The following is a 57,671-nucleotide window of genomic DNA, read 5'->3' on the forward strand; positions in this document are numbered from 1 at the left end:
TGCGGACAATGTTCTGATCGGCGGCAATAAGGACGACGTTCTCTCCGGCGGCGCTGGTGATGACGTTTTGCTTGGGGGCGCTGGTAACGACCGTATCATTCATAATGTCGGAGACGGCAATGACATTGTCGACGGCGGCTCCGAAACAGGTTCATCGAATCCCGATTATGATGTGCTGACGATCAATGGTGATGGGGTCGCCCGGGCGTTCACGTTAGGGTTGGCGACCGCGGGAACTCCAATTGCTCCGGCAACGGCTGACATCATGGTGACCTACGATGGCGCTCTTTCTGGCTCGGTTCGGGCAGACGAAGTCGAGCGCGTCATCTTTAATCTTGGTACAGGCGGGGATACTGTTACTCTGAACAGCGTAGCGGGCTCAGCGATTTCGCCGAACACCATCGTCATTAACGGCGGCGCCGGCAACGATATCATCGACCTGACGACCTTCGCCGGCAGTAAGGTGGAAATCGTTGACGGCGGTGGTGCAGCAGACAGGGTCAAGCTCGCCGGGCTCTGGACGGATTATGTTTTCACCCAGTTTGAGGATGTGTTTACAATCTCGAAGAACGGTGAGCCTTTCGCTACCGTCCAGGGTGTAGAGTTCGTTGAATTCACCGGATCTGACAGCAACCCCGGCTACACCATGTCCATCGACAAGGTAGTAAACCTCGCGCCGAACGGCGTTCCTGATGATGATTCGGTCACCGAAGCCGGTGGCGTTGCCAACGCCATTCCAGGTAAAAATCAAGCGTTGGGCAACGTCTTAAGCAACGATAAGGACGGAAATTTTGACACGGAATTCCGTATTGTCGACAGACTGTCCGTAACGAAAGTTGGCAATACGGTCATAGATGCCGATGGTGAGAAGATCACCGGCACCTATGGGGATCTGGTTATCAAGGCCGATGGCTCCTACGTCTACACATTGGACAACGATCGGCCGGAAACGCAGGGGCTGAAGGGGGGGGACATTGGCGTTGAAAACTTCTCCTACTCTCTGGCTGACAACCAAAACCAGCTGGGCACGGGATCGTTGAAGATCGAAGTGACCGGAACAAATGATGCAGCAGAAATCACCGGAAGCACGACGGGATCAGTAACCGAAGCGACAAGTTCGAACAACGCCGCTGCAACCATTACTGGTGATCTCAATTCACTCGACGTCGACAATGAAGCTGACAAGTGGAATGCTGTTCCAACGAAGACTTGGTCGGAAAGCGGTTATGGCAGGTTCACCATAGCATCTGATGGCAAGTGGAGTTACGAACTCGACAATACCAATGCAACGGTGAATGACCTTAGCAAGGATCAGACGCTTACCGATGCCTTCACTGTCACCACGATTGATGGCACTGCACAGGTTGTTGTAATCACCATTAACGGTGCCTCGGATAATGCCGGCACTGGGTTCAATGGTAAAAATGTATTGTATCAGTACTACTACAGCGAGTCTAATTCAGACTTTGGGACGAGTCGCGCCGTGCAGGTGGGTTCTGGTGTTGAGATTAACAACGGATACCAGAATTACTTCAGCGTCGACGTGCAGGACAGTAAGATAGTAGTTTCATTCAATTATGGAGTTGGTTGGTCCCCAGCTTCATTTAATGGTTTTATCATTAGTGACGCTTTCGATAACGTAAAAACTATCAATAGCGTGTCTGACAATTCAAGTAAGGTAAGCGTATCGCATAATGCCAACAGTATATATGTAAACTGGCAGGGAAGCAGTTTCTCAGCCGGAGAGAAAATTACTATTGATGTAGGTTTCGCTAACGGCGGTCGCGATCCGATTATCCTCGACCTCGACAGAAACGGATTCGCCTTCTCGTCAATCGAAGACGGGGTCAGATTCGATATCAATGCGGACGGCCTAGGTGATCAGATTGCCTGGACCAGCGACGATGGGATCCTCGCGTATGACGTTGACGGGAACGGCTTGATCGACAATGGCTCGGAAATCTTCACGCCGGACTTCAACGGCGGGCAATTTGCAAGCGGTGTGGCGGCTCTCGCGTCGCTCGACTCGAATGGTGACGGCAAGATCGACAGCGACGATACCGCCTTCGGTGACCTGAAGATCTGGGTTGATGCCAACAACAACGGCATCAGCGATGAAGGTGAGGTTTCGAGCCTTTTCGACAACGGCGTCACCAGCATCTCGCTGACCACAGACCAGACGGGTGGCCAGGAAGATGGCCAGACAATCTTCGCCGAAGGTGAATTCACCTTCGCCGACGGTTCGACCGGCAACTTCGTCGAAGTCGGCTTCGATACGATCTTCGGCTCGGATGCGGATCCGCTGACTGTCATGGGAACGGATGGCGACGACATCCTGCATGGCGGCATGGGTCAGATGGTGATGACCGGCGGTGCCGGCAATGACACCTTTGTCTTCGACGGAACGGCGCTTAACGAGCTCGATGTGGCTGATGTTATCAGCGACTTCAACGGTGATGGCGACGTGCTCGATGTCACGGCGCTGCTTAACAGCTTGCTCGGTGAGCAGGCGACGGCTGAAACGGCCGCTTCGCATCTGCGCACCACGGCTGACGACGGCAACACCACTGTCAGCGTCCAGACCGGGGCGGACACCTGGAAGGATGTGGTTGTGCTGCATAACCACGACACGGCCGTTAAGGTCCTGTTCGACGACAAGCACTCCGTGACTGTCTCACACGACTGAAACAGGGGGCGTCATCAAGATAAGAAAGGGCGCCGGACGGGCGCCCTTTTTATTGTCTCATTGTCGAGAATTCGTGCGACCAGGAGAGGGGGTACTTGGCATTTGCAATTGTATTCGCTTTATCCAAAGTGCATCCGTGTATCTACATCAGGTGTTAACTCAGTGTAGGTGAAGCCTAAATTTTTATAGGGTATATTTATTTAAGTGCTTGATCGGGTTCGTCATTTATAATTGCCACCGGCGCCTAGATCTGTATATAAGCGCCCCAAGAAAGATTTGGGTAGGGGCACTCAGTTGTTGACCAAAAAGACTTTATTCGCGGCCTTGTACACCTCGGCAGCCTTCGCCATTGCGTCTGTGACGCCTGCGAGCGCCATGTCGTTGCAAGAAGCCATCCAGAAGGCACTCACGACCAATCCGCAGATTTCGCAGGCGGTCCAGAACCGCGAGGCAGTCGAGTTCGAGCTGCGCCAGGCGCGGGGCCTGTACCTGCCCTCCGTCGATCTCGAGGCCAGCGTGGGAAAGCGCCGGCTGTCCAACGACAGCACCGGAACGCTGACGCAGGACTACGAGACTTTTAACAATTCCGAAGTCGGCCTGACGATCACGCAGCGCCTGCTCGATGGTGGCGGTCGTCGTGCCCAGGTGGATCAGCAGGCATCGCGCGTCGATGGCGCCTCCTTCCGCGTTCTGGAGCGTTCCGAAACGATCGCGCTGCAGGTCGTCCAGGATTATCTCGAATACATCCTGCAGGCGAAGATCGTCGGCGTCGCCCAGCAGAACGTCTCGTTCCACAACGGCATTCTAGGGGACATCAACGAGGGTATTTCCGGCGGTGCGTTGACGGAAGTCGACGCTGTCCAGGGGCGTGAGCGTCACGCAGCTGCCAAGGCTCGTCTGCGCGAAGCGCAGGAAGAGCTGGAGCTGACCAAGATCCGCTTCCTCAAGACCGTCGGTGAGCCGATCACCAATGCGAAGGTGCCGGCCTCCGTCGGCAAGTTCCTGCCGCGCTCGCTGGATGATGCGATCGCGACCGCCAAGTCTAACAATCCGCGCATCTACTCGGCCCGCGCCGATATCGATGCGGCTGATGCAGCCATCCGTGCCGCGCGCTCCAACTACGCTCCGACCGTCGATCTCGAAGGTCGCGCCAGCGTCGGCAACGATGTGGGCACGAGCCAGGGCAACACCAACGACGTTCAGGTTCGCCTCGTGGCGCGCTGGAACCTCTATCGCGGCGGCATCGACCAGGCGCGTGAGCAGGAACAGATCCGCCGCGCCAGCGAGCAGCGCTACGCCTCTGACCAAGTTCATCGCGAGATCGAGGAATCGATCCGCTCGGCCTGGAACGAACGCAAGAGCCGCGGCGAACTCTCGCAGATCCTGAATTCGCAGTCTTCGCAGAACGCTCAGCTCGTGTCTTCCTACGGCGAGCAGTTCAAGATCGGTCAGCGTTCCCTGCTCGACGTGCTCGATGCGCAGAATACGCGCTTCAACACCAGCATCGTCGCCGAGACGGCCCGTGTCGCCGCTCTTTTCGCCGAATACAAGATTCTGGCAGCATCCGGTTCGCTGCTGAAGACGATGAACGTCAAGGCTGTCGGCGAAGCCGACGCTTATGCACGCAATGAGTTCTCCGTGAAGACGACCCCGAATGGGACTTACGTCGAGCGGGATCCGCGGCAAAAGGCAGGAATTCCGATGGACCTCCTGGAGCCGCTTCAGTAAACGCTCATCCGATAGGATGACATGTTAAATTCGTTGATCGAACCGGCGGGCCCTCGTGCCCGCCTGAGCTTTCGTGCATCCTTCAAGGCTGTGGCGTCTATGCTGGCTGTGAATGCGTTGCATTTGCTACTGAGCCTTCGAATCAGTTCTCGCTGGAAAGAACGAAGGTAAGATAACAACCGCAAGAGGGATGGCGCTGGCGGCAAGGCCGGACACTAAACTCGTCTCTACTAGCCAGTATTGACTGGGGCGTTCTCACTTCTTATCCGCATTCAGGCGAACGAACGGGCGTTGCCGTTAGGCCAAAAGATGACCTAGTCAGAGATGGAATTCAAATGACGCAGGGCAGCGACCGGATCGAATCCTAAAACCTGCGAAAAATACAAAAACTCAACGACGTCTACCCGGCGCTGGCCACTCTCAAGCCGGGCAACGAACGACTGATACTCCCCGAGTCTTTCGGCCAGATCCGCCTGCGTCAAACCAGCGGATTCGCGATGCTTTATTAGTAGTCGGACAAGTTCGTGATGGCGGCGTGTATTGAGAGTCTTTTGCATGTTGCTCACCGCGACAGGGATGAGCTCTTCCTCTATATCTGAAAATCAGTTATCTTAAATTCAGATAATTGCTCTGACCGTTCGTGAATAGTCGATGGAACTCCGCCAACTCTCCTACTTCGTTGCCGTCGCCGAGGAACTCCACTTCGGGCGTGCCGCCATGCGGGTGAACATTGCACAGCCGGCATTGAGCACACAGGTCCAGGCGCTGGAGAAGGGGCTTGGGGTGCAACTGCTAGTGCGATCGACACGCAAGGTCGAGCTGACGCAGGCAGGGGAGGTGTTCTACGATCGCTGTGTCCGGATGCTGGGTGAGCTGGATCTGTCAGCCGAGATGGCGCGCGCAGCAGGGGGGCGGACTATGCGGGAGATCAGGATCGGCACGATCTATCCGGCAACGACGGGTGTGCTGCCGGCATTCCTGGCGCGCATCGGCCGGAAGTTTCCCGATATTCGGCTGCATGTTTCGAATGGGTCGACGGCCGATATCATTCGGCAGCTGGAGTGTGGGAAGCTCAACCTTGGCTTCATCCGTCCGGTCGAGAATATTGGGTCACTGCGCTTCTTCTCGATTGCTCATGAGCGCTATCTGCTGGCTGTGCCGATGGGAAATCCGCTTGCATCGAAGAACGAAGTGACGATCGAGGATCTGCGGGGGCAGAAGATCATCGCCTTCAAGCGGCAGAACCTCTCCTACACGGAGCGCTATTTCTCCGAGACCTTCGCGGAGCACGGGCTGAATGACAATGTTGCCTATACCTGTGACGACACCTTCTTGCTGATCTCGCTGGTATCCTCAGGCCTTGGTGTCGGCTTTGCGCCGGAATGGACGGGAGAGCTGCCGGGCCGGGATGTCGTGTTGAAGAAGGTGACAGGCATCGATCTGAAGATCGGGCTGGGTGTCGCCTGGAGCAAGGATGATCCGACGGCGGCTCGCGATGACATCATTGACATCGCCAGGACACTGGGGCGGCCGGGCAGGTGAGGGTGGCGGTGTTTGCTACAGAGCTCACTGTGACCGGGGAGGTGGCTGAGTGGTCGAAAGAACCGCACTCGAAATGCGGCATACTCGCAAGCGTATCCTGGGTCGAATCCCACTAATTCCCGCAGGTGCTCATGATGGGATGCTAAGGCAAATGATGAGAACATCCAGCGAGCGCTAGCGAAGCTGGGCAAGGTTGAAGGCCGCGCAGGGGGGAGCGAAGCAACCGAGTGTCTTGCGATACCAAAACCCGACCGGACTTCGCCAATGCAAAGCTTGCCCACAATCGGCCATTCCGCAGCGGAGTTCCGTCACTTTGACCGGTCGGCTTCGTAGTGGACTAGGTTCACCAGTCAGCACCCATTACGGGCGAGCAGTGGTGCCAGCCTGCGAACTGTGGCCCAAATTGCGAACATCAGCAATCCAATCAGTAGGACACCGGCGACCCAGAACACCGGGCCACCCAACATGTAAACATATACGTACGCACCCAAAAGCGCGGCAAAAAATCGAGGAAGAAACCAAAAATTTCCATCTGCAATATCAAGCAAAACAAATATAAGTATCCAGTGAAGGAATCCAGAAAAAGCTATAAAGTAGAATATATGCAGGAATGTTCTCAAGAGCGCCTCCGAAATATTATTTTTTCATAGCTAAGACAATTCGATATTGGCGAACATATTCGCATTCGATTACCCAAAATCCATTTTCAGGATGGGTCCTTGCTCTACCGCTGCGTGAATAATTGCGGCAACAGCTTTCGAAAGGCGATAGAAGCGGAGAACATTAACAATGCAACTAATAATACCCCAATTATCCAGGATATAGGCCCTAGCATCACGAACAGATAAAAGTATCCGGCCACCCATTTGCCGATAAACCACGGGAGAAACCAAACGGACCCGCCTCCAAGGTCGAGTATAGCGTAAACTAGAAGCCAGTGAAAAACTGCAGAAAGGAAAACGAAGTAAGCGCAAGTCCTAAGCATATATATAAGAATCCCAATTATATTTTAATGGCGTAAGGAATCTATTATGCAAGATGAAACCGAAAATTTTTGCAATGCATCGTGCCTAACACGCGTTTTTACTACTCATAAAAGACATTCTGCAAGCATCGGTCGTGTTTTTGACGGGGCGTTGGCCGCCTACAACTAAAACTTGGTTAAAGACCACCCGTCGTAGATTGCTTGGAATCTGTCCGGTCGCATAGCTGTTCGCGAAAATGGCGCGCCAGGGCGTAGCCTACCCAGCTCACGAGCGCAGACATAACGTCCAACGAGGGTGCCTTATCCTGCCAAGGGACACGAACAGGCTTCACTCACCTGCAAAAAAAGCAGCGATCTCGAGCACTCATGCCCTGGAGCTACGAAGCCTGAACGGCCTCAGCTTGCCGCTTACCACATATCTGACTAGCTGCCGAGATGAGTGCCTCGGGAGCACGAGGCCGATCAGCACGATTTCCCAACATTGTCTTGCCGTCCTTTGTCGTAGATCAGGCGCCGGACCTTCGAGGTTCGCTTACGTTTGCCGACTAGGCCGTGACATGCGGCGAACAGGCGGGGAGTTCAAGCAGCCGCGTTTCGCTCGATGCCGGTCACGAGAGAGATGAGTTGCTTGAACTCGTCGGTGGACAGTATTCGAGTTTCTGCGATCGATACGATTTCCGCGACAGCAGCCACCTCTCCCAGCTCGGCGGCGCTAGCCACTTTCTTAACCGCGAGCGCAATGGATCCCGCTGAGCCGAGTGATCTTCCTGATTGCACGCGCGTTATGCATGATGCTCTCACGGCCACTGTCGATTAGCCTCGTGTTGGAACCGCCGGATGACGTACGGGTGCCGGTGCCGGCGGGGGTGTCGACTGCGTTGTGAGACAAAATCAGCTGATCGCGCCCGCAAGGAATGTTTGGCAGTGTGGATTGCCATTGGCAATTCTCAATTTTAGCACTGCTGTCAGCGGGCGCTGAAGACCTTTAGCCCCAGTCGACGCAGTCCACGATGCGCGCAGCCAGGTATCAACTTCTTCCTCTTTCGTCAGAATGGTCGGCATCGCTTTCTGGTGCATCGGCTTCACCACCTCGTTCGCTTCGCACGTGCGGAGGGCGAAGAACACTTGTTCACCCGGCCTCGGGTTCTTGATCGAGCGGCGCTCGCCATGCCAAGTCGTCCATTGAATGGCAATATTCTGTGCCGAATCTTTCTATCCCCTTTAAGACTGGATGCCGGCGGTGATCTCCTCAAGCAGCGCATTGTCGTCGTGTCTGATCTTTTCGAGGATAGAATTCATGTCGACGGCATAATTTCCCGGTTCCAGGCGCATCGGACTGACGCCTAGATGATGTAAGCCAACAAGATGCGCATCAACGGAATACACTGGCCCGCCGGAGCAGCCGTTCCCGGTGGTGCAATTGTGACTGAATTCGGTTGCAGCACCAGCCTGGGCTGGAGCGGTCCAGGTGGCAACGCCACCCTTCATGACGGAACACCCGCGCGTAACCGATTTCGGTGAGCAGGCAGGGGTGATGAAGAACCATTAGCCAGTCGCCGATGCGCTGGCGCTGGCCGCCGGAGAATTCGTGCTGGTAGCGGTCGAGATACTCGCGGCGCAGGCCAACCAGTTCGGTCAGCGCGTCCAGCCGTTCACCGATTGCTGCACTCTCACGGATGCGGTGGACGGATAGCACTTCCGCCGGCATCTCGCGCACGCGCCTTTTCGGATTGAGCGAGGCGGACGGGTTCTGGAAGATCATCTGCATCTTGCGGCGGACGGATGCGATAAACGCCGTCCACCGTATGGAAATTTAGCGATATGCCGATTTCAGATCAGGGAGAGATCGCTGTGGTCAAGCGCGGTTCCACCGGTCAACCGGGCGAAGACGACCGGATCGATCGCACCGCTCCCGTCCTCATCGTAGAAGATGTTGCCCGAGTTCTGATCATAGAGGATCCGCTGATCCTCCGTGGTCGCTTCGGTTCCCCGCCCGAACGCAGACTCGAGCAGTTGCCCAAGATAATCGCCGTCACCGAAGACATCGGCGTCGAGCAAGATCGTGTCTGCCGCCGCGTTGAAGTCTGCGATCGTGTCGGCATTGCCGTCACCAAAGACGTCAAAATAGAAGGTGTCTGCGCCCGTCCCGCCGACGAGGGTGTCATTGCCGTCGCCGCCGGAGAGCCAGTCATTGCCGTCGAGGCCGCTCAGCACGTCGTCGCCTTCGCCGCCCGTCAGGCGGTTGGCGAGCGTGTTGCCCGTGCCGGTGAAGTCATTGGTGCCGTTGAAGGTCAGGTTCTCGACATGCGCACCGAGCGTATAAGCCGCAAGCGTGGTGAACACCGTGTCGGTGCCCGCCGAGACCAGTTCCGTCACCACGTCGCCGATGTTGTCGACATAGTAGCTGTCGTTGCCGACGCCGCCCACCATCTTGTCGGCGCCATCCTCGCCGTCGAGCAGGTCGTTGCCGATCCCGCCCACCAGGCTGTCATTGCCGAAGCCGCCGTAAAGACGGTCATTGCCCGCTGCTCCGTCCAGAACATCAGCGCCCGAACCGCCCGTCATCATATTGGCATCGGCACTGCCGATCCCCTTGAAGGCACCGGTCCCGACATGGACGAGGTTGTCGACATAGGCCGATAGCGTGTAGCTCGATGCCGTCACCCGCACCGTATCGATGCCGCCGTTCGCAGCTTCCGTGATCACGTCCTTCGCCGAGTCGACAAAATAGGTATCGTCGCCTGCGCCGCCGCTCATCCGGTCATTGCCCGTGCCACCGTCGAGCATGTCGTTCTGCGCACCGCCGATCAGACGGTCGTCGCCTGCCTCGCCGTGGAGAGTGTTCTCGCCGCCGCCGCCATTCAGCGTATCATTGCCCGCACCGCCATAGATCGTGTCATTGCCGATCCCGCCGACTATGCTGTTGGCCAGCGTGTTGCCGATGCCCGTCCAGGATGCGGTCCCCGTATAGATGAGGCCCTCGATCCAGGTGCCCAGCGTGTAGCGTTCCAGCGTCGCGCGGATCGTATCGACACCACCCGTCGAGGTCTCGATGACCACATCGCCGATATTGTCGACGACATAAGTGTCGTTGCCGGCACCGCCGGTCATGTCGTCCTCACCCTCACCACCGTCGAGCGTGTCGTTGCCCGAGGACGCGATCAGCACGTCATGGCCGAGGCCACCGCGCAGCGTGTCATTGCCGCCGCCACCGCTGATCCGGTCGGTACCGTCAGTCCCCGTCAGGGTCTGCGCCTTGGTCGAGCCGGTGATGATGTTGTAGGTCGGTGCCGTCTCGTCGTTGAGGATCGTCATCGTCGCTGTCGACGGGCCACGCCAGAGGCCTTCCGAAAGCGCGCCGAGCACGACCGAGAAGGTCTCGTCCGCCTCGTACTTCGTGTCGCCGCGAAGCGTGATGCTGATGGTCTTCTCCGTCTCGCCCGCCGCAAAGGTCAGGACACCACTCGTTACACCGAGAATGTCGGCAAAGTTTGCCGGCTGCGTGCCGGAACCCGCCACCGACCAGGCCACCGTCTCGTCTTCGTCAGACGCCATGGTCAGCGCAACCGTGAAGGTCACAGTCTGCTCGCCCGCATCGCCTTCGAAAACACTTGGTGCATCCGCCACGATCGAAACCTCCGGCACGAAGTCGCCGGGCGTTATCAGGAAGGCCGCCGTACGATCGATGCCCGCTGCGTCCCGGAACGTCTCGACACCCGTCACCACGTCAGAACCGATCAGCGTGCCCATGAAGCGGAAGGTCGCCGTTGCAACCTCGTAGATCCAGCTGATGTTGGACCAGAGGTCGCCGAAATAGACAAAATCGTCGCCGTCACCACCCTCGATCGTGTCCGCACCCGTTCCGCCGACGAGGATGTCATTGCCGTCGCCGCCGGAGAGCCAGTCATTGCCGTCGAGGCCGCTCAGCACGTCGTCGCCTTCGCCGCCCGTCAGGCGGTTGGCGAGCGTGTTGCCCGTGCCGGTGAAGTCACTTGTGCCGTCGAAGGTCAGGTTCTCGACATGCGCACCCAGCGTATAGGCCGCAAGCGTCGTGAACACCGTGTCGGTGCCCGCCGAGACCAGTTCCGTCACCACGTCGCCGATGTTGTCGACATAGTAGCTGTCGTTGCCGAGGCCGCCCGCCATCTTGTCGGCGCCATCCTCGCCGTCGAGCAGGTCGTTGCCGATCCCGCCCACCAGGCTGTCATTGCCGAAGCCGCCGTAAAGACGGTCATTGCCGGCCGCTCCGTCCAGAACATCGGCGCCCGAACCGCCCGTCATCATATTGGCATCGGCACTGCCGATCCCCTTGAAGGCAGCGCTGCCGACATAGACGAGGTTGTCGACATAGGCCGACAGCGTGTAGCTCGATGCCGTCACCCGCACCGTGTCGATGCCGCCGTTCGCGGCTTCCGTGATCACGTCCTTTGCCGAGTCGACATAATAGGTGTCGTCGCCCGCGCCGCCGCTCATCCGGTCATTGCCCGTGCCACCGTCGAGCATGTCGTTCTGCGCACCGCCGATCAGACGGTCGTCGCCTGCCTCGCCGTAGAGAGTGTTCTCGCCGCCGCCGCCCTGGATCGTGTTGGCGAGTGCGTTGCCTGTCCCGGTCCAGGATACTGTGCCGGTCTGGATGAGAACCTCGATCCAGTTGCCGAGCGTGTAACTGGATAGGGTCGTGCGGATCGTGTCGATGCCTACGGCAGAAGTCTCGACAACCACGTCGCCGACATCGTCGACCACGTAGGAGTCATTGCCGGCACCGCCCACCATTTCGTCTGCGCCTTCGCCGCCGTCGAGCGTATCGTCGCCATTGCCGCCGAAAAGTGCGTCATTGCCAGCCAGGCCATTGATGACGTCGTTCCCGGAGCCTGCTTCGAGCCGGTTAGCCAGCTCGTTGCCGGTAATCCGGTCATTTCCGGCGCCGGTGATAGCATTTTCGATCCAGGCACCACGGGCGATCGAAATGTTCAGCGTCATGCTGTTGCCGGAGGAGAACGTTCCCGGAGCGAGATTGACGGTGCTGGCGGCACTCCAGCCGGACAGGTTCAGCGTGTCATTGCCATCGGCATCCCAGATACACAGGATCGGATTGAGGTTCTTGCTGAAATTGTAGATCGACGCAGCGGCTCCAATGACGTTGGAGCCGAAGCCGTAGACCGTATCATCGGTGCGCGTCGTCGTATCGGCGCCGTAAATGCTTTGGATCGCCATGATGTCGTTCATCATGGGTGTTTGAGGACTGTAGAGCTTGCCATCGGCGCCGACCCAGTCGGCCCAGGCCACCAGCCCCTGACCATTCGCCTTACCGGTCCCCCAGGACGGTCCAAAGTAGGACATGATCGAGTAGACGGTCGAGTCTTGATACGACGACGGCTGGTCCGCCGTGCCGTTGTAATCGCCCATATGTTCCAGGCCGATCGCATGGCCGATCTCGTGGACGAATGTAGCGAAACCGTGATTGCCGATTTTCGGCGTTACCAGATCATCAGTGCCATAGTTGGCGTTGTAGGTGCTATTGAACCAGACGCTGCCAATGCCGGGATAGTATGCGTAGGCGTAATCGAGCGTGGACTTGAAGTTGGCAAACTCGATGTCTGAGTCATATTCGCTGGTCCCTGCATCGACACGCACGAAGCTCGGCGCAATGAGGTCGTCCCAAAGGTTGATCGCGAGGACTGCCCTGGCCTGCTGCGTCGCGTTCAGTCCAGAAAAGCCAGCTTCCCCGTCGCTGTACATCGACCATTTTGTCGTCGGAAAAGCGTAGGTGATAGTCGAATTCGTCCAGCGATATCCCGAATTCAGTTGATCGAGAATCTGTTCATCAGTCCAGGAAGCGAGGGCCATTAAGCAAGTGTTCCAAAATAAACTGATCAAAGGCTTTTCGCGCTGCAGTAAAGCGCAGGCGACAGTCAACAATCTCTTCGGGAGCAGAAAAACGCAACCCAGGTGACACCAGGGATGGAAAATAAATCTCTATGTTGAGAAGGGAAAATTGCGCATCCGACAGGATGAATTCATCCGTCCCGTCGAGAACATCGGCTCCTTGCGCTTCTTCTCGATTGCACATGTTCTCCGAGACCTTCGCGGAGCACGGGCTGAATGACAATGTCGCCTATACCTGTGACGACACCTTCTCGCTGATCTCGCTTGTCTCCTCCGGCCTTGGCGTTGGATTTGCTCCTGAATGGACGGGCGAGCTGCCGGGCCGGGACGTCGTTTTGAAGAAGGTGACGGGCATCGATCTGAAGATCGGGCTCGGTGTTGCCTGGAGCAAGGATGATCCGACGGCGGCACGCGATGACACATAGACATTGCCAGGACACTGGGGCGGCCGGGCAGGTGAGGGTGGTCGAATCTAACGCTTCGCTTTAAGGCGGCCAGGAGCAGCTTCAGGGTGCCGTTGTCAGCCGTACAGTTCGCCGAGATTCTCAATGACTCCGACGAGTTAGTGGGGGGCACCGCTGCGCCTCCATGCGGAACGCCATGTCCGGGGAAAGTCGGTCCCGCCTGACCCGTTGGGTCGCTCCGCTCAGGCTCCTGCGGCTTCCCTTTTTCCGGCCCTGACGTGACGAGAATTCCCGCTTTCGCGTCCTTCGGTCGCCGCGATGCTGAAAGCTCCGATATTCTTCATTGTCTGACCCGGATCTCGCGCAGGCGCGGCTTTGATCCGGGCGGGTCTTGGGCGCCTGTTTCGAAAAGTGCGGAGATCGCCGCTCAAGACTGATCGAACAGCTTCTGGAACTCCGGGTCTGCATGGTAGCGGATCTTTCGCGCCAGTGCCGGCCTCTGACCCGTGTTGAGCAGGATCATCGCCTCGCTGGGCAGTCGCATGATCTCGTCAGGGGTGATCAGATCGCGGGCCACGACATGTTCGCTCGATGTGTGGCCCGGCGATTTCCACGGCAGGTTCGGACTGCTCCATGAGCTCGTGACGTGATGGGCGTCCATGCGGCCGATGGTTTTGGCAATCAGGCTGGCGGTCTCGATGTCGTTGACGCCGAATACCTGGCATACGCTGGCATTGGAAAGGAAGGTGCCGGCCCGCCCGCCGTATGTTGCGCGCAGCTGGTGCATGTCCTGCAGGATCGGCCAGAGCTGCACGCCGTAGCCCGCCATCAGTCCCATGGCCCGTTCGATCGGGGCGAGATGGCCAAGGGCGGCAAATTCGTCGAGCAGATAGAGTACCGGTTTTGTCGGGGTCGTCTGATCGCGTGCCATGTCTGTCAGGCTTTGCGTGATCAGCAGTCTCAGCCATCGCGAATAGGTCGAGAGGCGATCCGGCGGCAGGACGAGAAAGACGGTCGCGGGTTGATGCTTCAAATCGGTGAAGTGGAAGTCCGATCGCCTCAGTACTTCCAGCATCCGTGGACTGTCGAGGAAATGCGTATGGCGCTGTGCAGCCGACAGGACGCCTGCCGCTTCGCGGTCTGCCTTGCCAAGATGGCGATTGGCTGCCCTGGCAATCAGGCCGTTGGCCTCGTGCATCTGCTGCATCCTGTTTTGCAGATTAGCAAAGCTCTGCGGGTCGGCGGTGAGATGACGCCGCAGCGTTCCGAGATGACGCTCGTCGGGTGGCGCCGTTGCGACGATCATCAGGATCAGTCCTGATATCAGCGCCTTCGCTTCCTCGCTCCAGTGTGCTTCTCCTGCCATGCCTGGTTCATCGAAGACCAGAGCATCGGCTAGCGTGCCGGCATCTTCGGCAAGGTCGAGACCTTCAGGGTCGAGATGATCGAGAGGATTGAAGGCGGCGGTGTTGAAGCCGGTGATGCCGAACGGGTCGAGCACATACACCGGACCAAACATCATCCTTGCACGCGCGGTGATCCTGGCATTCTCTCCCTTGGGATCCATGCAGATGACGGAGCGATTGGCGGTCAGCAGATTGGGAATGATCGTGCCGACACCCTTGCCGGTTCTGGTCGGTGCCATGGTGAGGAGATGACCCGGTCCGTCATGGCGCAGCAGCCTGCGCGAATGCGGATCGCGTCCGATCAGCAGGCCGTCATCGCTCTTGGTGAGACGGGCCAGCTCCTTCGGAGTCGCCCATCCGGCCGAGCCATGGATCGAGGATGACCGGGCTCTGACCAGGAATGGAAAGGCAAGGCCGATGAAGGCCAGGATCAGCGGCACATACTTCAGCACATCGGGCAGCACGCGACTGAGCCATCCCCGCTCTTCGGCCGAATTGTGCTGGATCACCACATCGACCCCGAGGATGACCGAGATCAGGATGTAGCCAAGAAACAACCCGACCAGGGCAAGCTTGATACCGTGACCAAGCAGACGAAGTCGATCGAACAGGGTCATGACTGCTGCTCCCCGTCTGTGGCCTCATCCGGCTTGGCTGGCCCGAGGATATCGTCGAACAGATCGAGATCCTTCTCCCGCGTCAGAAACCCCGGCAGTTCGGCACGCAGCCATTCGTCCAGAGGGCCGCTTAGATACCCCTCTGGTTGCCGCTCGATCCGATCGAGCACGAGTGCTCCGATCAGGATCTTGCGTCTCGTATCCCGGGCACGCTCCTCTTTCCCCAACCGTGCCACCAGTACCTGCTTGCGGGCTTCCAGCTGTCGCAGTCTTTCCTGAATGCTTCGTTTGGTCATCGCAGCCTCCTTTCGACATAAAACTTAATTCGACGCGGAGCTGTCAGGTCGCACAAGATGCAAATCTGTCATCGGTCGAGGGCGGCGAAGCCGCATCCCGATGCTGGGGAGCGAAGCGAAGAAAGCAGGAAGGGCGCACTCACGAGTTGCTGCGCAACTCAGCGCTTGAGGGCTCTCGACGAACTGGAGACGTGCGAATGGCGATTTACCATTGCAGCATGAAGCCGGTGAGCCGCGGTGGCGGCCGAAGCGCCGTAGCCGCGATCGCCTACCGGACGGCAAGCCGGATGATCAACGAACGCGAAAATGTCTGGTATGACTTCACGCGAAAGGCTGGTGTCGTGCGTTGCGAGATCGTGCTGCCGGAAGGTTCGGATGCTAAGTGGGCACTGGACCGATCGGCGCTGTGGAACGCGGTCGAGTTTGCCGAGAAACGCCGGGATGCGCGGCTTGCCCGCGAATTCGAAATCGCGCTTCCGCATGAGCTGAATGCGGAGCAACGGCTGGCGCTGGTGCGTGCCTTTGCCCGTGATCTCGCCGATCGCCACGGGGCAGCTGTCGACTTCGCCATTCATGCACCCGGCGGCGACAGCGACATCCGCAATATCCATGCGCATGTGATGATGACGACGCGGACTGTGGGGCCGGATGGCCTGGGCGAGAAGACACTCATCGAGCGAGAGAACAAGTGGTTGTTGAACCACGACCTCCCGACGTCACATATGCAGTTGCGCGAGATTCGCCAGGCCTGGGAGACGCATGCCAACCGGGCGCTGATGCGGGCAGGGCACGAGGTCAGGATCGATCATCGCTCGCACCTTGAACGTGGGCTCGAGATCGAGCCGACCAAGCATATGGGTGTGCATGCATCCGCGATCGAGCGTCGCGGTGGATCCGTCTCACGCACCCGGATCGACGAGGAGGCGGCACGGCGCAATGCGGAACTGATCCGGCAGAAACCGGAACAGGTGCTGACCCTCATCACCGGAGAAAAGAGTGTCTTCGATCGATACGATGTGGCGCGGGCGCTGCATCGTTACATCGATGACAGCCAAGCATTCCGCAATGCCTTTGGCGCCGTGATGGGCTCCTCGGCTCTGGTGGAATTGCGCAAGGAAACCGGCGGTGAGCTTGCCCGCTACACGACGCGCGAAATGCTGGAGATCGAGCACGCCATGGCCGTGCGTGCAGATCGCATGAGCCGCCACTCATTTACGCAAGTCGGCTCGCACGCATCCCGTAATGGGAGTGGCCATGGCGTCGATCGACATCATGTCGACCGCGCCTTGAGGCTACAGGACGAGGCCCTCAGGGCAATGACAGATGGACCGGCCTCTCAAACAGTTGAACAGCGCACACCAACTTCACCCACAGGTGAGCCCCGATCGACGCGAACACCAGGCCTGAGCGAAGAACAGCGCCTGGCCGTCCGGCATGTCACGGGGCCTGAGCAGATAGCCGCCGTGATCGGCTTTGCGGGGGCGGGCAAGTCGACGATGCTGGCGGCTGCACGTACGGCGTGGGAGGCGCAGGGCTTCCGGGTGCACGGGGCAGCGCTCGCCGGCAAGGCGGCGGAGGGGTTGGAGGAATCCTCCGGCATTCTCTCGCGCACGCTCGCCTCCTGGGAGCACAGCTGGCAGGCGGGCAGGGCGAAGCTCGGGACCGGCGACATTCTCGTCATCGATGAGGCCGGCATGGTCGGCAGCAGGCAGCTTGGCCGGTTCGTCGAAGAGGTCGAGCGGCGCGGGGCAAAACTGGTGCTGGTCGGCGATCATGAACAGCTGCAGGCGATTGGGGCGGGATCTCCCTTCAGGGCGATTGCAGAGCGGATCGGCGCTGTCGAGCTGTCGGAGATCCGCCGTCAGGAGCAAGAATGGCAGCGGCATGCTTCTATCGCCTTTGCCACGCATCGGACGGGCGAGGGGCTATCTGCCTATGCCGACCGGGGACAGGTGCACTTCACTGACAACAGGGAGGGCGCACGGGACGCTCTAGTTCGGGACTATCTCGCCGACAGGGATGAACGACCCGAGGGATCACGGATTGCCCTTGCCCATCGCCGTGTCGATGTCCGGGCGATCAATGATGCGATCCGTTTCGAATTGCAGGCGCGGGGAGTGCTGGCGAGAGGCGAGACGGGAGAGGCGGGGCAGGGTGGTCGTGAAGGTCAGGCGCAGGAGGCGCACAGAGCCAACCGGGAGATCATCTACCAGACGAATGACGGCCGGCGTGGTTTTGCGCCAGGTGACCGCATCGTGCTGCTGGAGAACAATCGCGATCTCGGTGTGAAGAACGGCATGTTGGGGACGGTCGGTGCCGTCGAGCCAGACGCAATACAGGTGAGGCTCGACGGCGCAGGGCAGAATGCCGCCCGTCTGATCTCCATACCGGTCAGAAGTTACCAGAGTTTTGACCATGGCTTTGCTACGACCATCCATAAGTCGCAAGGGGCAACGGTCGACCGGGCCTTTGTCATGGCATCTGCAACGATGGACCGGCATCTGACCTATGTGGCGATGACCCGGCACCGCCATGCTGTCCGGCTCTATGCCGCGCGTGATGAGCTGAAGGATTTGAAGACGCTTACGAACAGCCTCGGTCGCTCGGGCGCCAAGGAGACGGTGCTCGACTACACGCATGCCTTTGCCGCACGGCGAGGGCTGGGGGAGGGCATTGCTGTCAGGAGCGAGATCGTCATGGGTGCAACGCTACACCGGGATGGGGCACACCGGGCTGACGATCGGCCGGCGGCTCACTACGGCGCTATGGGTGAGCGCGTTCGCTCGCCGGCCGACCGGCAGCCCTTCAAAACACCATCCTGGCCCGAAAGCCGTCAGACGGGTGTTGGTCAGGAGAACAGGGTGCCGCCGCTGGTGCCTGCCATCACGACCTACGCCCGGACGGTCGATCAGGTGGCGCGGGAGGAAGCAGCGCAGCATCTGGAGCGGGGGTTGGAGACGGTACGCTGGCTGGGTGCCGGGGTCTTTGTCGATCGTAACCGGTTTGTCGAGTTGGTCGCAAAAACCATTCAGCAGCGGGATGGCGACGTCAGTGCCCTGGCAGAAGCAGTGGCCGAGCGGCCGGAAGAGTTTGGCGCCTTGCGCGGCAAGGCCGGGCTGTTTGGGGACAACAGGGAGCGGAAGGAGGCTCGTCATCTGGCAAAAGCACTTGGAGCTCATGTGGGCTACACCGGAACGGACTGGATCCGGCGTTATGAACAGGCGGTCAATACCGAGAAGTGGAGGCGGGAGAAGGAGGATGTCATCGAGGTTCCGGGGTTGAGCCGTCGGAGTGAGGCTATCTTAAAGCAGCTCGATGGGCTCGACACGTCGGATAAGCCCGCGTTCCTGAAGAAGATTGTCGAGACGTCGGAGGGGAAGCGGGCGCTTGCGGAGGCAGAGGCCATCACTGACGCGATGAAAGAGCGGTTCGGGACCGACGATCTGCGCAACAAGAACCTGGCGGAATTGACGAGGGGGCTGGCGGAGAAGGTGGATCTGGCTCGGGTGGCAGAGGTGGTCCGGGTCGCGTATCGGGCGAAGAACGCGGAAATGTTCAGACAGCAGGATCTGGTGCGGAGTGAGAGGAAGGGGTTGGGCTTGGGGCTGCGGATGTGAGCCGGTGGCAATCGTATCGGCCAAGGTCCCAGGCTCAAAAGGACCACGGCAAGGATGCCGAGAAACTCCAGTCCAATGTAGTACTTGCGGTTAATCCGACCGTGGCCTGCCGATGATCTCGTCGCCTATCGCGCTGCGGTTTTGCACTAGGGCAACGGTAGCCGCTGACAGCGGCAGTCAAGCAGCTCTTGCAAGCTGACGCGTCCAGCCCCCCTGATGCCTGTATAGGTTCTTTGCCAAATCTATCAAAAAAACTGATCGCTTTGTGAAAAGGTCCCGCATGCCAAGAGCAAGGCAGAAACAACTAGATGAGCATCGGCGTGCAGGCTGGAAGGCATGTATCTGGTTGCGGCTAAGCCACTTGCGTTAGGTTTCGTAGCTGCGTTCGGGTGAGGGTGCCGGTGTTTTCAAAGGAGAGTGGAAAAAGCGTCACATTCGCTCTTGCGTGGGTGGGGAGTTGCCGCTATGAGACAGCCCGCGCCAACAAGCGCCGACCAGTGTGACCGGAGAGGTGGCTGAGTGGTCGAAAGCACCGCACTCGAAATGCGGCATACGGGCAACCGTATCGTGGGTTCGAATCCCACCCTCTCCGCCACGGCTCCACAAAAGCATTAAAGATTCGCTTCAAGCCTTTCTGTTTTCTGTGTTTTCGACAGCCTGGCTCCGGCTCGCTACGTTGCGGGTAGAGACACAGCTGTCGTCGCAGAAGCCGCATGCATCGTGGATTCGATGATCCGGCCCGCGACCACAATTGAAGACCCGTCCCAGCCCGGACCTTATCTCGCGCTGCACAGGCACCATCTATCTGTTTCAAATAATGCGCGCGGCTGCGTTCAGGTGAGCCTTGGCTCCCGATCCAACGATGAGGCATGCCTCGTCGCCAGGCAGATGGCTGATCATGCTCGCCTACATTCTGACGATGGCAAACGTGATCTGGCGCGCTTAGCGGCGGAAAAGGAAGCCAGATTCTGCCTTGGCTCTACATCCAGACCACCGAGCCCAATCTATTCAAATTAAAGATGGCTGAAAGGCTGGGTGAGACTTTGCCACCCATACCACCTTTGCAGATGCCAGAACCGGAATCGCGGCCAGAAGAGTGCTGTTTCTCTTCAGTTCCGTCAAAGCCCTTCCAATGCCGAGTTCATAGGCGGGCATTTGAGTCGATCGTTCCAGCAATCTCAACAAGCTCGGTGGATGCAAGCCTGTTGAGAAATGACCGCGGATGGCCATTTGCCATTCTCGATTGCCAGCAGGCAACAGTTGGTTGAGTCGACGGACAATAAATTGTGTGCGCCCCCCGATGTCCTTTTGACACGTGCTTCTGAGACAAATAGTACACCTGCCGTATGCTGTACAAGGCAGGTAGCTTCTCAGTTACGCGAGCTTTAGGAGTGTAGATGTTTTCGGCGCTAGCACGCCCTCTGCCAGTAAATAATAGTTTTTGCGGTGAAGGGCGATGCTTTGATCAGGATGGATGTTGAATGCGCATAGTGATGATCGGTTCGGGTTATGTCGGCCTGGTGTCGGGAGCCTGTCTGGCGGACTTCGGTCACGAGGTGATCTGTGTCGACAAGTCGACGGAAAAGGTCGAGGCCCTGGAGCGCGGTGAAGTGCCGATCTTCGAGCCTGGGCTGGAGGCGATCATCGCCCATAACCGCGCCTCCGGCCGCCTGAGTTTCTCGCTCGATCTCGCCGGTCCCGTTGCAAACGCCGATGTCGTCTTCATCGCGGTCGGCACGCCGTCTCGCCGAGGCGACGGTCATGCCGACCTCACTTACGTCTACGCCGCCGCCCGCGAGATCGCCGCAGCCGTGACCGGCTTCACGGTCGTCGTGACGAAGTCCACGGTGCCTGTCGGCACCGGCGACGAGATCGAGCGCATCTTCCGTGAGGAATTCCCGGACAAGGACATCGCCGTCGTCTCGAACCCGGAATTCCTGCGCGAAGGGGCGGCCATTACCGACTTCAAGCGCCCGGACCGCATCGTCATCGGCACGAGTGAAGAGCGTGCCACCGAACTGATGCGTGAGGTCTACCGCCCGCTCTATCTCAACGAGGCACCGCTTTATTTCTGCGAACGCCGCACTTCCGAGCTGATCAAATACGCGGCGAACGCCTTCCTCGCGATGAAGATCACCTTCATCAACGAGATCGCCGATCTCTGCGAGCATATCGGCGCGGATGTGCAGAAGGTCGCCAAGGGCATCGGCATGGACAAGCGCATCGGCGACAAGTTCCTGCATGCCGGTCCCGGCTATGGCGGCTCCTGCTTCCCGAAGGATACGTTGGCGCTGGTCAAGACGGCTCAGGACTATGGCAGCCCGATGCGGCTGATCGAGACGACGGTCGCCATCAACGATACCCGAAAGCGGGCCATGGGCCGCAAGGTGATCGCCGCCTGTGACGGCACTGTGCGTGGCAAGAAGATCGCCGTGCTCGGCCTCACCTTCAAGCCGAACACCGACGACATGCGCGATGCACCCGCGATCACCATCGTCCAGGCGCTGCTCGACGGCGGTGCAGACGTGCATGTCTTCGACCCCGAGGGCATGGAGGCGGCCAAGGCCGTGCTCGGGCCCGTGACCTATGGCAAGAACCCTTACGAGATCGCGACCGACGCCGAGGCGATCGTCGTCGTCACCGAATGGGACGAGTTCCGCGCGCTCGATTTCCGCCGCCTGAAGCAGGAGATGAAGGCGCCCGTCATCGTCGATCTGCGCAACATCTACAAGCCGGAGGAGATGGAGAAATACGGCTTCAGCCATGTCCCAATCGGCAAGCGGTCGTGACGGTTCAACCCTAAGCTTTGTAGGCGTTGCGCATGTGTCCGCCTAAACGTACTTAGGCGCTGCCGCGGAGCAGCGACGAAGTTGAATGTGCGCAGATGAGCTGGAGTGGGTGGACTAGGGAAGCTAGCCCTTAAGGTTGGAGTTGCCCCTTAAAAACCGGACAGGATCAGGTTTCTGTTTGACGGTTTAAGAACTCACGAGGCGAGCGATACCCCAATGCCTTGTGCGGGTGAAGGGTATTATAGTGTTCGAACCATGAGGGCAGTTGCGCGATGACGGTTGCGGCGTCTGGTCGAGGGTTCACTGAGACGTAATCGCGCTTGATTGTTTTGACGAAAGCCTCTGCCATCCCTTTGGATTGGGGGCTGCGAATGGGCGTGGAGCACGGCTCCAAGCCGATATCGATAAGCAGTGACCTGGTGTCCTTTGCGATGAAGCAGGAGCCGTTGTCAGTCAGCCATTCAATTGGCTTTGGAAGGGTGTTGATGAGACCGAAGCGGTTCTCCATAGCCGTAATGACCAGGTCCTGGACGTCGTCACTTTTGATACCCTCTGTTGTCGCGACATGGGCAATGGCTTCGCGATCACAGCAGTCGAGCGCGAACGCAACGCCGACCTTCTCCTTGTTGTCGCAGCCGATCTCGAAGCCGTCTGAACACCAGTGAACTGCCCCCCAGCGCAGATTGGATTGCTCAACGGCAACGCGGCTATCGTGGCGACGGTCCGCCCCCTGGTTTAACCAGCCTAATGCCCTTGCTCTGTGGCGTGCGGTCCGATATTCGACACCGCATCCTGATCGACCATGGCGGTAACAATGAGCCTCTGGCGCCGAATAAGACCAATTCTCTCCTTAACCTTACGCTTTTTCCACATCAGCTCAATCGAGGCGCGGAATCAGCATAGTGGCACGCGACTTGGGTTGCTCTGGACGCCACTTGCAGCGATCATTTTCTCTGCGGTTCTCGCACTCGTTTTTCGCCATTCCGACACTGTTTCTGGGGCCGATTTTTTCTTGTATGTGTTCTGCGGCTATGTTTTCTGGGGTTTTGTATCGGACAGTCTGACAGGCTCGACCAACGTTATCCAGTCGCAGCTCGAGTTCGCGGTTCATAATAATCTTAGTGTACTTGGTCTGTTTGCGAAGGCCCTGGTGGACCGCCTCTTCGAGTACTTCATGAATGTCGGTGTGCTAGTCGTCATGATTCTCGTGCTACGGCCATCGGATTTCTCCATGACGATTTTGCTCTTCCCGGCGTTTCTGGGGCTTATTGTTTTGGCATCGCTAGGCGGGTCCTATCTGATAAACATCGGCACCATTCTTTATCCAGACATGAAGACTGGGGTGCAGGTCGGTGCTCGCTTTATGTTCTTCGCTTCGCCAGTTTTCTGGAGCGCGGAGGCCTCGCATGGGGCGCGTGCCCTGCTTGTTACCTATAATCCTGTGGCATACTACCTTACTGCTGGACGCCAGGTGTTCGGCTTGCAGCCATTCGAACCTTTTGTCTGGCTCGTTATGGCTGTAACCTCCATGTTGGTAGCAGTACTGGGCTATCTTGCTTTCGTCGCTTCCCAAGATTTCGTACGGAACTTCAAATAAGATGGCGAAGATCGAAATTAAAAATGTGAGCGTCAACTACTTTCTGCGGAAGCGTGGAGATCTGAACAAGTTGACAGAGCGTGGTGCTGTTGGTGCAGAGATCTTAATTGGTAACAGGTTTCTTGAGGTGGCAGCGCTGAAAGACGTAAGCGTTGCTATTCGAGATGGTGACCGTGTGGGTCTGGTCGGGATCAACGGTTCGGGGAAGTCGACGCTGCTGAAGCTCTGCGCAGGCGCGCTTGGGCATCAATCCGGCCGCGTCATAATTGAAGGCAAGGTTAGCCCGCAGTTCAAGCTTGGAGCAGGTCTCCAGAACAAGCTATCTGGCCGGCAGAATGCGGAACTGAAGTGCCTCTACATGGGCGTGCCGCAAGGCTCTTTGAAACGTCTTGTTGACGACGTGAAGGAGATTTCGGGGCTCGGCGGGTACTTCGAACTGCCTCTTCATAGCTATTCGGCTGGAATGCGATCTCGCTTGGTGATGAGCTTACTACGGCTCGTGCGGGGCGAAATTCTCATAATGGATGAGTGGATCAATGCGGTTGACCCCTCTTTGCACGCCACCGTCGGAGGGCTGCAGGCGCAATTGATCGAGCGGGCAAAGATACTCTTGCTGGCGAGCCATTCTCGACGAGTGCTTGAGGAATGGGTGGATCGGTTGATTTGGCTTGATAATGGTCGCATTCGGGCCGATGGCCCCATTCGGGAAGTATATGCAGAGTATCAGGCGTGGCTTGACGTGCGGGGGCATAGCACAGAGGGGTCTCCAGACTGATGACTGCGTAGCACGGGTTAAAGGCGCCCGATGCGGCGTGGGCCACTTGGTGTAATTTCCGATCGATGGCTGTGGCCGTCCATGAGCTATGGTATCTCGTCCCCAGTTTTCTGTCTCCTCCAGAGTGGTAGAGGAGACGGCTTTTCGGCGTCGGTTCTCCACGAGACAATATGGAGGGGGTGTCCCGCACTCAAATGGAGCAAGGCCACCAATCCACTAACATTTAAATCGACCCACTCAGATTGGATTGATCAGCAGCGTAACGTAGGTATAGGTGATCGCGGTGAAGGTCCGTCGTCACGTAATCCAACGCCGGTTGCACGGCGAGCCAAAAATGCAAGCCGAAGCATATCACTTGCAATCTGAGTTCATCCAGTATGGAAGAGTTTATGATAATTGAAAGAAATACCGGAAAGTATCGCGTTTTCTCCGAGGAATCCCTTCGAATTGCTCTTGAAAAAATTTCGAGCAACAAGTCGGGATACCTGGTTGCTCTCTCTTCAGACGGACGGGTTGAGGGGATTATTACGGACGGCGATATTCGGCGTTGGTTGTCCAAGGTGGACGTTATCGACCTCAATGTTCCTGCCATAAGTATTGCAAATACCGAATACGTCAGCATGCCGTACGATACGCCGCGAAGCGAGGTGGCGAAGCGTCTCGACAGTCGGGTTCGGATCATCCCGCTTGTTGATGAGGGGAAGCACCTCGTAGCGATCGCCCGCACCGGGCATGCGGACTTGACGATTGGCAAGCACCAGATTGGTGAAAGTCAGCCTGTCTTCATTATCGCTGAGATCGGCAACAACCACAATGGCGACGTGCAACTTGCCAAACACCTGGTTGATTTGGCGATTGAGGCGGGCGCCGATTGCGCCAAGTTCCAGATGCGCGACATGGAAACGCTTTACGTTTCGAGGGGCAACGCCTCGAACGCTGCGCAGGACCTAGGAGCTCAATACACGCTCGATCTACTTGCCAAATATAATCTTAGCCGTGAAAAACTATTCGAAATTTTCGACTATTGTAAAGCAAAGGGTATCGAACCGCTTTGCACGCCGTGGGACGAAGTCTCTCTTGACGCGCTCGAAGAATATGGCATGAACGGCTACAAAGTCGCCTCGGCGGATCTTACCAACCATAGCTTGCTTCGGAAGATGGCCAAAACTGGCAAGACGCTGATTTGCTCTACGGGTATGGCGAGTGAAGCCGAAATCCGGGCGTCAGTTGAACTGCTTCGTGCGGAGGGCGCGCCCTTCGCTCTTCTGCACGTTAATTCGACCTATCCGACTCCGTATAAGGACGTGAACCTCAATTATCTTCCCCGCCTCGCCGAAATTGCGGACTGTCCCGTTGGCTACTCCGGCCACGAACGCGGTGGTTTTGTGCCTGTCGCTGCGGTGGCTTTGGGCGCGAAAGTAGTTGAGAAGCACTTTACCATTGATCGTTCGATGGAAGGCAACGATCACAAAGTGTCCTTGCTTCCCGAAGAATTTAAGGAAATGGTCCACGCTGTCCGATCAACTGAACTTGCGCTGGGTACTAACGGAGAGCGTGTGGTTACCCAAGGCGAAATGATGAACCGAGAAGTGCTGGCCAAGAGCCTGCACGCTTCGCGCGACATCGAGGCCGGGCAAATTATATTGGCTGCCGATGTATTAGTTCAAAGCCCGGGACAGGGGCTTCAGCCAAACCGCATGGGCGACCTGATCGGCAAGATCGCAAATCGAGACATCAAATCGGGTACACCGTTCTTCCCAACTGATTTAGAAGACAATGCATCCAAGGCGCGCGATTACAATTTCCCGCGCACTTGGGGTATTCCGGTACGCTGGCACGACTACCGGAAGATGCTGGAAGCCACGAACCTTTCCATGCTCGAGTATCACCTTTCTTACAAGGACATGGACGAGAACCTTGAAGACTGGTTCGATGAAGTGCTCGACATAGACTTCACCGTGCACGCCCCGGAACTCTTTGCGGGCGATCACATTCTGGATCTTTCATCTTACGACGAGGAATACCGCAACCGCTCCATCGTAGAACTTCAGCGTGTTTGCGACGTTACCCGGAGACTCAAGATATGGCACGGCCGCTCTAGTACACCGGTGATCATAACCAATATGGGTGGTTTCCGGACGGAAGGCTTCCTTCCCAAAGAGGAGCGTGATCGTCTCTATGCCCGAATGGAAGAAGCACTGTCACAGATTAATTCCGACGGCGTGGAAATCATTCCGCAGACAATGCCGCCTTTTCCGTGGCATTTTGGTGGGCAGAGCCACCACAATTTGTTCATGGATCCTGACGAAATTGCCGCTTTCTGCGAGCGTAACGGTATGCGCATATGCTTAGACGTTTCGCACTCGCAGCTCGCCTGCAACTTCCACGACTGGTCGATGGCGGAATTCTGCCGAAAGGTAGGTCCGTACACCGCGCATCTGCATATAGTAGATGCAAAGGGTGTTGACGGAGAAGGCCTTCAGATTGGAGAGGGTGATATGGATTTTGGCGCTATTGCCGGCATTCTCAATGAAACCTGCCCTAACGCCACTTTCGTACCGGAAATCTGGCAGGGCCACAAGAATAGTGGTGCCGGGTTCTGGTTTGCCTTGGACAAGCTCGAAGAATGGTTCGGGGCCAAGGAATGAGCGGTATCAAGTCGCTGATCAAGGCAGGAACCGTTTACGCGTTGACATTGGGGCGGGGCGGATCGAAAGGGTTGCCGGGGAAGAATGTCAAGTTGCTCGGAAACCATCCGCTCATTGCCTGGTCTATTGCTGCTGGCAAGCTGTCGCGTTCCATCGAGCGGGTGCTCTGCTCGACTGATGATGAGGAAATCGCCCGTGTTGCCGCCCGTTATGGTGCAGATGTGCCGTTCCACCGACCGGCGGCACTGGCGAGTGATGACGCCACAGATCTAGATGTATTTAATCACTGTATTGAGTGGCTTGCCGAAAATGAGGGCTCGCTGCCGGAAGTCTTCGTGCAACTGCGACCGACTACGCCGTTTCGGCTCGAACACTGGATCGATGAGGGCGTTAAGATTCTCAGGCGGACATCCGGGGCCAGTTCAGTGCGCTCCGTTGCCCCGACGCCGCTGAGCCCTTACAAAATGTGGCGACCCGGTCCCGGCGGACGTCTGCTGCCCGCCATGGAAGTCGAGGGAATTACGGAAGCATATAACAGGCCCCGCCAGTCCTTGCCCAATATTCTGTGGCACACGGGACAGCTTGACGTGTTCTGGACCACAACGTTGATAGAAGGTTCCATGACCGGGCCATACATTCAGGAATTGAGGGTTCCGCTGAAGTTGGCCGTCGACATTGACGACCTCATTGACTTCCAAGTTGCACGTCTAAAATTCGAAGAGCTGATGCCGAAGAGTTTTATTACCTACCTTAACACCTGTACTGGTTAATAAATGCCAGACGCTAAGGGATCGGCCTGGTATCCGCCACCACCTACGATTGGTGTAGTTTCTTCTGGAGATCGAAGGCGCGGGACAAACGCGGGCGGATCTCCTGAGCTTTAAGCAAGAGCCTCAGCGATGGCGCCTTTTCCCCTTTTTCAGCCAGAAGCTCTGCCAACGCGCAAAGTGCCGAATACTGTTTGGGGCGAATTTCGAGACAACGTTCGTATGCTTCAACAGCTTCGTCAAGGCGACCGGCGGAGCGAAGTGTAGAAGCCAATGCTTCTGCCATCTTGACGGATGCTGGTGCGGATTTGAAAGCGCGATTCGCCATATCTACTGCCGCGCCGAAGTTCTGCTTCTTTCGGTAGTACTGAGAAAGAATGTGTTCTGCGTCGGCCCATGTATCTTTTTCGATCAATCCCACTGCCAGCTGAGCTAGATCCCAGTCCGCAGCCAGATAATAGCTTTCAACGATTCTACTTATCGCTTCGAAAGTGGGTGGATCGAAGACCCGGTTGTCGAGCGCTGGCAAGACACTGGATATCGCTTCTCCAATAGCGGACTCTCCAGCGATGAATGACTTTAGTACGTGGTCAAAAACGCCCTCGCGATATAGATATTCGGCAACAAGATGATCACGGTTGGCTATCGGATAGACAGTAGCGCCGGCCCAATGAACCCTGAGCACGTTGAACACATCGACGAAATCAGCTGCGCCGAAAAACAATAAGAACTTCCTGTGGTCAAGCGCTTCAATATCCTGTCGCAGATCGTATCCACCCGCGTCCACGGGTTCCTTTGGGGTGTGGGGCAGGCGGGTGTCTAGGATCGTTTGCGGTGATGTCGACACGCATAGATCCACATGCCCGCTCATTGCGAAGCGAAGTGCTGCGTAGCCGCCCATGGATGAGCCAAAGCACATGACTCGTGAAGGCTTCAGTTCCCGAATGGTCTTATGAAGGTATTGGAAGAGCTTATCGGAATCGTTGAGATTTTCGCTTACGCCGTTGTTGTACCACATGTCAGATGGGTCGCGCACATAGATGCGAGTAATAGCCCCTTCAAAACGTTCGAACAACTTGAAGTAGCTGAACCCGTTTGAATTAACGGAGCTAAAAATCACCGCCACGGGCGCTCCAACTTTGGTGGCCTTCTTAATGACGATTGCACTGGATCCAACTTCCCCGTCATTGAGGAACGGCAATCTAAAGAAATCTGACAACCGCATTTGGCGTCCTACGCTTCTGAGAAAAGATACCAGTCCCCTTCGTCTTTTTTGTCCCATGAGGATCACCTGTTTTTCTCGAAAGAGAGTTTTCTTAGAACATCGGGAAAATTTGCTTTTAGCAGTTCGTCTGCGAAATATTCGCGGCCATGGTCAGTCAAGTGTCCGTAATCATAGCGGATTTTATGACCGTCAGCCGTAAAAACGGCGCAGGTCTCGGCGCTGAAATCGCAAAAGAGCGGTAAACGTTCGAAATAGCCCAGCCCATTTGCCTTAGCAAAATTTTCCAATTCTTTGTTCTTTACAACATTTCCTAGGTCGAGATTTGAGAATGCGAGCGCCTCAGCCCTCATTCTGTAGAGTCTGAAGACTTCACCAGATGAGAAGTCGATGCCATCATTCTGCGCTTGCGAAAAGACATAATCCGCGACGGTTTTGCCGTCTATCGGTTTTATGAAAGCTGTATTCCCCATTATCAGAATTATTTTTCCGTCCTTTTGAAGTCGAGGAATAAAATACTTAAGTCCAGAACTGTCGGGGTGGCCCTTCTCAACGGATTTGTCGCAGTAAACATCCGAAAGTTTGGTCGCAATTATTATGATTTTAGAAGCCTTGTATGTTTCTGAATTGTAAAATTTATCTCGTTGGTTCGAGAACCGCGCATCGTCCTCGTCAAAACAGCCAATCTGCTCGTATCTTTCTGATTTGAGGAAATGAAAATCGCTATATTGATCTCGACGGATCATGAGCGCGCTCAGCACGTCTGATGAGTGGGAGTTTCCGAATATATAGACATTGGTTTTGTTTTTGCTGGGCGTGTGTAGATAGTCTTCATTCTTCCAATAAACGGACCAAAATGATTTTTGAAGAACTCCGGCATCTGGCTCGAAGTTTTTCCAGCCCACGGGAATGCGCGCAGGAAAGCCGTTAAAATGATAAGCCGCGCCTGCAAGTGAGAAGGACACAATCATGCAGATGCTAGTTATTAGCCAGAAGGGCCTGGACGGCAGCTTTTTCCTGTTGCGGGAAGGCTTCTCGATAAAAAAATAGGAAGCGATAGAAAGCGCTGCGATAAATACCAAGAGCAGCAGCTTTTCAAGATTGGAAGGCTCTCCCCATTTAAGTCGAGAGAACGCCAAGACTGGATAGTGCCACATATATGCTGAATAGCTCACAAGGCCTATCCAAACGAGAAGCCGGTTTCCGAGCAATTTCGCTATGGGGCCATTTGTAGATCTGATGCCGATGATGGCGGCGACCCCCAGTACGGGGATAAGCGTATGATAACTCGGGTGGGGTGTGTCGGATCTGAATGTGAAGATAGAATAGATGACCAAAACCAAGCCGATAATCGGAAAGATCTCGAGGCGTTTAGAGCTGCAATTGGATCTGCTGATCATCTCCCGGTAGGCGAGTATAGAGCCTGTGGCAAGCTCCCAGAAACGGCTGAACGGAAGATAGAAATTGAAATCGGGATTCGTACCTGCAATCATCTCTGCGAATTGAAGGCTTACGATTGATAATAATATCAAAATAAATATTAATGTATTACGGAATAATTTGAAGGAAAAAATAGAAATAATCGGAAATATAATATAGAATTGCTCTTCAACAGCCAAGCTCCAAGTATGCAGGAAGGGTTTCAAAAGGGCGCTTTCTGCCCCGTATTGAGTTGTAGTTAAATAAAACAGTATATTCGACGAAAAAACTATAGCGGCCGCGTTGCTTTGTGCATATTCGATCAATTGTGTGGGGAGTAGTGTTTTCCATGCGAATAATATGCATGAGAATATTACGAGAAAGAGCATCGGCAGAATTCGTCTCGCTCTTCGTTCGTAGAAGTTGATGAAGTTAAAGCTCTTTTCTTCGTTCAGTTCTGAGAAAATGATTCTCGCTATAAGGTAGCCGCTTATGACAAAAAATATATCAACGCCTATATACCCGCCGACGAACCAGTCTTGTCCAAGAATCGTAAACTGCGCATGATAGAGTATTACACTGATAACCGCTAACGCCCGAAGTCCGTCGATCTCTGGACGATAAGATAAATTTGATGAACTCACTGAACTCTCTTGCGGTTTTAGCGTTATTGGAACGTGCTAGCTTCTCTATCGCAAGGCTCGTATCGAGGCAATTAATCGATCCGGATGAACCGGCGTTATCGGGGGGGGGGGCAACTGGACGCCTCTGGTAAACGCCCCCCTTTGGTCGTTTTCTGACTCAATGTACCTGTGTGTAATTGTAGGGAACGGATGATGCGTGGGCAGCCTGGGTTTTTCCCCGTTTAGCGGGGCTCGGCAGTCGGATTCACGCGGCCATTTTCAGTTTCTGGGGGGGGCGTTCTGCCGCCGATGCCCATATTGGCCGCGTGCAAACGGGCGGCGATCAAAATCAGATCTACTATGGAGCATGTCTTTGCCAGGCAGATGGACGGTTGAACTTGGCGCGGCTATGAGGGGTTGGCATGTGGTCTGGCTGTTACGTTCCGGATCGCAGTCCACATAAAGGTACAACAAAATCCGATTGTCTTGAAGAGCAGCAGCGAGTGTTCTAGATGTGGCAGGAGAACAGGCTTGATGATTCATTTCGATGGTGTTCGGAAGAGTGGCTGCTGTGAACCAGTTCTTACCGTATACCGAACGGGGTTGGATTTTGGCATTAATTGAGAAGGTAGCAGCTGCTTTTTGACGCCAACATACGTCATCCACAGCGTGTTGATGACAGCGGAGGCGATATTGGACGAATTGTTGTGTGATGAAATTGCCCCAGCTTGCAATAGGCTCGCCCGATGCCGGAAGATTCGGAGAGCGTTTCATTGTCGCCGGCAACGGGCCGACAATGGTTGATCTGGACCGGGCCCAGTTCAATATCGAGGACACGATTATTCGGGTGAACTCGTTCTTCTTTGAGCCGGAATATTTCATTGGCCGGCGCGTGGATATCCTTCAGATTGGTGGTGATCGCTGGATTTTCCCATTTTTCGCAAAAACTCTGGGGAAGGTTTTGGCCGCCGGGCTTTATGACGTCCGTCATTGGAGCTGCCATCAGCCCGACGTGGCGCAGGGTGCCCGCTGCCAAGTGGGGAGAAACGAAGTCGCCTTATGTTATAAAGATTCGCATACTCGGGATTATGTAGTTGGGCGCTGCCTCCACTACGGCAGGCTCCCTACCACTGGTGTTTACGCTCTACTCAACGCGCATGCGTTGGGCGCAAAGTACATCACGATCGCTGGTATGGATTTCTACGCTGCAGACCGCCGCTACATGTATGAACTGGGGCCGCGCAACGAAAGATTGCTCCATGGCAGCGCGAAAATCGGCTATAACGGCAACTTCCATGATCAGAGGCTTGATCTTGATATAGTTCGGTACCTCGCAGATAAGCAGGAGCTGACGCTATACCGGACCAATTCAGCAACATCGGCCCTGGAATTTCTTGACCTGGCACCTGATCACCACAACGTAAGTCATCCACCATGCGTCAAGCCGGTGAAAATTACAGATTTCGAAAGCAGGGTGGGAGTTTACCCCATTGCCTTGATGCAGATCCTGCGCCGCATGCGTGAGCTGCAGATCCAGTATCTCCGGCGAAAGTGAGGCGAAACTTCAGGGGCCCCGGAACTTCTTCAAATCATGCAGATACCATCTAGTATGAAAGGGTAATGCTCTAAACGGCTGCGCTTCGGAAAATCAGAATAGTCCCTGCTATTGTTTGACCTTTATTCTCATTCAATGTCGGTGTGCTCGGGTGCAGATTGCCGACCTTGATTAGATGAGCCGGCGTCGATAGAAGCGCTCTAAATTCGGAAGTGTCCTTACCTCTTTAAAATTTCTTGGCGGAGATAGCAGTGTTAAAGAAAAAATTGAAGAAAATACTTGTAAAATTTGGATTGTTCAATTTGTTTGTGTTTTGTTTTAATGGAGTTAGAAGATTTCTTAAAAGGCTTCTGTCGTATTTCCGATTGGGTCAAGTGTCGCGCACAATACGCATGCTTCTAAAGTTGCCCCGGGATCCCGAATCCCTCAAGCAACTCATTCAAATGGCGGGCCAGAACGGCGCAGCAAGGATTGATTATTTCAAAGAACTTGAGCAACAGACGAAACTTGCAAATGAAGCGCTCCAGCTTAAGGAACAAGGGGCGAGGCTCCGTTGGGACCACACCGAACTGCTTTCGAACGTTACGCCATGCCGGTTTGCAACGCGTGTTCCTAATTCAATCACGCCGCCCCGGTCCATCTGTTTCGTTACTGTGGCAAACTCGAAGTTTCTCCCAGGGCTGGAAGCCCTGGTGCTTTCCTTAAATGCGCAGTATCCGGATATGGAGTCCGATTTTCACGTATTTCACGACGGCAGCCTTTCGGAATTCGCGCAAGCCCGCCTGGTTGCGATGTATTCACATATGAAGTTCAGCGTCCCGGACATGGCATGGTTCTTGGACGTGCCATCGAAGAGCGACAACCACAAGCGCATCGGTACTCTCGGCTATATGAACATCATGGCCCTAGAGCTGGATGCTTACGAGCGGGTAATTATTCTTGATGCAGACCTGCTGATCGTGGGCGACATAAGTGCATATTGGCTTGGCGAACAGTACGCTGGCAAAAACGATGGTGTGATCGAGGATGAACACGTAATCGCATGCCACGACATTGGTCAGCGACCGTACATCGCCTACTCCCAGGCTACACAAAAGCAAATCATAAACAGCGGCGTGATTTCAATTCCTCGGCGCTTTTTGACTTCGGAATACCTTAGCCAAATCAAGTCTGTAACGATGGCATGCAACGAACCTGTCTGCGAGCTGCTCGACAGATATGCAGACCAGAAAGTATGGAATCAGTTTCTTGCAGGGAAGCCTGTTCAGATTTTGCCGACAAATTATAACTGCAATGCGAAGTACTTTGTTCGTTACCTGGGGGCAGACGGAGAATTCATCAGTGTTTTGCACTTTACTGGCGTCAAGCCTTGGTTCACGAGCGAATACCTCAGCAGTGAACTTCTTGCAGACAGCAAAGCGGGGGGCGGGCCAACGCATGCGTTGTGGGTGAGCAAATACCGGCGCGATCTTGGCGCCAAGCGCATGGAGATGTATCGCTCGCATAGGGCGTCGGCGGTTGTTTCCGCAAAGAGTGGGACGTCAGGACATATGATCCGGGGCAAGCCTGGATGCTTCTTCATCGGGAACGGTCCATCACTGGCCAAGACTGAGCTTTCGAAATTGAAGGAGTATGAAACTTTCGCGTTCAACTGGTTTGTTAATCACGATGACTTTGATACGATTAAGCCGGATAATCTAATCTTTGCTTCCCACATGTTGTTTGGTGGCTGGAACACCCAGAACCCATCCTTGCCGGAGAGCTTGATCCATGCGCTTCGAGAGAAGGCTTGGAAGCCGAAGCTCTGGGTCAGTTTCTATTTCAAGGAATATATCGAAACCGCCGGGATCGATAAAGAGTTTGAGGTCGATTACATTCTCTTTGAGAAACCGTTCAAGTTTTTCGTCGACAGGCTTGGTGCGATCAACCTTAACTTGGACTCTTTTCTGCAGGATGGCCGCACCGGGGTCTTAAGCGCTGCGCTGCCAATCGCCGTATCGGCCGGCTACCGGAACATCGGCTTGGTTGGCTGCGATAGCAATTACAATCAGCAGGTTGGCGGGAATTATTTTTATGATGATGCCAAACATCAGTCGCTTTCAACACGTAACGAGAGCCTCACGTCAACTTGGACCGCGGGCGGCAGGGGACACTATGCCTATACGGTCGCGCAGCGCGAGCTTGAGCGGATCGGCGGTAGCCTTGTCGACTTCACGGTCGGGGGCAGCCTCCCATTGCCAAAGGGTGATTTGGCGGAGTTGAATCTTTGAGCATCATGATACGCAATCGCTGCATATTCGTGTGTGGTTGCTTAGGGGTATTGTGCGCACACTCGCCGTGCTGGGAGACAGAGTGTCCCTAAGTTCGGTTTGCTTATGGGAGGGCTCTGGTGTGGATATGAGCTATCAAGGACTTGGAACCTGAGCCGACAGATGGCATTTGCGTCGCTTGCTGCGCCGGAATGGTTTCAGCAGCGATTTTAGCGGTCGCCACCCATTGGGTTCGGTGTATTTTTAGACTCGCCGCGTCTGTGTGAAAGACTCCAAAATTTACTGGTAGGTCCGTGGGGCAAAACGCGGATTTTTAGGTTGCTACGAAGTGGTATGTGCAACTATTCAGCCGCTTTCGAAAGTGGCGTGTCGTGGCGAAACGCTCGGAAGCTTGCTGTTGCCAACAATGTCGCGATGTAGGTATTCATATAAGATAGTCCGTTTCGGGACTTCGGTGAAGTCGCTGAGCTTGGAGTCATTGGCTTCTCCAGGCCGGGGCCCAGGTGTCAAAAACTACAAACGTGGTCAGTGGGCTTGGACCCTGGGTCGGGCTGAAGCTACAACCATGTATGTAGGCAACGAAAAATGAGAGTCTGGCTTGTTCGCGACTTGGAACCAACGCAAATCGATGAGGGGAGCCCAAGGCTTCTACGTGCCGGCATGCTGTCTGACGCTTTGGCGCGGCGGGGGCATGAGACAACTTGGTTTACGTCGAGTTTCAACCACTACTCCCGGAAACATCGGCCGGTTGGCCGTTTCGAGCCGGTTCCAAACTTGTCGGTCGAGGTTCTTTCGGCACCTGGCTATGAGAAAAATATCAGCCTCAAGCGTGTCCTTCACAACCACCGTTTTGGCGTAAGTTTTCGGCAGGCTGCCATGGCTGCGGTCGAGCGTCCGGATGTGATCATCGCCGATTTACCTACAACTGAAGCGGCGTCGACCGCCGTCGCGTTTGGGCGATTGGTCGGCATCCCGACGATTGTGACGATCCGTGACCTGTGGCCAGATTTCTTTTCAGACTTCGCTCCCAAGCTTCTCAAACCCCTCGTTCGCCTCGGGCTGTGGCATCTCGAAGCGCAGTCAAGGTTTGCTTGCCACCACGCGACATCGTTGGTCGGGATCTCTCAAGGCTATCTTGACTGGGGCCAGAAGAGAGGTGGCCGTGTGGATCCATTGGATCGCATCTTCTATCTCGGCTATCCGCGCCCCAGCATTGCGCCATTGGCAGAGCGTGAACGTCTGTTGGCCCAGTTTAACATACCTCCGACATCGTATGTTGTCTCTTTTGTCGGGTCCTGGGGGGCGACCTATGACCTGTCCCTTGTGCTGGAGGCTGCACGTCTGCTGGAAGGCAACGAAAGCGTGACTGTGGTGGTTGCAGGAGATCAGGGCAAAAATCCGGATTTGGCTGATGCATTTCGTCGACTGACAAATGTTCGGCTCATGGGTTGGCTCGACAAACATCAGGTATCCGCTCTGCTTGGCAGATCTACGGTCGGCCTACTTCCTTACGCAGCGAATGCGCCACAGGGCTTGCCGAACAAGATATTCGAGTACATGGCATACGGTCTCTTTCAGGTTGCAACGCTTCCCGGGGAGGCGAGGCAGTTGTTGGAAGAGACCTGTACGGGCGCGTTCGCTCCAGCGGGCGCTGCTGTAGATTTTGCTCATTCAATTGATGGTGCCATCAAACGGGAAGCACATGACGACAGGCGTCTCGAGCGGCAGGCCGTGTTCGAGCAACGCTTCGAGGCAGGCCAGCTCTATGACGCCTTTATCGACCATGCGGAGGCTGTCGTTCACCAATGGCGCCTTAGAACTACAAGTCCCCAGACGAGGTGAATTGTGCTTCGATTGCCTTCAACGTTTCCGCTTCGGGGACCCAATCCAAACGTGCGGCAATTTGCGAACTGTCCACTGCCAGCGAAGACAACAAGCCTTCTGCCATAGCTGTGCGCCCTGCGGCGCGTAAGGCAAATTCAAGGATGCCCGGTGGAAACGGAAAGAGATGCGGTTTTCTTCGCAGGCCCTTGGCGATCGCCGTGATGACATCCGGCGTCGAAACAGGATCCATATCGGCGACGACGAATGTCTCGTTCGCGGCCTTCGGTTTCGTTGCGCAAGTGATGAGGGCGCGTGTGAGGCTGCCGACGGACACCATACTGCGCTGGTTCTTTATTGAGAGCAGGGGAAGGGGGCAGCCAGCCTTGACCAGCCCAACCAGCCGACCGAAATTTCCTCGAGCGCTGGCGCCATAAACCAAAGGGGGGCGAAGGATCACCAGCTCCATCCCTAGGTCACTGCATAGTCTTTTGAGCGCCTCTTCTGCCTCATGCTTCGATAATGCATAAGGTGTCACGGGATTCGGAGGGGATTTGTCGGAGAAGCGAAGCCCCGACGTTGTCGTTTGCCCGAGGACGCCAATCGAGCTTACGAACACGAAACGACGTGCTCCTGCTTCAGCCGATTGTCGGGCAAGGTTTGCCGACCCATCAACATTGACCACGCGAAATTCTTCGAGGCTAGCCGGTCGTGAGATCTGGTGGGCAAGGCCTGCCAGGTGAATGACCGTCGCTACGCCCTTCAGCGCGACAGACCAGTCGGTGGTGGAGTTTACATTCCCAACGCCAATCATTTCGCGAGCACTTCGTCGTGCGGCAAGTCTGAAGGGCAGGTCTGCTGCTTTGAGGCCCCGGGCGAGGTCCGTTCCGATGAATCCGTTGCCTCCAGTCACCAACAGCATGCGATGCTAGCCTTCAAGAGAGGTCTGCGATGATGATGGCTGAGGAAGACCCGCTTTGCTCGACTGCATGGGTGATTGAGCAACCTCATATTGTGCGGCGCTTGGGTCTTCGCCCACAATTATTGAGAACAATAAGGCCCTTGCTTGAGTCTCGTCTTCCCGCTCAATCGTCTTCTTCATTGACGCAATCGCGCCGATCAGATCCTGATGAGTAATCGTTGATGCATCTGCTCTCATGATTTTTGGATGTGCCGTCGGCTTGGCGTGGTCGCGGTTGTAGAAAAGTTCTTCGAAGAGCTTCTCTGCAGGCCGCTTGCCAATCACCTTTATTGCTATTCCGCTGTCAGGATTGGCTTCGTTCTTGACCTTGAACCCGGCGAGCCGGATCATGTTTTCGGCGAGGTCGCCAATCCGCACGGGCTCACCCATGTCGAGCAGGAACACGTCGCCACCTTCTGACAAGGCTCCGGCTTGAACGATCAACTCGGCGGCTTCGGGGATGGACATGAAATAGCGTGTCATGTCTGGGTCAGTGACCGTGACGGGGCCACCCCTGGCAATCTGCTGTTTGAACAGGGGGACGACGGAGCCGTTGGACCCGATAACATTGCCGAAGCGGACCGCGCAGAAGGTCTGTTTGCTTCCGCTCGTGCGAGCCTGAAATGCGAGTTGGCGCACAATCAGCTCGGCCCAGCGCTTTGTAGCCCCCATCACGTTCGTCGGGCGCACGGCCTTGTCGGAGGAGATCAACACGAAGCTGGAGACATTTTCAGCGGCCGCAGTCTGTGCAAGCGTGAGCGTGCCGAAGACGTTATTGCGGATGCCTTCCAGCACATTTGATTCCACCAGGGGGACGTGCTTGTGGGCGGCTGCGTGATACAGCACTTCGATCCGGTGTGTGCGGATCGTTCGTCGCACGAGCTGCTCGTCCGTAACCGAGCCAAGGACGGGCACGATTTCAGGCCCACTCTTGGTCGTCAATTCCTGTTCGATGCGGTACAGCGCGTATTCGCTGGCTTCCAGCAGAACCAACTTGGCTGGCTTCCAGGTTGCGATCAACCGACAGAGCTCCGAGCCGATCGAGCCGCCGGCGCCGGTGACCATGACAGTTTTTCCGCTCAGCGCCTTCGCGAGCAGATCCTTGTCCGGCGGGACGAACGAACGACCCAGTAACTCGTCGATCTCGATTTCGCGGATCTGGTTGACGATGTACCTGCCATCGACGATGTCGGATATGTCGGGCACGCTACGCACCTTGATGCCCAACCCAGTCACGCGGGCAATCACGGCCTGTCGCGCTTCTGGTGGGATTGACGACATCGACAGGACGATTTCTCGGATGCCGTAGCGTTCGATGAGGCGACGGAGATCGCGTGGTGGGAAAACGCGATAACCCGCCACATCGCGACCGTGATTGGTCGGGTCGTCATCGATCAGCCCCATTACGTAGCGGTTCCCATGTCCTCGCAATGCGCGGGCGAGCTGGGCGGCGGCTGCACCCGCTCCATATATAAAGATTGGTTCTTCGTTCCTGCGCATCCCGGTGCCGATGTTCAGCACCCATTTAGCTGCGAACCGTGAGCTGCCGATCAGCAGGGTTCCGAGTACAAAGTAAAGCACGGGCACCGAGCGCGGTACGATGCCGCGGCCGGTCATCTCAGTCAGGAATATGATGATGACCCAACATACCGTCGCGATCATCATGGCACGCAGGATCGTCCAGATCGCTGCTTCCGGCAGGTAGCGGATGACGGATCGGTACAAGCCAAGGCGAATGAAGACCGGGATAGCAACCGTGACCGCCACGATGGCAAGGGTCAGTCGTTCTGGCGTGATGGCGGGCGACCAGTTGGAAAGTCGAAGCGCATAGGAAGCCCATATCGCAATCAGCAGCAAAGCGGAATCGAGCAGGATCATGACGACCCGCTTCCATCGGCGGGGGGTGCGGATGATCCCCTCGCGCATGCCGCGTATAATGGGGTGGTGAACGAGGTCGACTTCTGTCATTGGCTTTCGCCGATACTTCCTGACGGGTTGCAGTCTTTAATGGGTTACGCCTTTGGCGCCGACGACTTTCAGCGCCGTCAGGATCAGTATCCGTAAGTCGAACATGAAACCCTGACGGTGCAGATACTCGGCGTCATAGGCAACTTTCATGGGAATTTCCAGTTCATCCCGTCCATTTACCTGGGCCCAGCCGGTCAAGCCCGGTGGCAGAGTGCACACGCCTGCAATTGTCCGTGCTTCGATGAGGTCGTCCTGGTTGAACAGGGCAGGGCGGGGCCCGACCAGGCTCATCTCGCCCTTCAATATACACCAGAGCTGAGGGAGCTCGTCGAGGCTGCTTTTTCTCAAGAAGCCTCCGATCGGGGTCAAATGCCGGGAAGGGTCGCTCAGCAGATGTGTGGCGACGACAGGCGTATCGGTGCGCATGGTGCGGAACTTCGGCATCAGAAAGATGTGGTTGTCCTTACCAACGCGTTTGGACCAGTAGAGCGCCGGCCCCGGCGAGGTCATTCGTACGGCAATCGCCACGATCGCCATCGGGATCGCGAAGGCCAGGGCAGCGCAAGCCGAAACGAGTACATCGAAGAGGCGCTTCAGAACCATATTGCGAAACTTCTCCAACACATTCGCTGGTGCTTCATAGGGCGTTTCTTGGCACCTTGCCAGTCTGTTAAGGAGCCTCCCACAAGCCGTTCACACGGATAGTCACGGTGGAAAGGGAAGCCGAGTCTGCTTCAACTGGATTCGTCTTCTGACCGTAGCGTGGGCGCTCCACTTCTCGCCTTGTCGCGATTCGGTGACCGGTAGCCCATTAGCATCGGCGCCCTTTACGATCCACAGACGCGGTCTTTGCCAGGGGCCGTCCAGGAACACGGTCGCTTGTACGCGTCGTGGTGCCGCTGGCCGTGATGTATAATGGTCTCCTCGCCATCATCAATGCGCATGTCTGCCGCTCGGCTTTGCGCACCGGCGCGTTCTTTGGCCTCGGACTGGGCGTCGTGCTAGCTGCGGGATATGCGCTGTTCCGGCAGATGACGCGGCGGGACTGAGCCCCTCAGGCAATTGCGAGACGTCATCATAAGTCCTAGGACTGGTTGCCTAGGACGGAAGGGACGGCTTTGGCGCTGAAGTGTCGTGCTTTACGTATCTCGCTGATTGCCACGTTTGCTGGCCGCGACCGCCTCCGCTTGAATGACACTCATCTCAAGTTCCTGCAACGTCATCCCGTTCGACGCGTTGGTGAACCTGTCGACGAGCTTGGCGATATGGGGATCCTTGCTATCTGACGACGGCACCCCCAAGAGCCAATTTGGTGTCGTATCCAATGCCTCGGCAATTCTGACCAGCGTCGCGAGGTCCGGCTCTCTCCGTCCAGACGCATAGTGTCCAAATCTGCGCTCGTCCAACGCACAGCGCCTCGCAGCTTCGGCATTGGAGATGCCCAAGTGCTTCGCCCTTTCGTGTAGCCTTTTTGCGAAGAGATCCATGAGAACAATATGTTCCTCATGCACACTGTTCTGGCCACGAACAATATGGAGTGTTATAAGAACGAAATGTAGTTTTGGTTGAAGGCCACTGTTGAAAAGTGGCATCCAGCTTGTTGGACGCTCTGGAGGTGTCAATGGAACTCCGACAACTCTCCTACTTCGTCGCGGTTGCCGAGGAGCTTCACTTCGGTCGTGCCGCCATGCGGGTGAACATCGCGCAACCGGCGCTGAGTACCCAGGTGCAAGCGCTTGAAAAGGGCCTTGGCGTTCAGTTGCTTGTCCGCTCGACGCGCAAGGTGGAGCTGACGCGAGCAGGGGAGGTGTTCTACGATCGCTGTGTCAGGATGCTGGGAGAACTGGACCTTTCCGCCGAGATGGCGCGTGCGGCAGGTGGTTTGACCATGCGAGAGATCAGGATCGGCACGATCTATCCGGCAACGACGGGAGTGCTGCCGGCGTTTCTGGCGCGGATCGGGCGGAAGTTTCCCGATATTCGGCTGCATGTGTCGAATGGGTCGACGGCCGATATCATCCGCCAGCTGGAATGCGGAAAGCTCAACCTCGGCTTCATCCGTCCCGTCGAGAATATCGGGTCCTTGCGCTTCTTCTCGATTGCCCATGAGCGCTATCTGCTGGCGGTGCCCAGGGACAATCCCTTGGCACTTAGGCAGGAGGTGACGATCGAGGATCTTCGCAGCGAGAGGATCATCGCCTTCAAGCGTCAGAACTTGTCCTACACGGAGCGGTACTTTTCCGAGGCGTTCGAAGAGCACGGGCTGAATGACAATGTCGCCTATACCTGTGACGATACCTTCTCGCTGATCTCGCTCGTGGCGTCGGGTCTCGGTGTCGGCTTTGCCCCGGAGTGGACCGCTGAGCTGCCAGGCCGGGACGTGGTGTTGAAGAAGGTGACGGGCATCGACCTGAAGATCGGGCTTGGCGTGGCCTGGAGCAAGGAAGATCCGACGGCGGCTCGCGATGACATCATCGATATCGCCCGGACACTGGGGCGAGGCGGGCGTTTACATGGGACGCATTTGGACTCGCGATGATGGCGTCGCCATCCGCTGACGCACCCTCTGGTTGCCAACCGTACAGATTGGCAAAATATTCTTTATTTCCAATTGGTCAGGGACTGTGCCGAATCACTGTGCGGCCTGCCAGCCGGGAGCTTTTGGCGAACACTTCTCGGTGTTGACCTAGGATTTCTGGGGGGCTGCGGGGCCAATGACCACAAATGCAATCTGCTTACTACAAATCTGTCACTTTACAGGCCTGCGGGGACCGTTGGACCATCTGCGTTCGCGACCATGCGGGAGGAGTGCTGCCTCCCGCTGGCCAATGGAATGGTCATGCGGTTCCGATCCCAAATCGAAGTCGGGCCCCATGTTGCTGAAATCTTGGAGGCTTTTGATGAAACCTCATCTGTCCCGCGCCTTGGAGCCACCGCTTCCAAGGTTTGCCGTCAGTCGTCTTGAGGCGGCCAAGCTTCTCGATGTTTCGGTCGGTACCTTCGATAACTGGGTGCGCCAGGGCTTGATGCCGAAGGGAATCAAGATTGGAAGCTTGCGTCGCTGGGACGCTGGCCAGCTTCGTGCATGTTGGTACGACCTCGTTGAGACGAACCAGGAGGGAGATGTCGAGGATGACCAGGAAAACCCCTTCGACAACACGGTTGGCTAAGCCACGTGGGCCGTTTCGCTACTGTAACCGGGATGTCGATCGGTTCGGGAATGAGCGCTACTACATTCGCATCCCGGGCCTGCCAAAATATCGGATGACGTCGCCATATCTCGACGAAAATGGCAGCGTTACGGTCGCGTTTGCGGAGGAGTATCATCGGGTCATGGCTGGCGACAGGGGAGATAAGCCGCTCCCGCTTGCGAGGCTGCAGCCGGGCACTGTCCGCTGGCTTGTGGAAAATTACTATCGCTCCAAGCTGTTTCAGGCCTATTCCTCATCCACGCAGAAAGACAAGAGATGCGTGCTGAACCGATATTGCGAGATCGTCGGGGATTTGCCTTTCAAGAAAATGCGCAAGTCGGACATTGAAGCGAGCCAGATGAAGCGTCGCTCGACGCCTGGCGCTGCCGACAAACTGGTTAAATATCTCAAGGCTCTCTTCAACTGGGCGATCAAGCAGGAGCTTGCCACTTTCAACCCGGCGACTGGCGTAACAAAAATTAATAAATCGGATGGCTTCCACGGGTGGAGCGAAATCGAACTGGAGCGCTATCGGTCGTTTTATCCAATCGGGACGACCGCGCGGCTTGCGATGGAGTTGATGCTGAATCTCGGCGTCAGACGCTCTGACCTTGTGAAACTGGGACGGCGAAATCTCATTGGCGACCGTATCGAATTTGTCCCTCAGAAAGGGGCAGGCAAGTATGCCCAGTTCCTGAGCCTGCCCGTGACGGACGAGCTGCACGACGCTTTGCGCGCAATCGATCACGACAAGACGACCTTCCTTGTCACGGAATATGGAAAGCCGTTCACGTCAAACGGGTTTGGCAACAAGATGCGGCAATGGTGCGATGATGCTGGCCTGCCGGAATGTTCGTCCCATGGGCTGCGGAAGGCGTCGGCTACCATCCTTGCTGAGGCAGGCGCGACCGAACATCAGTTGATGGCAATCTTTGGCTGGTCCGATTCGAAGATGGCGCAGCACTACACCAAATCGGCCCGGTCGAAGCGGATCATCGATGCCGGCTTCGAACGCCGTAAGAATTACGTGTCCTTTAAAGATTTAAGCCCCCGGTGAGGGCCGCCTTGCGAGGTTGATGCGAACATCGCAAGTCCTAGTGCAAACACTAGGAGTAGTGACAGGGGCGGCTGATGTTAGTCAGTGGTACGGGAGCTAAATGCGCGGCCCTAATAGGAGTTCATTTGCTGGCCACCGCCTGATCAATTTGATTAAGAGAGGAACGATTACTAGCGACGCAAATCCAGCAATCGGCCAATAAGCAACACTTTCGATATCGCTCACCTCTCTGATAATCATGATGGCCGCGTAGTGATAGAGATAAATTGCGAGATTTTCGGTAGCGAAAACGGAAGACCCAAGGCGCGTTTGCCATCCGGGGCGAGCATCCATCGCACTAATCACACCGAACACGATGGCGCACCTAGCGACTGTCAACCACGATCTTCCTAGCTCTCCCCAGAAAGTTGCCGCCGCACCCAAAGCGCCCGCCGCCAAGATCGTTATCGCCAAGCGAAAAGGAATAGTTCCCACCGCCTCGCGGATCAGTACACCGATAGCAAAATACAGGCCGTAATATATATATCTATTATCAATGTTCCCAATGATCTGCATCAGGTCCACGCCCAAAAGTAGGGTCGCGTGTGGCGCCATAAAGATGAGCAGCAGGCACACTCTTGATCGCTGCCACGCAGCAAACGCCATCGCAAACCCGAAGAGGCAGGGGATGTACCATAGGTGAAACCAAGGGTCTAGGATCGATCCCGCCAAGGTATAAGCAGGCCACTTCCCGTGCGTCATCCATAGCAGAGCCAGAAACACTAGGTTTGCTATTAACCAAGGGCGCAAATAACGAGGCCATGCCCGTTTCCACAGGCACTGAATACCACCGTTGCTTTGCCCAAAAAAGTACCCCGACCAACCTAGAAAAACTGGCATATGAAAGAGATAGATTGCGCCCTTTATGTCATTGTCCACAGCGCGCTCGGTGAATATGTGGCCGAAGACGACCAGCAAAATGAGGATCGCCTTCACCGTATCAGCAGTGTGATTCCGCATCACGGCATCGGATGATTTTGAAATTTTGTTCATCAATCTTTGCTTAAGCTCTTGGAGCGTCTAGTTCAATCATCATCTTCGGCGTCGTAGAGCGCAATGTGCACCCATATCGTCGCTCGGGTTTGCCGCTCCTTTTCAGGTCCTTGCTGACCTTCTGCGTGAACCAGATGCGGAGTCACTTGTCGAGATGGTCGAAGTTTTGAGCAAGCGACTGCTTACAGCGGATGGGCGAGGATTCGCACCCGGGGCATGCCCAGTGTGACGGCCGTTACTTTTCGACGAGTTCCCATCGTTCCACCCGCGCCTGCGTTACAGCGACTGGACGGTGGTTCTGATCCTATGCTGGCTCTCCGGTAAGCGACAAGCAGACCCCATCTGGCGAAGCAGCTTAGCGGTCGGCTATCGGTAGCCCACAAGATGAACCGCTGTGAGCTGCTATGTCTGCGCCTAGAGCAATTCCAGCAAAAATGGGAACCGATTTTGCGTCCGGAATTGCGTAAAAACAAAGAGATAGAGCATGGAAGGCGACTCCGATTTCGCCGGCGATGCTCTAGCTCTGTGACTAGAACTTTCCATATGATCGAGGCTGTTGCGGACCGCTTTGAGGGCGCACCCCGGCAGCTTCGCCGACGCTGGTCGGATGATTTTAAAGCGCGGGCGGTGGCAGAGGCACTCGAGCCTTGTTCGAGCGTCTCAGCGATTGCACGTCGGCTCGATATCTACCCGTCACAACTATTTGGCTGGCGTCGCGCCGCGCTTGGCCCTCACAAGGAGAGCACAGGCTCGAGCGTTCATAAGGCAATCACGCCATCTGCAGGCGTTGCGATAGTAATCGAAGTTCTGATTGGCGATGTCGTCGTGCGCGCTCCCGTCGATGCTGACGAAGCTCATCTGCAGCGCGTGATCCGGGCGGTTCGTTCAGCAGGATCCCCGCAGGTGTAAAGGCCTTCCTCGCCAGCCATCCCATCGACTTCCGCAAAGGACCGGACAGCTTGCTGTCGCTGGTGCGGGACGCCGGCAATGATCCGTTCAACGGCTCGCTGTATGTCTTCCGTGCAAAGCGGGCCGACCGGGTCAAGATCGTCTGGTGGGATGGATCCGGGGTCTGCCTCTACTCGAAACGGTTGGAGAAGGCACAGTTCTGCTGGCCTCGGATCGGCCATAACCGGGTGCAGCTCAATCATGCCCAGCTCATGGCGCTGGTTGATGGCATGGACTGGAAACGGGTCCGATCGGTGGCGGTAAAGCCGCCGGAGATTGTTGGGTAAAGGCCTGCGGCGAAGTGAATCAAGCGTCTGAAAGGGCAGGAAAACCGGAGCAAAATATGCTCTGGTAGGCCTTATGACGCCGCCCGATTTGCAGCTCCCGGATGATGTAGAGACCCTGAAAGCCATGGTCCTTGCCATGGCCGAGAAGGCTGCGCGCGCCGATGCTCTCGAGAGCGAGGTCGCAGATCTGAAGGCCAGAAACGCCGATGCTGATGAACGCATCGAGCGACTGACCCAGATCCTGAAAGCCTTCGATCGTGCCCGCTTCGGTCGGCGATCGGAGAAGCTCGGCTTTCCAGGCATCGATGAAGAGCAGCAGGCTTTTGTCTTCGAGGAAATCGAGACCGGCATCGCGGCAATCCGAGCCCAGGTGAACAAGGGTGCCGCTCAGACTGATGGCAAACGTCCGCCGCGACCGCGCAAGGGCTTTGCTCCTCATCTGGAGCGCGTCGAAGTGGTGATCGAACCGGATGAACTGCCCGAGCATGCGGGCAAGCGAAAGGTGTTGATCGGAGAAGACGTCTCTGAGCGGCTGGACGTCGTGCCGGCGAAGTTCCGCGTCATCGTCACCCGGCGGCCGAAGTATGCCTTCAAGAACGAAGACGGCGTCGTTCAGGCAGCCGCACCCGCGCACATCATCGAGGGCGGCATTCCAACGGAAGCGCTTCTCGCCCAGATCGCGGTCTCGAAGTATGCCGATGGCCTTCCTCTCTATCGGCAGGAGGCAATCTATGCCCGCGACAAGGTCGAGCTTGATATCCTGGCCGACTACATCCTGGCCGAGATCAAAAAGGCGGAGCGCATCTTTGCTGACGAGACGACGTTGCCAACGCTCGCACCCGGATCCGGATCGGCCAAGACGGCCTGGCTATGGGCTTATGCCAGGGATGACAGACCCTTCGGTGGCAGTGGTCCGCCGAGGGTCGCCTATCGCTTTGAAGATAGCCGCGCGGGCGATCGGGTCGCCCGGCATCTGAGTGGCTATCGCGGTATTCTGCAGGTTGACGGCCATGGTGCCTACAACAAGCTGGCCAGATCCGACGGCGGCAATGATGGCGTAATACTCGCAGGCTGCTGGTCCCATAGCAGGCGCAAGTTCTACGAGCTCCACGCCTCGGATAGCTCCAAGATCGCCACCGAGACGGTGGAGCTGATGGCGAAGCTCTGGGAAGTGGAAGCAGCAGCGCGGGGGCAGAGCTCTGACGCGCGTGTCGCGGCGCGCCAGGCGACATCTGCTGCGGTTGTCATGGAGCTCTTCGCTCTCTGGCAGAAGACCCTGCCGCGGATCTCCGGCAAGTCGAAGCTCGCCGAGGCGATCCGCTATGCCACCTCGCGTCGCTCCATCTTCGAGCGCTTCCTCACCGACGGCCGCATCGAGCTCGACTCCAACATCGTTGAGCGCGCCATCAGGCCGCAGACAATTACGCGAAAGAACAGTCTGTTCGCTGGCAGCGACGGCGGCGGAAGGACCTGGGCGACAATCGCCACGCTCCTTCAGACGGCAAAGATGAACAACGTCGATCCGCAGGCCTGGCTCACCCAGACCCTTGAGCGCATCGCCAAAGGCTGGCCCAGCAGCGATCTCGATGCACTCATGCCCTGCAACTACGAAGCCTGAACGGCCTCAGCTTGCCTATTACCAGAGTTTGCGCCGAATGCAATCAGCGTCCAGTCCTCTGCGGCGCACGATACCTTGCTCGCACCTACCGTCATTGTCGTCTCTTTCGATTGAAGTCAGTCAATGGCCATATGGCCGCGCAAGATCGCCCTCGACCGGATGGTCCTGCGGAATGCCGCCGATATCCGCTTGCGCCGCATAGGGCCGCCCCGTGCGCAGCCGCCAGATCGCGACCACGTCCTGCACCGTGGCAAAGCCCGTGTAGCCCACGACCAGAACACCGATCAGGGTCATCCAGCCATAGGCGATAGTTTCGTTGACGCGGGTGTCAGGCGCGTCGATGACGAGCCGCAGCTGCCAGCAGGCACAGATCACCACCGGGAAAATGATCGCCCGCCGCCAGGTCCAGCCGGGCTCTCCGGTCGGCTCCTTCATCGGGAAACCTCGATTGCCTTCAGGAAACACTGGGCGAGATCCGCAATGGGAGCGGCGCGGTCGGTCCCGTTGATAATGCGGCGCGCGTTGATCCGGTCAGCCTTCGGGCCGCTGAAATAGTCGGAGAGCTTGCGACGCGTGAAAACACCGTTCTTCATGCCCACGAAGAGGATCTTCACAGCGGTCGGCAATTCCAGAGCCTTCTCCGGAGTAGCCTCAATACCGAACTTTCGGTAATTCGCACGCCCTGTGATCTGCACGAAGCCCCGGCCGCGGTAGAGGAAGCCATCGCCATCAGCCTCGGGCATGTTGCCAAGATCTTTGGCGAGCTTTCCGGTGTCGTATTTGTGGAAGTATTTGCGGCCGCCGTATTCGGTGATCGGCAGCATCGTATTGGCCGTTTCATGCATGGTTGTTGCAGCATGTAGGCCAGCCAGCGATGGTCGGTCAGGCCCTGCCCCGCCCACTCATCCAGGATGGCTTCCATCCGGCAACCTGGCTCTCCGAGAGCCTGCCGCCAAACAGCGACGAGCGCACGGCAGCGAAAAACGCTGCGCGGTTCGTAATCATGACGATATCCTTGAGGTTGAGAGCATACCGCGGCTGGGATGCACCGCTGGCTGTCGATTGACGCTTGCGAATTCCAGTGATCTAAGGTTGCGCTACTGGGTTTAGTTGGTGGAGTGGATCTTAATGCTTTCCAAGATCAGGCAGTGGGCGAGGCGCGTCGACAGCAACAGCAGAAAGACGTTGGAGCGCCTGGAAGCACTGGAGAGAAGTTTGAAAGCCCACAACCCTTCCACAAAGAATATGCCGGACAAGCCAGGCGAGCGATCAAACTCAAAGCCACTGAACCTTGACGGCGTGGAAGACGACACCGCTCAGTGGGTGCGAAAACTGGTAAGCACGCGCTTGCCTTGGCTGGCGGCGGAAACGCCTTGGTTTACCGCGTCATCCGTCCTGTGGCTCGAGGCAAACCTGCTACGGTCTGATCGGGTCCTGGAATACGGTGGCGGCCGCAGCTCCATCTGGTGGGCAAAGCACGTCGAGGGGGTAACCACGGTCGAAGCATCAGCAGACTGGGCCGCGGCTATTCTTGCCCACGCCATGTCTCGCCCTGATCTCCTGAAACGTCTTCGCATTTATATGGCGCCTGCAGATTGGAACCCGTCATTCAACTCGGGACTGAAGCCCTATTGGAAGCAGAACGACGTCCTGTCCGAGGAGGATGCGCTACTGATGGAAAGAGACCTGCTGACGCCGACATTCGACGGCCATAACGTTTGGGCCTTCGATGGCGCAGTTCGTCCATTGGTCATGATGAAAAGAATGCACGATGACACCAGCAACGTCGACATAATCGTGGTCGACAATACGGAGTCTCAGTTCACCTCCGCGCTCGCTGATGAGCTGATACCGGCGGATCACTTCACTCGTCTGGATTTCTGCGCCAGACCCGGAGACCCGATCCCCGACCATCAGGAGGGCAAGCACATCACCTCCATCTTCGTCAGGCCAGACCGATTGCGTTCCGCCAAGATCGCAGAGACGCCCTATCCAACTGCGCTGACCCGCGAGTTGCGGCTTCAGCACCAGGAGTCATCCGACTTGTCAGATGACGGGCTGAAGGGCGCCATGGAAAAACTTAGGCAGAGGTTGATGCAGATACAGTCGCTAGGCAAGTCGTGAATAACCTGAGCCAGTCACCTGAGTGACTGACGCAGGATTGATCACGTTTGAAAAGATCGTCCCGACAGTCTCCGAAAGAGCGCGAGCGCTTTCATGTCCAGCCCGCGCCAATGCGTCACCGGTGAAATGCGCGTTGTCCACCGTTGGATAATGGGCCAGGCGGGCTAGCCCTACACGCGGGTCTGCGTCCGCGATTTCCCGCAGGACAACGTTCATGGCAGGCGTATGCATTACCGCGACTTCAGATACGAAGATCGGCGTTGACCCGTCAATCAGGCCATCCGCTCCATCTTCGCGACAAGCGCATCCCAGCGGGCGCGATAGGTGCTTGCAGTGCTGTTGTCGGCGCTGCCCTGGTTCCAGCCGAACCAGTCGAACTTTGATATTCCGGCCTGGTCGCAAATGGCGAGTATGCGGGCATACTGCGGGCCGGTAACGCTGCCATCGTGCCAGTCGTTTATGCTGCGACCGTTTCGGGCTGATATGACAAGGCGCTGGCTTTCACCCGTGGCTCTGGCAAGATAATGCGCAGTCCATAGCCCTTGATTGTTGATTTCCACTGAGAGCTGACCTTCCACCGAGAATTAACCCGCCTTTAGGTATCGTTCGTGTTGATGGTCGGGGTCAAGTTCCTGCGTTCCTCCTTTGATGTTTTGGGCTGATGGGCCGAGCTGTTCTTGAAGCGGAAGCTGTCGTTTCCGGTTTCGAGGATGTGGCAGTGGTGGGTGAGCCTGTCGAGCAGCGCGGTGGTCATCTTTGCGTAGCCGAAGACGCTTGCCCATTCACTGAAGCTGAGGTTGGTGGTGATGATGACGCTGGTACGCTCGCACAGCCTGCTCAGCAGATGGAAGAGCAGCGCCCCAACTGAAGCGCTGAATGGCAGGTATCCCAGCTCGTCGAGAATGACGAGATCGGAGTGAACGAGCCGATTGGCTATCTGTCCCGACTTGCCTTGCGCCTTCTCTTGCTCGAGCGCGTTGACCAGTTCGACCGTCGAGAAGAACCTCACTCGCTTGTGGCGATGCTCAATGACCTGAACGCCGAGCGCGGTGGCAATGTGCGTCTTACCCGTGCCAGGTCCGCCGACTAGGACGATGTTGTTGGCATCATCGAGGAAGTCGCAGCGATGGAGTTGCTGCACGAGAGCCTCGTTGATCTCGCTGCTGGTAAAGTCGAAGCCGTTCAGATTGGGTAGGCGGCGTTAAGGATTTACCGTCAACGAGCCGATGCAGCAGGTTCAGCACATGCGTCTTGGTCGGAACGCCAGATTTCAGCGCCATGTAGACGGCCGACAGCACGGACTGTTCGTCGTGCTGAAGGACGAGTGCCAGGATATCGACCATCTCTCGATCGCCACCCGGCTTCTTGAGCAGGTATTGCTGCAAGGTCCGGAATGCATCGGGAAGCTCGATGAACGGTGCGCCGTTGCGAAGAGCACCGGGCTTACGCTGCACCACCGCCAGATAGTGACGCCAGTCATAGATGGTCTGTCCTGGCCGATCATGGGAACGATCGATGACGCGACGGTGCTCGCAGACGATCTGGCCTTCTGCGGCAACCACGACACGATCCGGATAGACCCGGAGGCTCACCGGTCGATTGGCGAAGGATGCCGGAACGCTGTAGCGATTGCGCTCCAGATGCACGAGGCAGGTAGGCGTGACCCGTTTCGTATATTCGACGAACCCGTCGAACGGCCTCGAGAGTGGCATGAGAGCTGGAACTTCCTCGGCCCAGATGTCGGCAATAGTGCCACGCAACTGACCGTGGGGTGTCTTGGCCCAGAACTCCTTGCAACGCTCCTCGAGCCAATCGTTCAGGGCCTCCAGTGATGGAAAGCGCGGGATCGGTTGAAAGAAGCGATGACGCGCATCCTGCACGTTCTTCTCGACCTGTCCCTTCTCCCAGCCGGACGCCGGATTGCAGAACTCGGGCTCGAACACATAATGACTGGCCATCGCCATGAAGCGGACGTTGACGTCGCGCTCTTTGCCATGACCGACCTTGTCGATCGCCGTGCGCATGTTGTCGTAGATGCCGCGACCGGGGATGCCAGCGAAGACACGGAACGCTTGGTTATGGGCATCGAACCGCATCTCATGCGTCTGCAGGAGGTATGCCCGGACAATGAAGGCCCTGGAGTAACTCAGCTTGCGGTCAGGCCCCAATTCAGTGGCCTGTCTCTTCTAGAGCAATTCCAGCAAAAGTGGGAACCGGTTTTGCGTTCGGAATTGCGTTAAAGCAAAGAGATAGAGCATTGTAGGCGATTCTGATTTCGCCGGAAATGCTCTAGCTGCTGGGGCGACTTATGAGGCGAGGCTGGCGGAAATGGCCCGCATTCTGTGATGTCTACTTTTTAGCGATGATCGTCAGCCCTCCATGTCGTGTGCTGGCAAATGTATCGCTCCGATCAGGGAAATATACCTGATGAGCCGGGGGGCCTCCTTCGGGCTCTCCTCGAAAGTACTCCTTCACAATCTTGCCCCCAGCGTTCTGGACCGCCGACCTAAGTCCCTGCGGTGTGAAGAACAATGTGTGCGGATCTTGGCGCGCAGTCAGATTGATATAGGTATGCCCGCCATTCGGTACCTCGATGAGAAGAAGTCCGGTGTCCTTCAAAGCGGCCAGCATTGATCCCAGCAGGGGACTTAGCGTCGAGGCAGTGAAGTGCTCGACCACGTGGGAAGCCACGATGACATCGAAAGCCGCCACTGGAAGACTGTCAGCATGAAGTTGTTCAGCGCCGATGTAGTCGAGATACTTGCGGCTCTCTTGATCAAGTTCGACAGCGAATTTTTGCTCTGCTCCCGAGATGTAGAGGAAGTAACCTGGGCCAGATCCGTAGTCGAGGACGTTCCCGAAATGGGCCCCGGCCCTCGCTAAGGCATCCGCCTGTTGTTTGGCTCTAGAAAAATACCCTTTGAGCTTCGGGGTTGGTTCTCCGAGGAAGTATTGCTCTGGAGGAATTTCGCGGTCTTTCCTGTTGCTCCTCGCGTAGTCGGCTCGGTAAAAATCCGAGATTAAATCGTCGGCATCAGGGGCGTAGCCTGAACCACATTCGCCGCAGAAGAGGGTAATCGCGCGCCTGAACATAGGTTCGTTTGAGGGGTATGCAGAGGCCCACTTTACTTCACCAGCGCCACAAATTGGGCACGGTACAAGCTGCTTCTCGATTGAGAAGAGCCGCATCGGCGGAAGCGGTAATTGGGTCGGTTTCGATGCCGCGCCTTTTGGTGGCGCGGAGAGGATCTTCTCAATCCGCTTCAATCGCACATCTAGAGATGGGATCATCGATGCTCCTGAGATCGCGGATTTTAGTTTGCTCAGGATGCGCCTGCCGTTCACCATTATGTCCCCTTTCACGATGTTTCTTGTTCCTAGCGGTACAATGACGGGACGGCAACCGGCAACGCAAGGAAGCGACGGGTAATGGAGAAGATGACATCACCATGACAGATACATCGCGCTTTGTGGTTCCTCGCCTGAACCCCAGCAAAGTGCTTGGCTTTCATGGCGGCGGCGAGGCGGTCAACGGCTAGATCGTCGGGGTGCGGCTCACCCGCCACATGTTGAGAGGGCGGGAGGCCTGCAAGCAGGTGTCGAACCATGGCCTCGGCCTGGGCCGCGCTGAGAAGGTTGGTCCCGACTGGCTCGTGCTTCATCTGGAAGTCGGTAAGCTCGTTGAAATCGGCCTTGAAGCTGATGCGCGCGTCGGGGCTGAAATCATCTGGCAGCTTCCAGCCGAGGAACCGGTCAACCATGTGCTTGATCTGCTCGTCGGTCATGGCGTTTCTCCTTCTGTCGTGCGATATGGCGAAATCAGAACCTCGGCGGGAATGCCATGCTCGAAGTAAAGTTTTCGGATGGTCGCAATGGAGAGTGGACGTTTGCGGCGCATGCGCTCAGAGGCGCGAGACTTCGCCGGGAACAGGTCTTTCCACTTCAAGCCCCTTTCGTCCATGAAGCGCTGGATTGCGTCGATCGCATCGCCTTCCCCGGCGAACCGAGGCTCGTAATTGTCGGCAAGAGCTGCCATGACATCACCGATGTCCTACTCATCGCGAGCATCCAGCATGTCGTGCTTAACGAGAAAAGAAACGACCTGACTGAACCAGCCGTCCCCGGCCACATTCGGTAGGGGCGATGGGGGTTCCACAGAGGTGGCTCGGTTTGTCTGAACAGTTTCGGGCGTTTCGCTAAGTGGATTCCGCCTCGATTATGCCGCCACCATCATTGGCGCCAGCGCGTTGAAGTAGGCCTGATCCGGCGTCTGCCGGTCAAGGGATGAATGTGGGCGTCGGTTACTATAAAAGGTCAGATATCGGCTAATGCCGACACGGGCTTCGGACACGGTCTTGTAGGCGTGATATCTGCCGAACGGAGCGCGAATTGTAATCGGCACTCCATATCAGGCATTCACCAACATCATCCAGGTCCTGGAGCAAATTGCAGCGCAATATCCGGAAGTGGCTCTTGCCGACATTCGCAATCTAGCGGTTGCTGCGGATAATGTTCATTTCACAGGGCCGTCGCTGGTGACAGCCGGAGCGACTTCCGAACTGCGACTGGCCGAGCTGATCTGGCTGACGTGATATCGTGGCGTCTCATAGTATGTGCTCATGCCGCTGCGGCGGATACTTTAAGTTGTGTGCCGGCTAAAGCGCGCACTCTAGCCGAGGGGATGACACATCATGGTGCGCTCTCCCCAGGAAAGGCCAGCGCGTCAAGCGAGTATCTCCACGGATCAATGGGTGGCGGATGGTATCAGCTGGCAATTTTGGCACGGGCATCAGGTCGTCTTACCCAGTCTATAGCTCTTACAATCATCGCTTTTGTCACTCCCCCTGAAACTAGATCTACTTCGCAAGCATGTAGAATGTTGCCTGGTTATTTCGGTCCGCAAGACCGTCAATCGCGAGCGGCGTGAAGCCGGTTTCTGACAGCAAGCTCCAGAATGAGTCCAAGGGGTAGGAGGTCGCTCTAATGTGGTTCTTCTCATACTCGTGCAGCGCTTGAATTCCCTTATATCGCTTGTTGTCGTTATCGAATCGGATCTGAATGAAACCCACGGCGCCGCTCTTGCAGACCGCTCTGATCGCGGCAAGGACCTCTTTTCCGTACTCCCGCGATGGGAAATGTTGGAAGACGGATGTGCTGAGAAATCCGTCCAAACGCGTCGGCACATGTGGCAACACCGAACTCGGTTCGCCTTGAACCAGAATTGGGTGGAAGTAGTCCGGTCGACCTTCAGCAGTGATCATTCGTTGCGATTCTGAGAGGTTCTTCTCAGATATATCCACCCCGTAGAAGACTGAAGCGATATCACGTAGCGCGAAGGCGTTCGTACCGCCGCCGGGACCCCACTCCAAAAGGGTAAGGTCTTTCAGTTCGTCGGCGCTCCTTCCGGCTAGCATCCAAGCTCTATTGAAGCGAGTGAGAGATCTCCGGCCAATGGCCTGCCATGCCGCATCATCGACCCATCGGCCAACGCCTCGCCAGTGGGATTGGTCCTTACGATACTCTTCGTCGTTGTGATCGTTCCAGACGCCTTTTATTGCGGCGTGAACAACAGATGCGGAATTAGTTTCCGCTTTTTCAAGTTCGGGATCTGTCCAGGATGCGGTTGAATGGCCTCGCGCAATCGGTGCGGATATCAAGCGCTTCAACTCCCTTACATCCTTCTCGATGTTTTTGAGCTGTTCTGTTGACCGCTTCGTGTTGTTATCTACCCGTTTTGCCCAACGTCTTAGTTTGTCCAGCATGCTGTGCCCCTTTAGCCAATGTTGATGCCTATAGAACACTGGGCTGTTGAGGCGTCAACATTTCAGACGGGGTCTATGGTTCCCTAGGGCGTCATTGGGGCTATGCACCGATTTCACGTCCAAAGGGATTGGCAATCCCGCACAGTGACTCGCCAGTTATTTGTTCGCTGCGGATCTTTTTGGCGCATCGTTTAACCACCAACTTTAAGTATGGATCTCCCATGATCGCGCACCACCTGGCCACGCCTTGACGCGTGGCCATGAAGGCACTGTTTTGACGTGCTATCACGATCCTGTGAACATCCCAACGATCGGAACCGGGTTCAATATGCGCAGCGCCGCTGTGCGGCGTGAGCTAGCTAAGGTCGGGATCGCCAAGCTCGCGCCTGGCAAGCGACGCGATCTTCGCGGCCGTGCTGGCCGAGGAATTCGAGCCGGCCGTGGTGAAAAGTTCCCCCGCCGATCGCCTACAGCATCAGATGGATGCGGCAACCAGCGCGATCTTCAACCTCGGCACAGGCGCCATGGATGTTTGGCTGATGATGCCTGACGGCGAGGTGACTTGGCGTCTGCGGGCTAGATCCTCGGAAGCGACGACAACACCGCCGGCGGGAATAAGCTTCCTGGCCTGGTGCGCCGGCGCTGGGAAGAGGCAGCGCTTTTCCTCCGCGGCGACTATAGCGAGCATCGCTACACCAAGCCGGAGGGCGTGCAGCGCGTCCAGCAGCCGGTGAAACCCTCTGGACCAGACGAGCTGGTGCGGGAAGCGCAGGGGCTGCTGGAGAAGGCCGGTTTTGATCCTGGCAAGGTTGACGGATGGATGGGCAATCGTGCCAGGCATCCATATCGAGGTCGGCATCGATCTCGCCAACGTCCTCGGGATCTTCACCATCTATACCGGTCTTTGCATGAGCGGGCATACAGTGATGAAGGCCTCCGAGAAGGTGAAGCATTCATGACTCCGGCGGGCGGCAATAGAGGGCCGGGGATCTGGATCCGTATCCAGCATCGCTTCGGGCCTCGCATGATGGAATGGTTCATGGCGGCGAACATGATGATGTTCGGCTGCGTTCTGCTGATGCCGACGCAGACCTTCAATCAGCCCGCGTGGAAGGTTTTCCGGGATCTCTTCCCATCCGAGGACCTTTTAGGGTGGATCATGTTCGGGGTCGGCATGCTGCGCATCGTCGGGCTGATCATCAACGGCGCGCGCAAGAACGTGACGCCACAGATCAGGGAGGTGTCAGCCGCGATCGGCTGCATCATCTGGACAGGCATCACATTTGGGTTTTACATCCTCCGATGTCGTCTTGACGTGGCTCGCTATCTATCCGCTTTTGCGGTTGGTTAACTGGTCAATATCCACCGCGCCGCGCATGACGAGGGGGAAATCAGGAATGGAACAGCAGATAGCTAACCTGCCGCCGATGGCGCTGATCTCCTTCGGCGCGGTCTTGGCAGTCATTTTCGCCGTTCGAACCCTGGGGCTTTGGCAGGGGCAGAGTTCATCTCCCACGAATTCACCGGCCACTGCGCAGGTTGTCGCTGTCGTGTTCGATCCGATAGCGCTCAATCGGGCCTCACTGGCGCTCGAAGCGCATAACAGGCGCCTAAAGGCTTTGACATTCAAGAAAAGAGGCTGGTGCGACGGAACATCAGCTGATGGTTATCCTTGGCTGGTCCGATTCGAAGATGGCGCAGCACAATACGAAGACGGCCCATTTCAAGCGTGATCGACGCTGGCTTCGAGCGCCGGAAATCATATGTGGCACGAAATAATGTCCCACTTTGAGCAGCTCACGGATTTGGTGGGGCAAGTAGTGAAAAAAAGGACTATATAACAAAGACTTAGAACGGAAATGGTAGGCCCGGAGGGACTCGAACCCCCAACCAAGCGGTTATGAGCCGCCGGCTCTAACCATTGAGCTACGGGCCCAGCCCGGCATTCGCCGTCGGGCGGGTAATGGTCACCCCGCTCCTGTCACGGGCTCTAACGCAATTTCCGGTATGCGACAAGCCTCTGCCGCAATGGCTTCACAATCACGCGTCATCACAGTGGCCGGAAGGGCA

46 protein-coding genes, 3 tRNA genes and 5 pseudogenes are annotated in these 57,671 nt (G+C 56.5%); 25 read left to right on the forward strand and 29 right to left on the reverse strand.

Annotated features, from left to right (window positions below; all coding sequences use genetic code 11):
• Together E9677_RS22600 and E9677_RS22605 are read left to right on the forward strand one after the other, a co-directional pair.
• The coding region (locus tag E9677_RS22600) for a VCBS domain-containing protein (RefSeq protein WP_205910186.1) at positions 1–2,686 on the forward strand (2,686 nt) is incomplete at its 5' end.
• 375 nt (positions 2,687–3,061) lie between these two features.
• Positions 3,062–4,414, forward strand: coding sequence for a TolC family outer membrane protein (locus E9677_RS22605; protein ID WP_136560330.1), 1,353 nt, complete (start codon positions 3,062–3,064; stop codon positions 4,412–4,414).
• A gap of 314 nt (positions 4,415–4,728) precedes the next feature.
• Here the strand turns inward: E9677_RS22605 and E9677_RS22610 are convergent, their stop codons facing one another.
• Positions 4,729–4,971: a helix-turn-helix domain-containing protein gene (locus E9677_RS22610; protein WP_205910187.1), complete on the reverse strand. Its 243-nt coding sequence runs from the start codon at positions 4,969–4,971 to the stop codon at positions 4,729–4,731.
• Positions 4,972–5,065: 94 nt separating this feature from the next.
• On the opposite strand from E9677_RS22610, the gene E9677_RS22615 reads away from it, so the two are divergent.
• Together E9677_RS22615 and E9677_RS22620 are read left to right on the forward strand one after the other, a co-directional pair.
• Positions 5,066–5,956: a LysR family transcriptional regulator gene (locus tag E9677_RS22615; protein ID WP_136560332.1), complete on the forward strand. Its 891-nt coding sequence runs from the start codon at positions 5,066–5,068 to the stop codon at positions 5,954–5,956.
• Between the two features lie 36 nt (positions 5,957–5,992).
• Positions 5,993–6,078 (forward strand) — tRNA-Ser (locus tag E9677_RS22620).
• A gap of 1,442 nt (positions 6,079–7,520) precedes the next feature.
• On the opposite strand, the gene E9677_RS25310 is transcribed toward E9677_RS22620, so the two are convergent.
• The 5 genes from E9677_RS25310 to E9677_RS25315 all read right to left on the reverse strand — a co-directional run bounded on the left by E9677_RS25310 (position 7,521) and on the right by E9677_RS25315 (position 13,011).
• The gene (locus E9677_RS25310; RefSeq protein ID WP_168801311.1) at positions 7,521–7,661 is read right to left on the reverse strand and encodes a hypothetical protein; all 141 of its coding nucleotides are present in this window, start codon (positions 7,659–7,661) and stop codon (positions 7,521–7,523) included.
• A 171-nt stretch (positions 7,662–7,832) separates the two neighbouring features.
• On the reverse strand, positions 7,833–8,066 hold the full coding sequence (locus tag E9677_RS22625; RefSeq protein ID WP_136560333.1) for an SOS response-associated peptidase: 234 nt from the start codon (positions 8,064–8,066) through the stop codon (positions 7,833–7,835).
• A gap of 247 nt (positions 8,067–8,313) precedes the next feature.
• The gene (locus tag E9677_RS22630) at positions 8,314–8,754 is read right to left on the reverse strand and encodes an ATP-binding cassette domain-containing protein (protein ID WP_408014775.1); all 441 of its coding nucleotides are present in this window, start codon (positions 8,752–8,754) and stop codon (positions 8,314–8,316) included.
• Between the two features lie 17 nt (positions 8,755–8,771).
• On the reverse strand, positions 8,772–12,680 hold the full coding sequence (locus tag E9677_RS25780) for a M10 family metallopeptidase C-terminal domain-containing protein (protein ID WP_268960324.1): 3,909 nt from the start codon (positions 12,678–12,680) through the stop codon (positions 8,772–8,774).
• A gap of 85 nt (positions 12,681–12,765) precedes the next feature.
• A complete protein-coding gene (locus E9677_RS25315) occupies positions 12,766–13,011 on the reverse strand; it encodes a hypothetical protein (protein WP_168801310.1) in 246 nt (81 codons plus the stop codon).
• Between E9677_RS25315 and E9677_RS22640 the strand changes: the two are divergent.
• Positions 12,922–13,287, forward strand: a pseudogene (locus E9677_RS22640) (LysR substrate-binding domain-containing protein); the annotation flags it as partial. The gene E9677_RS25315 and the pseudogene E9677_RS22640 overlap by 90 nt on opposite strands.
• Before the next feature lie 371 nt (positions 13,288–13,658).
• Here the strand turns inward: E9677_RS22640 and E9677_RS22645 are convergent.
• Positions 13,659–15,254: a type IV secretory system conjugative DNA transfer family protein gene (locus tag E9677_RS22645; RefSeq protein WP_136560336.1), complete on the reverse strand. Its 1,596-nt coding sequence runs from the start codon at positions 15,252–15,254 to the stop codon at positions 13,659–13,661.
• Positions 15,251–15,550 carry a mobilization protein gene (locus E9677_RS22650; protein ID WP_136560337.1) on the reverse strand — a complete coding sequence of 100 codons (300 nt, stop codon included), beginning with the start codon at positions 15,548–15,550 and terminating at the stop codon, positions 15,251–15,253. Before E9677_RS22650 ends, E9677_RS22645 begins: the two co-directional genes overlap by 4 nt.
• A gap of 197 nt (positions 15,551–15,747) precedes the next feature.
• Here E9677_RS22650 and traA point away from each other — a divergent pair, with 197 nt between their 5' ends.
• The 3 genes from traA (at position 15,748) to E9677_RS22665 (ending at position 21,956) form a co-directional block, all read left to right on the forward strand.
• Positions 15,748–19,167 (forward strand): Ti-type conjugative transfer relaxase TraA, encoded by a 3,420-nt coding sequence (traA, locus tag E9677_RS22655; protein ID WP_136560338.1) that lies wholly within the window; start codon positions 15,748–15,750, stop codon positions 19,165–19,167.
• A gap of 505 nt (positions 19,168–19,672) precedes the next feature.
• Positions 19,673–19,762, forward strand: a tRNA-Ser gene (locus E9677_RS22660).
• Positions 19,763–20,648: 886 nt separating this feature from the next.
• A complete protein-coding gene (locus E9677_RS22665) occupies positions 20,649–21,956 on the forward strand; it encodes a UDP-glucose dehydrogenase family protein (RefSeq protein ID WP_136560339.1) in 1,308 nt (435 codons plus the stop codon).
• 166 nt (positions 21,957–22,122) lie between these two features.
• Here the strand turns inward: E9677_RS22665 and E9677_RS22670 are convergent.
• A pseudogene (locus E9677_RS22670) lies at positions 22,123–22,677 on the reverse strand (DDE-type integrase/transposase/recombinase); the annotation flags it as partial.
• Positions 22,678–22,770: 93 nt separating this feature from the next.
• On the opposite strand from E9677_RS22670, the gene E9677_RS22675 reads away from it, so the two are divergent.
• The 4 genes from E9677_RS22675 (at position 22,771) to E9677_RS22690 (ending at position 27,746) form a co-directional block, all read left to right on the forward strand.
• Positions 22,771–23,553 carry an ABC transporter permease gene (locus E9677_RS22675; RefSeq protein ID WP_136560340.1) on the forward strand — a complete coding sequence of 261 codons (783 nt, stop codon included), beginning with the start codon at positions 22,771–22,773 and terminating at the stop codon, positions 23,551–23,553.
• A gap of 1 nt (position 23,554) precedes the next feature.
• Positions 23,555–24,328 (forward strand): ABC transporter ATP-binding protein, encoded by a 774-nt coding sequence (locus E9677_RS22680; RefSeq protein WP_136560341.1) that lies wholly within the window; start codon positions 23,555–23,557, stop codon positions 24,326–24,328.
• A gap of 377 nt (positions 24,329–24,705) precedes the next feature.
• Positions 24,706–26,976 (forward strand): N-acetylneuraminate synthase family protein, encoded by a 2,271-nt coding sequence (locus tag E9677_RS22685; protein ID WP_205910188.1) that lies wholly within the window; start codon positions 24,706–24,708, stop codon positions 26,974–26,976.
• On the forward strand, positions 26,973–27,746 hold the full coding sequence (locus tag E9677_RS22690; protein WP_168801313.1) for an acylneuraminate cytidylyltransferase family protein: 774 nt from the start codon (positions 26,973–26,975) through the stop codon (positions 27,744–27,746). The genes E9677_RS22685 and E9677_RS22690 overlap by 4 nt, the downstream gene beginning before the upstream one ends.
• A 43-nt stretch (positions 27,747–27,789) precedes the next feature.
• On the opposite strand, the gene E9677_RS22695 is transcribed toward E9677_RS22690, so the two are convergent.
• Positions 27,790–28,968, reverse strand: coding sequence for a tetratricopeptide repeat protein (locus tag E9677_RS22695; RefSeq protein ID WP_168801314.1), 1,179 nt, complete (start codon positions 28,966–28,968; stop codon positions 27,790–27,792).
• A gap of 62 nt (positions 28,969–29,030) precedes the next feature.
• Positions 29,031–31,028, reverse strand: a complete 1,998-nt coding sequence (locus tag E9677_RS22700) for an acyltransferase family protein (protein ID WP_168801315.1) — start codon at positions 31,026–31,028, stop codon at positions 29,031–29,033.
• A gap of 691 nt (positions 31,029–31,719) precedes the next feature.
• Here E9677_RS22700 and E9677_RS22705 point away from each other — a divergent pair.
• From E9677_RS22705 to E9677_RS22715, 3 genes are all read left to right on the forward strand, one after another.
• On the forward strand, positions 31,720–32,562 hold the full coding sequence (locus E9677_RS22705) for an alpha-2,3-sialyltransferase (protein WP_136560345.1): 843 nt from the start codon (positions 31,720–31,722) through the stop codon (positions 32,560–32,562).
• Between the two features lie 251 nt (positions 32,563–32,813).
• Positions 32,814–34,832: a glycosyltransferase gene (locus E9677_RS22710; protein WP_136560346.1), complete on the forward strand. Its 2,019-nt coding sequence runs from the start codon at positions 32,814–32,816 to the stop codon at positions 34,830–34,832.
• 660 nt (positions 34,833–35,492) lie between these two features.
• Positions 35,493–36,674 (forward strand): glycosyltransferase, encoded by a 1,182-nt coding sequence (locus E9677_RS22715; protein ID WP_235883078.1) that lies wholly within the window; start codon positions 35,493–35,495, stop codon positions 36,672–36,674.
• Here E9677_RS22715 and E9677_RS22720 read toward each other — a convergent pair.
• From E9677_RS22720 to E9677_RS22730, 3 genes are all read right to left on the reverse strand, one after another.
• On the reverse strand, positions 36,652–37,575 hold the full coding sequence (locus tag E9677_RS22720; protein WP_136560348.1) for an NAD-dependent epimerase/dehydratase family protein: 924 nt from the start codon (positions 37,573–37,575) through the stop codon (positions 36,652–36,654). The genes E9677_RS22715 and E9677_RS22720 overlap by 23 nt on opposite strands.
• A gap of 6 nt (positions 37,576–37,581) precedes the next feature.
• Entirely contained in the window at positions 37,582–39,540 is a 1,959-nt protein-coding gene (locus E9677_RS22725; RefSeq protein WP_328591188.1) for a polysaccharide biosynthesis protein, read from the reverse strand.
• Positions 39,541–39,618: 78 nt separating this feature from the next.
• On the reverse strand, positions 39,619–40,185 hold the full coding sequence (locus E9677_RS22730; RefSeq protein WP_136560349.1) for a sugar transferase: 567 nt from the start codon (positions 40,183–40,185) through the stop codon (positions 39,619–39,621).
• A 305-nt stretch (positions 40,186–40,490) separates the two neighbouring features.
• Between E9677_RS22730 and E9677_RS25320 the strand changes: the two genes are divergently transcribed.
• Positions 40,491–40,631, forward strand: coding sequence for a hypothetical protein (locus tag E9677_RS25320; RefSeq protein WP_168801316.1), 141 nt, complete (start codon positions 40,491–40,493; stop codon positions 40,629–40,631).
• A 90-nt stretch (positions 40,632–40,721) separates the two neighbouring features.
• On the opposite strand, the gene E9677_RS22735 is transcribed toward E9677_RS25320, so the two are convergent.
• Entirely contained in the window at positions 40,722–41,069 is a 348-nt protein-coding gene (locus E9677_RS22735) for a helix-turn-helix domain-containing protein (RefSeq protein ID WP_136560350.1), read from the reverse strand.
• Between the two features lie 134 nt (positions 41,070–41,203).
• Between E9677_RS22735 and E9677_RS22740 the strand changes: the two genes are divergently transcribed.
• From E9677_RS22740 to E9677_RS22750, 3 genes are all read left to right on the forward strand, one after another.
• Positions 41,204–42,121: a LysR family transcriptional regulator gene (locus tag E9677_RS22740; protein WP_136560351.1), complete on the forward strand. Its 918-nt coding sequence runs from the start codon at positions 41,204–41,206 to the stop codon at positions 42,119–42,121.
• Between the two features lie 361 nt (positions 42,122–42,482).
• Positions 42,483–42,752, forward strand: a complete 270-nt coding sequence (locus E9677_RS22745; RefSeq protein WP_136560352.1) for a helix-turn-helix transcriptional regulator — start codon at positions 42,483–42,485, stop codon at positions 42,750–42,752.
• Positions 42,715–43,830: a tyrosine-type recombinase/integrase gene (locus E9677_RS22750; protein ID WP_235883080.1), complete on the forward strand. Its 1,116-nt coding sequence runs from the start codon at positions 42,715–42,717 to the stop codon at positions 43,828–43,830. The genes E9677_RS22745 and E9677_RS22750 overlap by 38 nt, the downstream gene beginning before the upstream one ends.
• 96 nt (positions 43,831–43,926) lie before the next feature.
• On the opposite strand, the gene E9677_RS22755 is transcribed toward E9677_RS22750, so the two are convergent.
• A complete protein-coding gene (locus tag E9677_RS22755) occupies positions 43,927–44,862 on the reverse strand; it encodes an acyltransferase family protein (RefSeq protein WP_136560353.1) in 936 nt (311 codons plus the stop codon).
• A 543-nt stretch (positions 44,863–45,405) separates the two neighbouring features.
• Between E9677_RS22755 and E9677_RS22760 the strand changes: the two genes are divergently transcribed.
• The 3 genes from E9677_RS22760 (at position 45,406) to tnpC (ending at position 47,715) form a co-directional block, all read left to right on the forward strand.
• Entirely contained in the window at positions 45,406–45,771 is a 366-nt protein-coding gene (locus E9677_RS22760) for a transposase (protein ID WP_235883081.1), read from the forward strand.
• Positions 45,756–46,097, forward strand: a complete 342-nt coding sequence (gene tnpB, locus E9677_RS22765; protein ID WP_136560355.1) for an IS66 family insertion sequence element accessory protein TnpB — start codon at positions 45,756–45,758, stop codon at positions 46,095–46,097. Before E9677_RS22760 ends, tnpB begins: the two co-directional genes overlap by 16 nt.
• A 73-nt stretch (positions 46,098–46,170) precedes the next feature.
• Positions 46,171–47,715: an IS66 family transposase gene (tnpC, locus tag E9677_RS22770; RefSeq protein WP_136560356.1), complete on the forward strand. Its 1,545-nt coding sequence runs from the start codon at positions 46,171–46,173 to the stop codon at positions 47,713–47,715.
• A gap of 120 nt (positions 47,716–47,835) precedes the next feature.
• On the opposite strand, the gene E9677_RS22775 is transcribed toward tnpC, so the two are convergent.
• Genes E9677_RS22775 through E9677_RS25830 form a run of 3 tightly spaced genes read right to left on the reverse strand, consistent with a single transcriptional unit; the run spans position 47,836 to position 48,720 of the window.
• Complete coding sequence (locus tag E9677_RS22775) at positions 47,836–48,150, reverse strand: hypothetical protein (protein ID WP_136560357.1); 315 nt, start codon at positions 48,148–48,150, stop codon at positions 47,836–47,838.
• Complete coding sequence (locus tag E9677_RS22780; RefSeq protein WP_328591186.1) at positions 48,147–48,560, reverse strand: hypothetical protein; 414 nt, start codon at positions 48,558–48,560, stop codon at positions 48,147–48,149. The genes E9677_RS22775 and E9677_RS22780 overlap by 4 nt, the downstream gene beginning before the upstream one ends.
• Positions 48,561–48,597: 37 nt before the next feature.
• Positions 48,598–48,720 (reverse strand): hypothetical protein, encoded by a 123-nt coding sequence (locus tag E9677_RS25830; protein WP_328591187.1) that lies wholly within the window; start codon positions 48,718–48,720, stop codon positions 48,598–48,600.
• Positions 48,721–48,843: 123 nt separating this feature from the next.
• Here E9677_RS25830 and E9677_RS22785 point away from each other — a divergent pair, with 123 nt between their 5' ends.
• Positions 48,844–49,839: a hypothetical protein gene (locus E9677_RS22785; RefSeq protein ID WP_136560358.1), complete on the forward strand. Its 996-nt coding sequence runs from the start codon at positions 48,844–48,846 to the stop codon at positions 49,837–49,839.
• Between the two features lie 272 nt (positions 49,840–50,111).
• Here E9677_RS22785 and E9677_RS22790 read toward each other — a convergent pair whose 3' ends face one another.
• From E9677_RS22790 to E9677_RS22830, 9 genes and pseudogenes are all read right to left on the reverse strand, one after another.
• Positions 50,112–50,399, reverse strand: coding sequence for a hypothetical protein (locus tag E9677_RS22790; protein WP_136560359.1), 288 nt, complete (start codon positions 50,397–50,399; stop codon positions 50,112–50,114).
• A 35-nt stretch (positions 50,400–50,434) separates the two neighbouring features.
• Positions 50,435–51,028 (reverse strand): annotated as a pseudogene (gene istB / locus E9677_RS22795) (IS21-like element helper ATPase IstB); the annotation flags it as partial.
• A pseudogene (gene istA / locus E9677_RS22800) lies at positions 50,946–51,992 on the reverse strand (IS21 family transposase); the annotation flags it as partial. The pseudogenes istB and istA, both read right to left, overlap by 83 nt.
• A gap of 196 nt (positions 51,993–52,188) precedes the next feature.
• Positions 52,189–53,187 carry a class I SAM-dependent methyltransferase gene (locus E9677_RS22805; protein WP_136560361.1) on the reverse strand — a complete coding sequence of 333 codons (999 nt, stop codon included), beginning with the start codon at positions 53,185–53,187 and terminating at the stop codon, positions 52,189–52,191.
• 29 nt (positions 53,188–53,216) lie between these two features.
• On the reverse strand, positions 53,217–53,624 hold the full coding sequence (locus tag E9677_RS25445; protein ID WP_205910189.1) for a RuvC family protein: 408 nt from the start codon (positions 53,622–53,624) through the stop codon (positions 53,217–53,219).
• Positions 53,621–53,875, reverse strand: a complete 255-nt coding sequence (locus E9677_RS22815) for a hypothetical protein (RefSeq protein ID WP_136560362.1) — start codon at positions 53,873–53,875, stop codon at positions 53,621–53,623. Before E9677_RS22815 ends, E9677_RS25445 begins: the two co-directional genes overlap by 4 nt.
• 180 nt (positions 53,876–54,055) lie before the next feature.
• Positions 54,056–54,205: pseudogene (locus E9677_RS22820) on the reverse strand (integrase core domain-containing protein); the annotation flags it as partial.
• A gap of 490 nt (positions 54,206–54,695) precedes the next feature.
• Positions 54,696–55,601, reverse strand: coding sequence for a methyltransferase domain-containing protein (locus E9677_RS22825; RefSeq protein ID WP_136560363.1), 906 nt, complete (start codon positions 55,599–55,601; stop codon positions 54,696–54,698).
• A 475-nt stretch (positions 55,602–56,076) separates the two neighbouring features.
• A complete protein-coding gene (locus E9677_RS22830; RefSeq protein ID WP_136560364.1) occupies positions 56,077–56,493 on the reverse strand; it encodes a hypothetical protein in 417 nt (138 codons plus the stop codon).
• Between the two features lie 147 nt (positions 56,494–56,640).
• Between E9677_RS22830 and E9677_RS22835 the strand changes: the two genes are divergently transcribed.
• The gene (locus E9677_RS22835) at positions 56,641–56,952 is read left to right on the forward strand and encodes a hypothetical protein (protein WP_136560365.1); all 312 of its coding nucleotides are present in this window, start codon (positions 56,641–56,643) and stop codon (positions 56,950–56,952) included.
• A 46-nt stretch (positions 56,953–56,998) separates the two neighbouring features.
• Positions 56,999–57,334: a hypothetical protein gene (locus E9677_RS22840; protein WP_136560366.1), complete on the forward strand. Its 336-nt coding sequence runs from the start codon at positions 56,999–57,001 to the stop codon at positions 57,332–57,334.
• A gap of 127 nt (positions 57,335–57,461) precedes the next feature.
• Here E9677_RS22840 and E9677_RS22845 read toward each other — a convergent pair.
• Positions 57,462–57,537 (reverse strand) — tRNA-Ile (locus E9677_RS22845).
• Positions 57,538–57,671: the final 134 nt, after the last annotated feature.

This window comes from Peteryoungia rhizophila (assembly GCF_004912145.1).
GTDB lineage: Bacteria > Pseudomonadota > Alphaproteobacteria > Rhizobiales > Rhizobiaceae > Allorhizobium > Allorhizobium rhizophilum.

Excerpts from the sequence above, each read along its gene's own strand:
- E9677_RS22815 (WP_136560362.1), bottom strand. The coding sequence starts at position 53,875 with ATGGCAGCTCTTGCCGACAATTACGAGCCTCGGTTCGCCGGGGAAGGC.
- E9677_RS22695 (WP_168801314.1), bottom strand. The coding sequence starts at position 28,968 with ATGCGGTTGTCAGATTTCTTTAGATTGCCGTTCCTCAATGACGGGGAA.
- E9677_RS22740 (WP_136560351.1), top strand. The coding sequence starts at position 41,204 with ATGGAACTCCGACAACTCTCCTACTTCGTCGCGGTTGCCGAGGAGCTT.
- E9677_RS22780 (WP_328591186.1), bottom strand. The coding sequence starts at position 48,560 with ATGCATGAAACGGCCAATACGATGCTGCCGATCACCGAATACGGCGGC.
- E9677_RS22705 (WP_136560345.1), top strand. The coding sequence starts at position 31,720 with ATGAAATTGCCCCAGCTTGCAATAGGCTCGCCCGATGCCGGAAGATTC.
- E9677_RS22650 (WP_136560337.1), bottom strand. The coding sequence starts at position 15,550 with ATGACCAAACGAAGCATTCAGGAAAGACTGCGACAGCTGGAAGCCCGC.
- E9677_RS22750 (WP_235883080.1), top strand. The coding sequence starts at position 42,715 with ATGACCAGGAAAACCCCTTCGACAACACGGTTGGCTAAGCCACGTGGG.
- E9677_RS22745 (WP_136560352.1), top strand. The coding sequence starts at position 42,483 with ATGAAACCTCATCTGTCCCGCGCCTTGGAGCCACCGCTTCCAAGGTTT.
- E9677_RS22615 (WP_136560332.1), top strand. The coding sequence starts at position 5,066 with ATGGAACTCCGCCAACTCTCCTACTTCGTTGCCGTCGCCGAGGAACTC.
- E9677_RS22690 (WP_168801313.1), top strand. The coding sequence starts at position 26,973 with ATGAGCGGTATCAAGTCGCTGATCAAGGCAGGAACCGTTTACGCGTTG.
- traA (WP_136560338.1), top strand. The coding sequence starts at position 15,748 with ATGGCGATTTACCATTGCAGCATGAAGCCGGTGAGCCGCGGTGGCGGC.
- E9677_RS22735 (WP_136560350.1), bottom strand. The coding sequence starts at position 41,069 with ATGGATCTCTTCGCAAAAAGGCTACACGAAAGGGCGAAGCACTTGGGC.
- E9677_RS22645 (WP_136560336.1), bottom strand. The coding sequence starts at position 15,254 with ATGACCCTGTTCGATCGACTTCGTCTGCTTGGTCACGGTATCAAGCTT.
- E9677_RS22760 (WP_235883081.1), top strand. The coding sequence starts at position 45,406 with ATGATCGAGGCTGTTGCGGACCGCTTTGAGGGCGCACCCCGGCAGCTT.
- E9677_RS22825 (WP_136560363.1), bottom strand. The coding sequence starts at position 55,601 with ATGCTGGACAAACTAAGACGTTGGGCAAAACGGGTAGATAACAACACG.
- E9677_RS22835 (WP_136560365.1), top strand. The coding sequence starts at position 56,641 with ATGGCGGCGAACATGATGATGTTCGGCTGCGTTCTGCTGATGCCGACG.
- E9677_RS25315 (WP_168801310.1), bottom strand. The coding sequence starts at position 13,011 with ATGTGCAATCGAGAAGAAGCGCAAGGAGCCGATGTTCTCGACGGGACG.
- E9677_RS25445 (WP_205910189.1), bottom strand. The coding sequence starts at position 53,624 with ATGACCGACGAGCAGATCAAGCACATGGTTGACCGGTTCCTCGGCTGG.
- E9677_RS22675 (WP_136560340.1), top strand. The coding sequence starts at position 22,771 with ATGAGCCTCTGGCGCCGAATAAGACCAATTCTCTCCTTAACCTTACGC.
- E9677_RS25780 (WP_268960324.1), bottom strand. The coding sequence starts at position 12,680 with ATGTACAGCGACGGGGAAGCTGGCTTTTCTGGACTGAACGCGACGCAG.
- E9677_RS22840 (WP_136560366.1), top strand. The coding sequence starts at position 56,999 with ATGGAACAGCAGATAGCTAACCTGCCGCCGATGGCGCTGATCTCCTTC.
- E9677_RS22715 (WP_235883078.1), top strand. The coding sequence starts at position 35,493 with ATGCTGTCTGACGCTTTGGCGCGGCGGGGGCATGAGACAACTTGGTTT.
- E9677_RS22775 (WP_136560357.1), bottom strand. The coding sequence starts at position 48,150 with ATGAAGGAGCCGACCGGAGAGCCCGGCTGGACCTGGCGGCGGGCGATC.
- E9677_RS22785 (WP_136560358.1), top strand. The coding sequence starts at position 48,844 with ATGCTTTCCAAGATCAGGCAGTGGGCGAGGCGCGTCGACAGCAACAGC.
- E9677_RS22805 (WP_136560361.1), bottom strand. The coding sequence starts at position 53,187 with ATGGTGAACGGCAGGCGCATCCTGAGCAAACTAAAATCCGCGATCTCA.
- E9677_RS22605 (WP_136560330.1), top strand. The coding sequence starts at position 3,062 with ATGTCGTTGCAAGAAGCCATCCAGAAGGCACTCACGACCAATCCGCAG.
- E9677_RS22830 (WP_136560364.1), bottom strand. The coding sequence starts at position 56,493 with ATGGTGAAGATCCCGAGGACGTTGGCGAGATCGATGCCGACCTCGATA.
- E9677_RS22665 (WP_136560339.1), top strand. The coding sequence starts at position 20,649 with ATGCGCATAGTGATGATCGGTTCGGGTTATGTCGGCCTGGTGTCGGGA.
- E9677_RS22680 (WP_136560341.1), top strand. The coding sequence starts at position 23,555 with ATGGCGAAGATCGAAATTAAAAATGTGAGCGTCAACTACTTTCTGCGG.
- E9677_RS22755 (WP_136560353.1), bottom strand. The coding sequence starts at position 44,862 with ATGAACAAAATTTCAAAATCATCCGATGCCGTGATGCGGAATCACACT.
- E9677_RS22720 (WP_136560348.1), bottom strand. The coding sequence starts at position 37,575 with ATGCTGTTGGTGACTGGAGGCAACGGATTCATCGGAACGGACCTCGCC.
- E9677_RS22730 (WP_136560349.1), bottom strand. The coding sequence starts at position 40,185 with ATGGTTCTGAAGCGCCTCTTCGATGTACTCGTTTCGGCTTGCGCTGCC.
- E9677_RS25830 (WP_328591187.1), bottom strand. The coding sequence starts at position 48,720 with ATGATTACGAACCGCGCAGCGTTTTTCGCTGCCGTGCGCTCGTCGCTG.
- E9677_RS25320 (WP_168801316.1), top strand. The coding sequence starts at position 40,491 with ATGTATAATGGTCTCCTCGCCATCATCAATGCGCATGTCTGCCGCTCG.
- tnpC (WP_136560356.1), top strand. The coding sequence starts at position 46,171 with ATGACGCCGCCCGATTTGCAGCTCCCGGATGATGTAGAGACCCTGAAA.
- E9677_RS22610 (WP_205910187.1), bottom strand. The coding sequence starts at position 4,971 with ATGCAAAAGACTCTCAATACACGCCGCCATCACGAACTTGTCCGACTA.
- E9677_RS22685 (WP_205910188.1), top strand. The coding sequence starts at position 24,706 with ATGGAAGAGTTTATGATAATTGAAAGAAATACCGGAAAGTATCGCGTT.
- E9677_RS22725 (WP_328591188.1), bottom strand. The coding sequence starts at position 39,540 with ATGCGCGAGGGGATCATCCGCACCCCCCGCCGATGGAAGCGGGTCGTC.